Annotated in this window: 60 protein-coding genes, 1 pseudogene and 1 other annotated feature (2 of these 62 running past the window's edge); of the genes and pseudogenes, 22 read left to right on the top strand and 39 right to left on the bottom strand. The window is 39.6% G+C overall.

All coding sequences use genetic code 11. The features are described 5' to 3' along the window. The 4 genes in view from O3746_RS04850 to O3746_RS04835 are tightly spaced (at most 9 nt apart) and all read left to right on the top strand, a layout consistent with a single transcriptional unit that may run on beyond the window. Positions 1-2,292 carry the 3' portion of a conjugative transfer ATPase gene (locus O3746_RS04850; RefSeq protein WP_011271849.1) on the top strand. It extends 579 nt beyond the left edge of the window, so 2,292 of the gene's 2,871 nt are visible here — the last part of the coding sequence; its start codon lies off the left edge, out of view; it ends in the stop codon at positions 2,290-2,292. Then, on the top strand, positions 2,264-2,707 hold the full coding sequence (locus O3746_RS04845; protein WP_005687593.1) for a hypothetical protein: 444 nt from the start codon (positions 2,264-2,266) through the stop codon (positions 2,705-2,707). The genes O3746_RS04850 and O3746_RS04845 overlap by 29 nt, the downstream gene beginning before the upstream one ends. Positions 2,708-2,716: 9 nt before the next feature. Then, complete coding sequence (locus O3746_RS04840) at positions 2,717-3,040, top strand: hypothetical protein (RefSeq protein WP_011271851.1); 324 nt, start codon at positions 2,717-2,719, stop codon at positions 3,038-3,040. Between the two features lie 8 nt (positions 3,041-3,048). After that, positions 3,049-4,542 carry a conjugal transfer protein TraG N-terminal domain-containing protein gene (locus O3746_RS04835; RefSeq protein ID WP_011271852.1) on the top strand — a complete coding sequence of 498 codons (1,494 nt, stop codon included), beginning with the start codon at positions 3,049-3,051 and terminating at the stop codon, positions 4,540-4,542. Between the two features lie 55 nt (positions 4,543-4,597). On the opposite strand, the gene O3746_RS04830 is transcribed toward O3746_RS04835, so the two are convergent. Together O3746_RS04830 and O3746_RS04825 are read right to left on the bottom strand one after the other, a co-directional pair. After that, positions 4,598-4,927 carry a hypothetical protein gene (locus O3746_RS04830; RefSeq protein WP_005667844.1) on the bottom strand — a complete coding sequence of 110 codons (330 nt, stop codon included), beginning with the start codon at positions 4,925-4,927 and terminating at the stop codon, positions 4,598-4,600. A gap of 157 nt (positions 4,928-5,084) precedes the next feature. After that, positions 5,085-8,090, bottom strand: a complete 3,006-nt coding sequence (locus O3746_RS04825; protein WP_001143760.1) for a Tn3-like element Tn3 family transposase — start codon at positions 8,088-8,090, stop codon at positions 5,085-5,087. 163 nt (positions 8,091-8,253) lie between these two features. Between O3746_RS04825 and O3746_RS04820 the strand changes: the two genes are divergently transcribed. The 3 genes from O3746_RS04820 (at position 8,254) to O3746_RS04810 (ending at position 10,122) form a co-directional block, all read left to right on the top strand. Continuing rightward, a complete protein-coding gene (locus tag O3746_RS04820) occupies positions 8,254-8,811 on the top strand; it encodes a recombinase family protein (protein ID WP_001235713.1) in 558 nt (185 codons plus the stop codon). A gap of 47 nt (positions 8,812-8,858) precedes the next feature. Further along, positions 8,859-9,719, top strand: coding sequence for a broad-spectrum class A beta-lactamase TEM-1 (locus O3746_RS04815; RefSeq protein WP_000027057.1), 861 nt, complete (start codon positions 8,859-8,861; stop codon positions 9,717-9,719). 223 nt (positions 9,720-9,942) lie between these two features. Beyond that, positions 9,943-10,122, top strand: coding sequence for a hypothetical protein (locus O3746_RS04810; RefSeq protein ID WP_005667851.1), 180 nt, complete (start codon positions 9,943-9,945; stop codon positions 10,120-10,122). A 44-nt stretch (positions 10,123-10,166) separates the two neighbouring features. On the opposite strand, the gene O3746_RS04805 is transcribed toward O3746_RS04810, so the two are convergent. The 4 genes from O3746_RS04805 to O3746_RS04790 are packed head-to-tail and all read right to left on the bottom strand — an operon-like array spanning position 10,167 to position 13,980. Then, on the bottom strand, positions 10,167-10,574 hold the full coding sequence (locus tag O3746_RS04805) for a hypothetical protein (protein ID WP_005667853.1): 408 nt from the start codon (positions 10,572-10,574) through the stop codon (positions 10,167-10,169). A gap of 15 nt (positions 10,575-10,589) precedes the next feature. Next, positions 10,590-12,590 (bottom strand): integrating conjugative element protein, encoded by a 2,001-nt coding sequence (locus O3746_RS04800; RefSeq protein WP_005687597.1) that lies wholly within the window; start codon positions 12,588-12,590, stop codon positions 10,590-10,592. A gap of 14 nt (positions 12,591-12,604) precedes the next feature. Next, the gene (locus O3746_RS04795; RefSeq protein ID WP_011271853.1) at positions 12,605-13,546 is read right to left on the bottom strand and encodes a TIGR03756 family integrating conjugative element protein; all 942 of its coding nucleotides are present in this window, start codon (positions 13,544-13,546) and stop codon (positions 12,605-12,607) included. Further along, positions 13,543-13,980: a TIGR03757 family integrating conjugative element protein gene (locus O3746_RS04790; protein ID WP_020910030.1), complete on the bottom strand. Its 438-nt coding sequence runs from the start codon at positions 13,978-13,980 to the stop codon at positions 13,543-13,545. Before O3746_RS04790 ends, O3746_RS04795 begins: the two co-directional genes overlap by 4 nt. A 380-nt stretch (positions 13,981-14,360) precedes the next feature. On the opposite strand from O3746_RS04790, the gene O3746_RS04785 reads away from it, so the two are divergent. From O3746_RS04785 to O3746_RS04760, 6 genes are all read left to right on the top strand, one after another. Beyond that, on the top strand, positions 14,361-14,717 hold the full coding sequence (locus O3746_RS04785) for a hypothetical protein (RefSeq protein ID WP_044509376.1): 357 nt from the start codon (positions 14,361-14,363) through the stop codon (positions 14,715-14,717). Between the two features lie 84 nt (positions 14,718-14,801). Beyond that, complete coding sequence (locus tag O3746_RS04780; protein ID WP_005653503.1) at positions 14,802-15,035, top strand: hypothetical protein; 234 nt, start codon at positions 14,802-14,804, stop codon at positions 15,033-15,035. Between the two features lie 2 nt (positions 15,036-15,037). After that, positions 15,038-15,286 (top strand): hypothetical protein, encoded by a 249-nt coding sequence (locus O3746_RS04775; protein WP_005687602.1) that lies wholly within the window; start codon positions 15,038-15,040, stop codon positions 15,284-15,286. Positions 15,287-15,289: 3 nt separating this feature from the next. After that, entirely contained in the window at positions 15,290-15,448 is a 159-nt protein-coding gene (locus O3746_RS04770) for a hypothetical protein (protein ID WP_005667862.1), read from the top strand. Between the two features lie 130 nt (positions 15,449-15,578). Beyond that, positions 15,579-16,532 carry an ArdC family protein gene (locus O3746_RS04765; protein ID WP_020910028.1) on the top strand — a complete coding sequence of 318 codons (954 nt, stop codon included), beginning with the start codon at positions 15,579-15,581 and terminating at the stop codon, positions 16,530-16,532. Between the two features lie 103 nt (positions 16,533-16,635). After that, on the top strand, positions 16,636-17,397 hold the full coding sequence (locus O3746_RS04760) for an N-6 DNA methylase (RefSeq protein ID WP_020910027.1): 762 nt from the start codon (positions 16,636-16,638) through the stop codon (positions 17,395-17,397). A 76-nt stretch (positions 17,398-17,473) separates the two neighbouring features. On the opposite strand, the gene O3746_RS04755 is transcribed toward O3746_RS04760, so the two are convergent. The 3 genes from O3746_RS04755 to O3746_RS04745 form a co-directional block, all read right to left on the bottom strand. Further along, positions 17,474-17,917 carry a hypothetical protein gene (locus O3746_RS04755; protein WP_020910026.1) on the bottom strand — a complete coding sequence of 148 codons (444 nt, stop codon included), beginning with the start codon at positions 17,915-17,917 and terminating at the stop codon, positions 17,474-17,476. Positions 17,918-17,999: 82 nt separating this feature from the next. Next, the gene (locus O3746_RS04750) at positions 18,000-18,590 is read right to left on the bottom strand and encodes a recombinase family protein (protein WP_020910025.1); all 591 of its coding nucleotides are present in this window, start codon (positions 18,588-18,590) and stop codon (positions 18,000-18,002) included. 14 nt (positions 18,591-18,604) lie between these two features. Next, positions 18,605-18,796 (bottom strand): hypothetical protein, encoded by a 192-nt coding sequence (locus O3746_RS04745; protein WP_005653495.1) that lies wholly within the window; start codon positions 18,794-18,796, stop codon positions 18,605-18,607. Between the two features lie 247 nt (positions 18,797-19,043). Here O3746_RS04745 and O3746_RS04740 point away from each other — a divergent pair, with 247 nt between their 5' ends. Next, complete coding sequence (locus tag O3746_RS04740) at positions 19,044-19,331, top strand: hypothetical protein (protein WP_070583400.1); 288 nt, start codon at positions 19,044-19,046, stop codon at positions 19,329-19,331. A 306-nt stretch (positions 19,332-19,637) separates the two neighbouring features. After that, positions 19,638-20,318 (top strand): ArsR family transcriptional regulator, encoded by a 681-nt coding sequence (locus O3746_RS04735; protein ID WP_232088508.1) that lies wholly within the window; start codon positions 19,638-19,640, stop codon positions 20,316-20,318. A gap of 328 nt (positions 20,319-20,646) precedes the next feature. Here the strand turns inward: O3746_RS04735 and O3746_RS04730 are convergent, their stop codons facing one another. Beyond that, on the bottom strand, positions 20,647-21,351 hold the full coding sequence (locus O3746_RS04730) for a phosphoribosyltransferase (RefSeq protein WP_118796317.1): 705 nt from the start codon (positions 21,349-21,351) through the stop codon (positions 20,647-20,649). Positions 21,352-21,587: 236 nt separating this feature from the next. Between O3746_RS04730 and mobH the strand changes: the two genes are divergently transcribed. Together mobH and O3746_RS04720 are read left to right on the top strand one after the other, a co-directional pair. Next, positions 21,588-23,492: a MobH family relaxase gene (gene mobH / locus O3746_RS04725; protein ID WP_197560273.1), complete on the top strand. Its 1,905-nt coding sequence runs from the start codon at positions 21,588-21,590 to the stop codon at positions 23,490-23,492. Positions 23,493-23,552: 60 nt separating this feature from the next. Then, positions 23,553-24,395, top strand: a complete 843-nt coding sequence (locus O3746_RS04720; RefSeq protein WP_112081793.1) for a site-specific integrase — start codon at positions 23,553-23,555, stop codon at positions 24,393-24,395. Between the two features lie 458 nt (positions 24,396-24,853). On the opposite strand, the pseudogene O3746_RS04715 reads toward O3746_RS04720, so the two are convergent. The 7 genes and pseudogenes from O3746_RS04715 to thrA all read right to left on the bottom strand — a co-directional run bounded on the left by O3746_RS04715 (position 24,854) and on the right by thrA (position 34,343). After that, positions 24,854-26,241, bottom strand: a pseudogene (locus O3746_RS04715) (cytochrome c peroxidase). 230 nt (positions 26,242-26,471) lie between these two features. Continuing rightward, entirely contained in the window at positions 26,472-27,359 is an 888-nt protein-coding gene (gene hflC, locus O3746_RS04710; RefSeq protein WP_049367835.1) for a protease modulator HflC, read from the bottom strand. Continuing rightward, positions 27,359-28,600: an FtsH protease activity modulator HflK gene (gene hflK / locus O3746_RS04705; protein ID WP_371447906.1), complete on the bottom strand. Its 1,242-nt coding sequence runs from the start codon at positions 28,598-28,600 to the stop codon at positions 27,359-27,361. The genes hflC and hflK overlap by 1 nt, the downstream gene beginning before the upstream one ends. 128 nt (positions 28,601-28,728) lie before the next feature. Further along, positions 28,729-29,439 (bottom strand): 4'-phosphopantetheinyl transferase superfamily protein, encoded by a 711-nt coding sequence (locus O3746_RS04700; RefSeq protein WP_371447905.1) that lies wholly within the window; start codon positions 29,437-29,439, stop codon positions 28,729-28,731. 145 nt (positions 29,440-29,584) lie between these two features. Further along, on the bottom strand, positions 29,585-30,859 hold the full coding sequence (gene thrC, locus O3746_RS04695; protein WP_371447904.1) for a threonine synthase: 1,275 nt from the start codon (positions 30,857-30,859) through the stop codon (positions 29,585-29,587). A 79-nt stretch (positions 30,860-30,938) separates the two neighbouring features. Further along, on the bottom strand, positions 30,939-31,883 hold the full coding sequence (thrB, locus tag O3746_RS04690) for a homoserine kinase (RefSeq protein ID WP_371447903.1): 945 nt from the start codon (positions 31,881-31,883) through the stop codon (positions 30,939-30,941). A gap of 12 nt (positions 31,884-31,895) precedes the next feature. Beyond that, positions 31,896-34,343, bottom strand: a complete 2,448-nt coding sequence (thrA, locus tag O3746_RS04685; RefSeq protein ID WP_371447902.1) for a bifunctional aspartate kinase/homoserine dehydrogenase I — start codon at positions 34,341-34,343, stop codon at positions 31,896-31,898. A gap of 31 nt (positions 34,344-34,374) precedes the next feature. Then, positions 34,375-34,490 (bottom strand) — a sequence feature (Thr leader region). A gap of 164 nt (positions 34,491-34,654) precedes the next feature. On the opposite strand from thrA, the gene O3746_RS04680 reads away from it, so the two are divergent. Further along, positions 34,655-35,359, top strand: a complete 705-nt coding sequence (locus O3746_RS04680) for a YggS family pyridoxal phosphate-dependent enzyme (RefSeq protein WP_070591445.1) — start codon at positions 34,655-34,657, stop codon at positions 35,357-35,359. A 56-nt stretch (positions 35,360-35,415) separates the two neighbouring features. Here O3746_RS04680 and murA read toward each other — a convergent pair whose 3' ends face one another. From murA to galT, 14 genes are all read right to left on the bottom strand, one after another. Beyond that, entirely contained in the window at positions 35,416-36,696 is a 1,281-nt protein-coding gene (gene murA / locus O3746_RS04675) for a UDP-N-acetylglucosamine 1-carboxyvinyltransferase (protein ID WP_302481721.1), read from the bottom strand. Between the two features lie 8 nt (positions 36,697-36,704). After that, entirely contained in the window at positions 36,705-36,962 is a 258-nt protein-coding gene (locus O3746_RS04670; protein WP_049366349.1) for a BolA family protein, read from the bottom strand. A 13-nt stretch (positions 36,963-36,975) separates the two neighbouring features. Further along, on the bottom strand, positions 36,976-37,311 hold the full coding sequence (locus tag O3746_RS04665; protein WP_005696639.1) for a lipid asymmetry maintenance protein MlaB: 336 nt from the start codon (positions 37,309-37,311) through the stop codon (positions 36,976-36,978). Between the two features lie 4 nt (positions 37,312-37,315). After that, entirely contained in the window at positions 37,316-37,963 is a 648-nt protein-coding gene (gene mlaC / locus O3746_RS04660) for a phospholipid-binding protein MlaC (protein ID WP_049371518.1), read from the bottom strand. Between the two features lie 21 nt (positions 37,964-37,984). Further along, positions 37,985-38,491: an outer membrane lipid asymmetry maintenance protein MlaD gene (gene mlaD, locus O3746_RS04655; RefSeq protein ID WP_197560262.1), complete on the bottom strand. Its 507-nt coding sequence runs from the start codon at positions 38,489-38,491 to the stop codon at positions 37,985-37,987. A gap of 12 nt (positions 38,492-38,503) precedes the next feature. Next, a complete protein-coding gene (gene mlaE / locus O3746_RS04650) occupies positions 38,504-39,289 on the bottom strand; it encodes a lipid asymmetry maintenance ABC transporter permease subunit MlaE (protein WP_005699256.1) in 786 nt (261 codons plus the stop codon). After that, positions 39,286-40,080 carry a phospholipid ABC transporter ATP-binding protein MlaF gene (gene mlaF, locus O3746_RS04645; RefSeq protein WP_178162649.1) on the bottom strand — a complete coding sequence of 265 codons (795 nt, stop codon included), beginning with the start codon at positions 40,078-40,080 and terminating at the stop codon, positions 39,286-39,288. The genes mlaE and mlaF overlap by 4 nt, the downstream gene beginning before the upstream one ends. 72 nt (positions 40,081-40,152) lie before the next feature. Beyond that, positions 40,153-41,685: an apolipoprotein N-acyltransferase gene (gene lnt, locus O3746_RS04640; RefSeq protein WP_197560261.1), complete on the bottom strand. Its 1,533-nt coding sequence runs from the start codon at positions 41,683-41,685 to the stop codon at positions 40,153-40,155. 74 nt (positions 41,686-41,759) lie between these two features. Next, a complete protein-coding gene (corC, locus tag O3746_RS04635; protein ID WP_049371519.1) occupies positions 41,760-42,656 on the bottom strand; it encodes a CNNM family magnesium/cobalt transport protein CorC in 897 nt (298 codons plus the stop codon). Positions 42,657-42,845: 189 nt separating this feature from the next. After that, complete coding sequence (locus tag O3746_RS04630) at positions 42,846-43,040, bottom strand: DUF5376 family protein (RefSeq protein ID WP_365991418.1); 195 nt, start codon at positions 43,038-43,040, stop codon at positions 42,846-42,848. 87 nt (positions 43,041-43,127) lie between these two features. Continuing rightward, entirely contained in the window at positions 43,128-43,541 is a 414-nt protein-coding gene (locus O3746_RS04625; RefSeq protein ID WP_197560259.1) for a hypothetical protein, read from the bottom strand. Between the two features lie 141 nt (positions 43,542-43,682). Continuing rightward, a complete protein-coding gene (galM, locus tag O3746_RS04620; RefSeq protein ID WP_371447901.1) occupies positions 43,683-44,708 on the bottom strand; it encodes a galactose-1-epimerase in 1,026 nt (341 codons plus the stop codon). Beyond that, the gene (galK, locus tag O3746_RS04615; RefSeq protein WP_371447900.1) at positions 44,702-45,856 is read right to left on the bottom strand and encodes a galactokinase; all 1,155 of its coding nucleotides are present in this window, start codon (positions 45,854-45,856) and stop codon (positions 44,702-44,704) included. The genes galM and galK overlap by 7 nt, the downstream gene beginning before the upstream one ends. Before the next feature lie 54 nt (positions 45,857-45,910). Beyond that, entirely contained in the window at positions 45,911-46,957 is a 1,047-nt protein-coding gene (gene galT / locus O3746_RS04610) for a galactose-1-phosphate uridylyltransferase (protein ID WP_049374436.1), read from the bottom strand. Positions 46,958-47,172: 215 nt separating this feature from the next. On the opposite strand from galT, the gene O3746_RS04605 reads away from it, so the two are divergent. From O3746_RS04605 to mglC, 4 genes are all read left to right on the top strand, one after another. Further along, positions 47,173-48,180: a substrate-binding domain-containing protein gene (locus O3746_RS04605; protein WP_054418395.1), complete on the top strand. Its 1,008-nt coding sequence runs from the start codon at positions 47,173-47,175 to the stop codon at positions 48,178-48,180. A 180-nt stretch (positions 48,181-48,360) separates the two neighbouring features. Then, positions 48,361-49,356 (top strand): galactose/glucose ABC transporter substrate-binding protein MglB, encoded by a 996-nt coding sequence (gene mglB, locus O3746_RS04600; protein ID WP_014064930.1) that lies wholly within the window; start codon positions 48,361-48,363, stop codon positions 49,354-49,356. Positions 49,357-49,434: 78 nt separating this feature from the next. Beyond that, positions 49,435-50,949, top strand: coding sequence for a galactose/methyl galactoside ABC transporter ATP-binding protein MglA (gene mglA, locus O3746_RS04595; protein WP_371447899.1), 1,515 nt, complete (start codon positions 49,435-49,437; stop codon positions 50,947-50,949). A gap of 18 nt (positions 50,950-50,967) precedes the next feature. Next, positions 50,968-51,978 carry a galactose/methyl galactoside ABC transporter permease MglC gene (mglC, locus tag O3746_RS04590; protein ID WP_049373959.1) on the top strand — a complete coding sequence of 337 codons (1,011 nt, stop codon included), beginning with the start codon at positions 50,968-50,970 and terminating at the stop codon, positions 51,976-51,978. Positions 51,979-52,091: 113 nt separating this feature from the next. Here mglC and iscX read toward each other — a convergent pair whose 3' ends face one another. The 8 genes from iscX to O3746_RS04550 all read right to left on the bottom strand — a co-directional run. Beyond that, the gene (gene iscX / locus O3746_RS04585; RefSeq protein ID WP_049366368.1) at positions 52,092-52,286 is read right to left on the bottom strand and encodes a Fe-S cluster assembly protein IscX; all 195 of its coding nucleotides are present in this window, start codon (positions 52,284-52,286) and stop codon (positions 52,092-52,094) included. After that, a complete protein-coding gene (gene fdx / locus O3746_RS04580) occupies positions 52,286-52,627 on the bottom strand; it encodes an ISC system 2Fe-2S type ferredoxin (RefSeq protein WP_197541766.1) in 342 nt (113 codons plus the stop codon). Before fdx ends, iscX begins: the two co-directional genes overlap by 1 nt. A 45-nt stretch (positions 52,628-52,672) precedes the next feature. Continuing rightward, complete coding sequence (gene hscA / locus O3746_RS04575; protein ID WP_371447898.1) at positions 52,673-54,529, bottom strand: Fe-S protein assembly chaperone HscA; 1,857 nt, start codon at positions 54,527-54,529, stop codon at positions 52,673-52,675. 40 nt (positions 54,530-54,569) lie between these two features. Beyond that, positions 54,570-55,256: a DUF2625 domain-containing protein gene (locus O3746_RS04570; protein WP_371447897.1), complete on the bottom strand. Its 687-nt coding sequence runs from the start codon at positions 55,254-55,256 to the stop codon at positions 54,570-54,572. A gap of 74 nt (positions 55,257-55,330) precedes the next feature. Then, the gene (gene hscB / locus O3746_RS04565; protein WP_371447896.1) at positions 55,331-55,852 is read right to left on the bottom strand and encodes a Fe-S protein assembly co-chaperone HscB; all 522 of its coding nucleotides are present in this window, start codon (positions 55,850-55,852) and stop codon (positions 55,331-55,333) included. A 9-nt stretch (positions 55,853-55,861) separates the two neighbouring features. Beyond that, the gene (gene iscA / locus O3746_RS04560; protein ID WP_371447895.1) at positions 55,862-56,185 is read right to left on the bottom strand and encodes an iron-sulfur cluster assembly protein IscA; all 324 of its coding nucleotides are present in this window, start codon (positions 56,183-56,185) and stop codon (positions 55,862-55,864) included. Between the two features lie 51 nt (positions 56,186-56,236). After that, positions 56,237-56,620 carry a Fe-S cluster assembly scaffold IscU gene (iscU, locus tag O3746_RS04555; protein ID WP_005696665.1) on the bottom strand — a complete coding sequence of 128 codons (384 nt, stop codon included), beginning with the start codon at positions 56,618-56,620 and terminating at the stop codon, positions 56,237-56,239. A gap of 54 nt (positions 56,621-56,674) precedes the next feature. After that, positions 56,675-57,671: the 3' portion of an IscS subfamily cysteine desulfurase gene (locus O3746_RS04550; RefSeq protein WP_049366738.1), read on the bottom strand. The gene runs 218 nt beyond the window's last position; only the last 997 of its 1,215 coding nucleotides appear in the window; the start codon falls outside the window, past its right edge; its stop codon occupies positions 56,675-56,677.

Here is a 57,671-nt window from a genome sequence, read left to right as displayed (position 1 = left end):
CCAGGTGGGCTTTTTGTTGATGACCGGGTAACAAATACGGCATGGGCTGGAAAAGTGCGTAAAACACGCATGGTTATTTATCGTTATGCTGGAAATAATGAGACAGATACAATCGAGAAATTAAATACAGCTTGTGATCGTGTTCAAAGTGCTTTTATCACAGCTGGATTAACCATGGAACGCCAAAATGAAACACAAATTCATCGTTGGTTATTAGAATGGTTTAATCCAAATCCATCACGCTATTTTAACGGACTCGATGATAAAGCTTGCTATGATCTTTTATCACTCTCTAAGGATGAATCTGCTCTACCATTACAAGACCAAGATTTTAGTGAAAATCTCTTTTTTACGCCACCGGAAAGTAAAAATGGCTATTGGTATTTTAATGAGCAACCTCACGAAGTCATTGTAGTTGATAATATTCGTAAGCAGCCGGATGTTGGCCACATGACAGGCGAAGTCACTCGAGGTCGTAATATTAATGCACTATTTGATTTATTGCCGGAATCAACCATTATGGCTATCACTGTAGTCATTCATCCTCAAGATAAATTACAGGCGCATTTAGACAAATTAAGTAGTCGAGCTGTCGGTAATAACTATGAGTCTATCTATTTAAAACAAGATGCCCTCACAGTAACGGAATATTTAAAAGACGGACACAAGCTTTATCAAGCTGGCATGGTTTTCTATGTAAGAGGGAAAGACGATCAAGAGCTACGCATTCGCTCAAGAGAATTAAGAACGGTTTTACTCAGTAATAATTTAGTGCCGGTAAAAGAAGGCAACGAAGTTGCGCCTCTTAATAGCTATTTACGCTGGCTACCGATGAATTTTAATCCTCAATTAGATGCAAAATCTCGTTTTTATACCAAATATTATTGGGTGCAACACATTGCGAATATGTTACCTGTATTTGGCCGTGAGACCGGAACGGGACACCCAGGAATCACCTATTTTAACCGCGGTGGAAGCCCATTAGATTTTGACCCACTAAACCCTAAAGACCGGACTAAAAATGCGCATAAGCTCATTTTAGGCCCTACAGGTTCAGGTAAATCGGCAACATTAACCGCACAAATGGCACAACTGATGGCGGTGCACCGTCCTCGCTTGTTTATTGTAGAAGCAGGTAACTCTTTTGGATTGTTTTCAGATTATGCGGAGCGTTACGGTTTAACGGTTAACCGGGTATCTCTTGAGCCAAGTAGTAACATCGCTTTACCGCTCTTCTCTGAAGCGCATCGTTTATTGGAAATGGATATCGATCTTGAAGTTCAAGATGATGACGATAATGAAGATGAAGGCGAGGAACAACGAGACTTACTTGCGGAAATGGAATTAACCGCTCGCTTAATGATCACCGGGGGAGAAGCGAAGGAAGATGAGAAAATGAGCCGTGCTGACCGCTCGGCTATTCGCCAGGCTATTTTATTAGCTGCAGAGAAAACTTCACAAGAGACCCCACCTCGTCAAGTTTTAACCGGGGATGTAAAAGCCGCACTTGAGGAGTTAAGTCGTCGCCAAGATATTCGCCCGGAACGTGCATCTCGTCTTGCAGATATGGCCGAAGCAATGGATATTTTCTGCACTGGGGTAAATGGTCGATTCTTTAACCGTGAAGGGGAAATTTGGCCTGAAGCTGATATTACACTTGTCGATTTGGCGATGTTTGCACGTGATGGCTATGAAGCTGAATTAGCGATTTCGTATATTTCCCTAATTAACCATATCAACTCATTAGGTGAAAAATATCAACACAGTTTCCGCCCTATCGTGAACATTACGGATGAGTCGCATATCATTACCGTAAATCCACTTCTAGCTAAGTTCCTGGTTAAAGGTTCTAAAATGTGGCGTAAATTGGGTATTTGGTTATGGTTAGCTACACAGAATATGGCTGACTTCCCTGATGAATCTGATAAATTACTCAGCATGGTTGAATGGTGGGAATTACTTAACCTTTCTAATGATGAAGTCGAACAGGTAAACCGTTTCCGTCGTTTATCCGAAGCTCAGAAAATGATGTTGTTATCTGCGAAAAAAGCAGATAAGAAATATACTGAAGGTGTGGTGCTCGCAACCAATATGGAAGCCTTATTCCGTGTTGTTCCACCTAGTCTTTACTTAGCACTAGGGATGACTGAAAAACACGAGAAAGCACAACGTAAACAATTAATGATGGAACATAACTGTACTGAGTTAGATGCGGCATTGATGGTTGCTAAAGACTTAGACAAAAAACGGGGGATTGCAGTCAATGACGAACTTAACTCAATCGCAGCCTAATCCTAATATGACTTTTCATCGTATTTTTGACATTGGGCCTCGCATCCAATCACTTGCTTTTACCTCTGATGAGGTGAAAGCCTACGTGCTGCATTTCATTGCAAAAATTAAGACAAAAATTGGTTCAAACTGCCAATTAAGCGCATTTCCTCAGCGTGTATTTACTCAATCAAGTTGGAAAGTACACGCTAAAGGAGATAAAGGTGAAGTGCATTTATTATTTAATATCTCCGGGCGTTTCCAATTACCTGTGTTTTCTTCCGAAAACTGGCCAGCTAGACTTAATGTGGAATTAACCGATCACGTTGATGCATATTGGTTAATTCAATATTTGCTTTGGAAATTAGCTGCAATTTGGGAATCCCCTGCTGACTTATCCCCAGTTTTTGGGGATAAGACTGTGGGTAATGAATAAGGAGTCCTGATGTCTCAAGGTAAAAAGCCACAATCAAGAGGATGGCTTAAAAATGTACTCCGTTTTATTGCTATCCTTTTATTTTTATTTTTAGCCCTTACTGCAATTGGCATCTTTGCAACTCAATATCTTCAGAATGTTGATATTCGTGCTTGGTTTATTAAAACGCAGTGGATATGGTTTGCAGTACGATTATTACTATATGGTGCGATTATGTTGATGGTCTATTCCATTTCTCGTCGCCAACCATCTTCTATGCCGGCAAAAGCAAAATGGTTAATTGCGATGATTTTAATTTTTGCTGAAGCGATTACACAGATTACTTTAGCTTAGGGGGAAATATGACATTCTCAGTTGACAGTTATCTTGAATATTTCCTGACTCTACTTGGTTGGTTGCTTAATAACGGAGTTTTTGCGTTATTTGTTGGAACAGGGTTATGGCTTCTTCCGCTTATCGGAATGATCTTTAAAATTTGGCGTGACGTAGCTAAACAAGGGGATGATGAAGGTGAGAAAGGGGATTTATTAATCCGCTGGCTCACAATCGAACTCCTTCCAGCAATGCTTATCGTTGTTTTGACATTAGCCCCTCTTATCCCGGTATCATTGAATAACCTTGAATACAATGAACGTTCATCTATTCAATGTGGCTATAAAGTTCCTGCTTCCCCGGATAAATCAGGCTATGCGCCATTTACGACAACATTTGGAGACAGACAAGCCCGAATTCCTATTTGGTGGATGTTGATGCACAAAGTGGATAAAGGTCTAACTTATGGTATGACTGCAGTATTGCCTTGCCAGCGTGATTTACGTCAGGTTAGATTTGAAGTGCAACATCAAAAAATCACTAACCCAGCATTATTAACTGAAGTGCAGCAATTTGTGCAACAATGCTATATCCCGGCTCGTCAAAAATTACAAACAAGCCAACTTGCCTTGAGTCCGGCACAAATCCGCGAAACATCCTGGTTAGGTGGTAAATTGCTTATTAATAACAGCGAGCTCTACCCTCGTTTTAGGGCTCAGCAACCTATTAGCACGTTCCCTTATGATGCAAATCGAGATGCGGCATTACCTAATTCGGGAAAAGGTGGTTTCCCAAGTTGTGATCAATGGTGGGATGAAAGTGGAGCTGGATTAAAATCTCGCTTACTTACAGATATGCGTCAAAACTTATCTGCCCAGGTGAGTGATTTCTTTAACTCTATCGACAACCAAGATGAAGCTTTATTGAGAACACTTTTACGCTCTGAAAACATAGATGTTTCAAAAGGGAAAATGTATCAAGGTTACGGTGGTAGCGTGGATGCTGGATTTTGGAATGCGGTTACTCGACTCACCTCAACTGTAGGAACGGCTGTTGGAAGTTTGGCTATATTCCCAGGCCTAGATGCAATGCGACAAGCCCTACCAATGGTTCAAGCCTTTATGATTATGGCTGTAATTATTTTAATTCCAATTATTACGATTTTAAGTGGCTTTGCTATTAAAACTGTAATGACATTAAGCTTCGTATATTTTGCACTCATTACAACCACATTTTGGTGGGAGTTAGCAAGATGGCTTGATTCATACCTAATAGAAATTATGTATAGTTCTCCATCTCATAATATGCTAAACATCCACTTTTTAGAAAATGCAGAAGATGACATTATTTCTAACTTTGTGATGGGGAGTTTATTTATAATTTTACCTGGTTTATGGTTTGGAGCAATGACCTGGGCTGGAATTCGAGTGGGTGGCGAGCTTAGCGCTGCCATTGCGAAAGGAACTGAATCATCCCAAAAATCAGGGGGGCAATTTGGAGATAAAATTAGTAAAAAAATATAACGTATAAAAAAAGTCCATCTGTTAGACAGATGGACTTTTTTATTTACGAAAATAATTAATCGTCATCATCTCCGTAAACTTTTACTCCGTTAATATAATAGCCAAACCCCTGAAAACCATAATCCCACTTTCCTTCTTCTGATGAATCATCATTTGCAAGTAATTCTGACAACAAAGATGTATCACTTACTGGCTCTTCATCTAAATATTCAATGTTTTTAGAAGGCTTGGTTTTGGAAATTATAACTCCGGCCAAAATTGGACTCGCAGCAAGAGCAGCAGCTGTCACAACAGCTTTACGAGGCTTTCCTGGGAGAAATGACAAAGTGCGGTCAATTTTCTTAAAAAATTGTCCGACAGTATGGCCAAACTTTTGAGCGTCCATATTCTCTCTCCTATTAAAATACTCTGACTTACTCTCATTGTACTCTTATTATTCTTTTATTAAAACCTCGTTTTAAGCAGGAAAAATGTGATTTTTGCGATCCACGTCGCAAATTTTACTAATTGGGGTCTGACGCTCAGTGGAACGAAAACTCACGTTAAGCAACGTTTTCTGCCTCTGACGCCTCTTTTAATGGTCTCAGATGTCCTTTGGTCACCAGTTCTGCCAGCGTGAAGGAATAATGGCCGAGCATATTGATATGTCCGTGGCAAAGCGGGGAGAGGCGTGCGATATCTTCATCATTCAGTGTTTCACCCTGCGCCCGGAGATGATCCAGGGCTGCCTGCATATAAATAGTGTTCCATAACACGACGGCGTTAGTGACCAGCCCCAGTGTGCCCAGTTGATCTTCCTGACCGTCGGTATATCGTTTTCTTATCTCACCTTTTTGACCGTGACAGATGGCTCTGGCAACGGCATGGCGACTTTCTCCCCGATTAAGCTGGGTCAGAATGCGCCGGCGGTAATCTTCATCATCAATATAATTAAGCAGATACAGCGTTTTGTTGATGCGCCCCACTTCAATGATTGCCTGAGTCAGTCCGGAAGGACGTTCACTTTTCAGCAATGAACGGACCAGCACTGAAACCTGTACTTTGCCCAGCTTCAGGGAGCCAGCGGTCCGGATCATTTCGTCCCACTGAAGGACTATTTTTCGGGGATCTGATTGCCCTCTGGCAATATCATTCAGCACGCCATAGTCGGCATCATGGTCCATTCGCCAGAAAACCGAAGCACCGGCATCAGCCAGGCGTGGAGAAAACTGGTATCCCAGCAGCCAGAAAAGGCCAAAGACAAGTTCGCTGGCACCTGCTGTATCGGTCATAATTTCGGTTGGATTCAGCCCGGTCTCCTGTTCCAGAAGACCTTCCAGCACAAAGATAGAGTCCCTCAGCGTCCCCGGTATAACGATGCCATGAAAGCCGGAATACTGATCGGACACAAAGTTGTACCAGGTGATCCCTCTGTTATTACCAAAGTATTTGCGGTTCGGTCCGGCATTGATTGTTCTGACTGGCGTAACAAAGCGCATTCCATCTGCAGATGCCACTTCTCCTCCACCCCATATCTGTGCCAGTGGCAGCGTTGCCTGAAAATCAACCAGTCTGGCATTAGCGCTGGTGATAGTTTCAGCCCGCAGATAGTTCGCTTTTGTCCAGTTCAGCCGGTGTCGGGTCAGTGCAGGAACATTTGATCTGATCAGTGGTTCCAGACCGATATTGCAGGCTTCAGCCATCAGCACGGCGCTGATGCTGACGGGCAGATCATCAACTCTGGCACTGGCTTCACTAGCATGGAAAAACTCATCAGCAAATCCGGTATGGGCGTTAATTTCGAGCAGCAACTCCGTTAAATCCACCGGAGGGAGTAGATCACTGATCATTTTGCTCAGTCGTTTCAGACTGTCCGGCTCATCAAGACTGGCGAGGGGAGAAATTGTCAACCGGGGCTTCGGGCCAGAAACATCGAGTTCGACAGCCTCATTTTCGCAAAGACGTGCAGCAACCTGTCTGTAACGACTATCAAGCTGATGACCCAGAGATTTTATTGCTTCCTGCGGGTCTGTCGGGTGCCCCAAAGAACGATAAACCTTAATCCGGTTTGCCTGCCAGTCAGCACCCTGTAGTAATCTTGCACGAGGATCTCCCCACCGGTTACTGCCGGTAACGTAGACATCCCTCCGCCTCAGACTATCCTGCAGTTTACTGAGAAAGCAGAGCGTGTATCCCCTGCGGGTGATATGTTTTTCCTTGTTAATCACCAGCCGTTTCCATGACCGACTGATAATTTCCGTTGGTGCGTCGTCAAAAAACTGCCGCCGTGAGCTGAACTCCCGGCTGAGGTAGTCACAGGCATTCAGAGTGGTAACCCCGGCAGGTGCGGATGAAAATTTAACGGTATTCAGCAGATGGGGCAGGAAACGACGAACGCGCCCGTACTGCTCCACCATTTCTTCATGAAAATTATCGTCTGAGGGCCGGGCAATTTCACGGACAAGCGTGATGATTTCAGCCAGCTTTTGCCTTGGGATGTAGCTGAACACCTCAGCACGAATCGATTCGTCCGGTGTTTCTTCTTTCAGCAGGTACGAACATGCGCTGGCGAGCGCCAATGCAGATTTATCCAGATCCTTCAGCGAGCGGAGCCGTTTTTTCTGCCCAATCTTTCTGGCGTCACGGATGATAACGGCCAGCATGGCGTCCAGAACGTCCAATGCATCATCCAGCGCCAGCGTTTCCCATGCAAGGACAAAGGCAACCAGAACCGCCATCCTTTTCTGCGGTGACATCCTGGCAATATTGAACACCGAAGTCATACCAGCATAACGTGCGAGATTTTTCAGGCGCACAGCCGGGAGTGTACTCAGGTTTTCAGCATGCAGGCCAAAATCGTTCAGAGTTTTCCAGCGTTCAATTGCTTCATTAAACGCCGGACCACTGATGGTCACAGGGCCCTTTTTCAGTGATTCCAGTAAAGACAGGCGGCTGCAATCAGTTGGCCCCAGCAGCATCTCCAGCTGTGAACGCTGTTCGGCTGACGGTATCAGTGCCAGTTTGTTCCACAGGCGCAACGTCGCCTTTTCCCTTACCTCTGAAATCAACCGGGTCAGCGTAGTGGCTCCGGGGAGAATAATACGATGTTGCATAAGCCACCCTGTCGCCAGATCGAAAAGCAGGCCAGGACGTTCGTTGCTTATCCAGCTCCGGGTATATAAAAGACGGGTAAGGCGAAATGTCCAGGGCCAGGCAAATTCACGATACTGATAGTGCTGACGTATCAGCGCTGCATGCTCACGGCGGGTATTTTCCCTCTGACCGTATTCTGCAAGAACGGTGATATCACGAATCCCGAGCTGTCTGGCGGTAAAATGCCGGACGCCGGAAGGAATATGATTCATATCGGTGAGGAAGGTGCCCAGAAAACGGACACATCCAATTTGCAGGGCAATGCCCAGACGGTTGTGATCACCTCTGCTTTTTCCGATAAATTCCTTGTCTGCTTCATCAAGGTGAAAATATCGTGCCAGCTGAAGCTCATCCGGTTCACCGGTGAATCTGCCATAGCTTTCAGTCTGCTCAGTGGTCAGAAAGTCAACGGGCATATCGGCCTCCCTGCCTGACGGGCATTTAGTAACATTTTTCCAACCGTACGAAATGTTATAAATTATCGGACATCGTAAAACTGTTACATTAATATGTCTATTAAATCGTAAATTTGTAATAATAGACATGAGTTGTCCGATATTCGATTTAAGGTACATTTTTATGCGACTTTTTGGTTACGCTCGGGTCTCAACCAGTCAGCAGTCTCTTGATCTTCAGGTCAGAGCACTCAAAGACGCAGGTGTGAAAGCAAACCGTATATTTACCGATAAGGCATCCGGCAGTTCAACAGACCGGGAAGGGCTGGATTTGCTGAGGATGAAGGTGGAGGAAGGTGATGTCATTCTGGTTAAGAAGCTCGACCGTCTTGGCCGCGACACTGCCGATATGATCCAACTGATAAAGGAATTTGACGCTCAGGGCGTGGCAGTCCGGTTCATTGATGACGGGATCAGTACCGACGGTGATATGGGGCAAATGGTGGTCACCATCCTGTCGGCTGTGGCACAGGCTGAACGCCGGAGGATCCTAGAACGCACGAATGAGGGCCGACAGGAAGCAAAGCTGAAAGGAATCAAATTTGGCCGCAGGCGTACCGTGGACAGGAACGTCGTGCTGACGCTTCATCAGAAGGGCACTGGTGCAACGGAAATTGCTCATCAGCTCAGTATTGCCCGCTCCACGGTTTATAAAATTCTTGAAGACGAAAGGGCCTCATGATACAATAACCCTGGTAAATGTTTCAATAATATTGAAAAAGGAAGAGTATGAGTATTCAACATTTTCGTGTCGCCCTTATTCCCTTTTTTGCGGCATTTTGCCTTCCTGTTTTTGCTCACCCAGAAACGCTGGTGAAAGTAAAAGATGCTGAAGATCAGTTGGGTGCACGAGTGGGTTACATCGAACTGGATCTCAACAGCGGTAAGATCCTTGAGAGTTTTCGCCCCGAAGAACGTTTTCCAATGATGAGCACTTTTAAAGTTCTGCTATGTGGTGCGGTATTATCCCGTGTTGACGCCGGGCAAGAGCAACTCGGTCGCCGCATACACTATTCTCAGAATGACTTGGTTGAGTACTCACCAGTCACAGAAAAGCATCTTACGGATGGCATGACAGTAAGAGAATTATGCAGTGCTGCCATAACCATGAGTGATAACACTGCTGCCAACTTACTTCTGACAACGATCGGAGGACCGAAGGAGCTAACCGCTTTTTTGCACAACATGGGGGATCATGTAACTCGCCTTGATCGTTGGGAACCGGAGCTGAATGAAGCCATACCAAACGACGAGCGTGACACCACGATGCCTGCAGCAATGGCAACAACGTTGCGCAAACTATTAACTGGCGAACTACTTACTCTAGCTTCCCGGCAACAATTAATAGACTGGATGGAGGCGGATAAAGTTGCAGGACCACTTCTGCGCTCGGCCCTTCCGGCTGGCTGGTTTATTGCTGATAAATCTGGAGCCGGTGAGCGTGGGTCTCGCGGTATCATTGCAGCACTGGGGCCAGATGGTAAGCCCTCCCGTATCGTAGTTATCTACACGACGGGGAGTCAGGCAACTATGGATGAACGAAATAGACAGATCGCTGAGATAGGTGCCTCACTGATTAAGCATTGGTAACTGTCAGACCAAGTTTACTCATATATACTTTAGATTGATTTAAAACTTCATTTTTAATTTAAAAGGATCTAGGTGAAGATCCTTTTTGATAATCTCATGACCAAAATCCCTTAACGTGAGTTTTCGTTCCACTGAGCGTCAGACCCCTAATTTTACTGATTTATCTATCCCCTCAATGTACCTTAACACTGCAATATAAAAATAAACCGTACCAGGAGGAGATATGAAAGCTCGTTTTAAAGAATGGCTTATTAGTTTAAATGAAATAGCAATGAATGAATTAGGAATTGATGAAATGCTTACTCATCTTGATGATGAACTGAACATCATTAACGGAAATGAATGTGAACAGGAGATTTTAAATAATTTAATACAAATCTTTAAAAATAGTGAATACCACTAAAAAAATAAGCGGGAAAATCCCGCTTATTTTATCTCTATTTACGCTTATGAAGCTTTCATACTGCGACGTTCAAAGTTTTGAGTTGCACTACCCGCTTTACAGCTCACCGTATCCATTTTACTGCCATTGGTGATATAAAGCATTGGCTCTTCAATACTGTTACTATTGTGTGGTTGCACAAATTGAATCGTGTAACTTGTGCCATTATTTCTCATTTCTAATGAGCTAGTAATAAATCCTGAACCAGTAGCTACATAAGAATCCTGATTAGCAAAAACTTGTTTTACCGGATTTTTAAAAGAAACCTGGCCATAAGTGAATTCATAATCTGAACCATTTTTTGTTACAGACACCGGGCTTCCGTTCTCTGCTGTACAAGAAAAAATATTATTAGCTGCAAAAGCTGGCGTTGCAAACATAGCTACCGCTCCAATAGTGAGTAATTTTTTCATAAAAATATCCTTTATTTATTTTCCTAAAATGTAATCTGCTTCTTGGTTACGACGTTTAGCATTTACACCATTATTATTGTTTTGACGATTTCTTACTGCATTTGCTAGTGCGTTCATATCGCCTGATTGCGCAGATGCCTGGGCTGCAGCAATCACATCTTTTGTTAATGAGCCATAGTTATAGGCATAAGATGTTAATGCGGCTTGGGCATTTGGCGGTAACTTATCCCATGTTGAAGATGATACGTTATTTCTCGCTCTATTTGCAAATTCTTGTGTTCGACGTGCTAAATCACGCTCTGCGTCAGCGCGACTAACTACAGTATCTTTCGTTACTTTGACAATTGTACCATCCGCTTTTGTGATAGTATCTGAACCATATCCAGTGCGATAAGCATTGACATCCCAATATGCTTTATCACTAAACCCTTCAAATTTTTTCAACAACCCTGTAGCTTGATCAAGTGCAGTCCCTTTAATTGCTGGAACTGATGAATAAGAAGTGTTACCTCTACTATTTCCGGATGTACCGCCAGTCCCGGTGTAAGACAGGGAGTTTGACATCTGAGGCACTTCTAAAGTGACATTGTTACGAGGAATATTGATATTGTCAGCATCTGCCAATTCAGCAGCATTGCTATTCGTACCATTAGCTAAATCGCTAATCCGTTTATCTACACTGTCACGTGTAACATTTCCGGTTCCAGTGTTATATTCACGTAGCTCTTTATTTTGTAGGATTGCAACTGCGGAATTCCCGGTAAGTGATTTTTGTAGATCAATCTCCATTCTAATTTGACCTATTTCTCGGTCAATTAAAGTGAGGATCTTTTCTAACTCTTCTTGAGCATCTTTATTGTTGGCCACATTTGGCTCACGCATACCCGTTAAAACAGCTCGACGTGCAAGAAGCATTTTCTCCATTGTTTTAGCTACAGCAATTTCACTGGCTAAACGCTGCCCTAATACTTGAGCATCGGGATCTTCTCGTAAAGACTCAATTAAGCCACGAGTTACAGGAACTGTTGTAGAACTTAATTCTGCAAGTACTTCAACGGAAGGAGTGCTCATGTTAAGCGCTTTTTGTAATTGAGTTACCGTCTTAATATTTTCTTTTTCAATTTCAGGTGTTAAACCAACACCAGCTCGAGAGCTACTAGCAGTACCACAATCTGTTTTACAAGTAGTTAATTGCTTCTCACCGATCACATTCGTTAACCAATCTGTCATATCTTTAGGATTATCCCAAGTTTGACAAAGTAATCCGCTACAACTACTACCGGAGATTCGACCTGATTCTAATACATTACGCTTGTTTTGCATGTTGTAGCCAGCTTTTGCAACATCCTCAACAATTTTGATTGGTTCTTGTCCTTGGCCACCGCGTTTTTTACCCCCGACCCACTCTTTACCTTCCTTACCTTGAGATTCCTCAAGTCTCTTTTTAGCTCGAGTAGCATCTGGTTCAGTTGAAGTAATGTCTTTAAAGGATTCCATATCCGAACTTTGAGACCAACGACCATTTAAAGTTGCGTCTGCAAGCTTCTTAGACATTTCTTCACAGCTGGTTTTTAAGCTATTAAAATCAATTTTACCTTGATATAAACCATTCGTAAGAATATCGTATAACTGAGGATTTGCTCGTTGAATAACCATTGCAGGTAAACTCGCCACAGCTCCTGTGGCTGATTCGATAACGTTACTATAAAGATCTTTAAATCCTTCAGTTAAACCATTTAACTGATTTTTAATACTCGTCTTAATGTCAAAATTACCGCACATCAAGTTAGCTTTCCAACCAATCCCAAATTCAGCTGCAGGAATCGTACCTCGACTCGGGGGAGCCATATAACCTACACCGCCCCCAATTTGATAAAACACCATATCAGACAAAATAGAATCGGCTTTATTAAATCCAAACGGATTACTATTAGAAGCTGATACTGGCATGGTTGAGGATAAGATTGCGCACGATATAGCAATATAAGATGCTTTCAGTGCATGATTTAATTTCATACTCAATTCCTTTATTAATTAGACCAATCAATACTATACAAAAATGTTTGTCCGCGTTTTTTACAGCACTTGTAAGGGCGCCATAATGCCCAGGCATAACTACCATTTTCAGATAGCATACTTGGCGGGTTATCAGGGAAAATAGCACAAGACTGTGAAGTAACCGGGTGAAGCTGTTGCCATTTATGTGTCTTTTCATCCCCTTCTTTCACTGGAGGGGGAAACCACTCACCATTCGATTGATTATCTTTTTTCGCAATCGGTATATATACATGTGGTTGGAAAGTATTTGTCACAACATCCGCTACTCGATGCGCTGTTACAGCTGAAGCTTTATAGTCATGAACTTGTGTTACTGTACCCGCTCGTGGATAAATATTTCCCCAAGTGTCTCCATTTGCTCTAATTTCTCTCATACCTGGAATAAGCGCTTCAGGATAAACCATTTCCGGAACACCAAATCGCCATGCTAAAAAGTCCAAACCACTCAAGTAATAAGGCACAAAAGGCGTTGTCTGACTTTTGCAGTAATACCCTGTACTATTAAGCATTTGACTAATCGCCCCCTGCGGATGACCGATTACATCAACATTTTTAAATGTTGCTTGCGTGTAGTCTTTGTGTGGTGATTGATAATCTCCACCTTTTACCCCATTGCTAAGGAAATTCATTTCCACCCAAGGATTTTGAGCCTGATGGTTATAACTTGAAACCACTACCTCGGGAATATAGTGTTTTATTTTCGTAGATGTCCGGATCTTACAGCCGAATTTTGTACAAAATAGCCAAAAACAAGTGCCCACGACCTTATAATCTAAACAACTTGTCGAAGCACTTGATGCCATAATTGATGCAGTATTTAAAGAAGATTGACCGGACTCCGAAGCTTGCCCTGAAATACTGGTCAACGCAATTGCAATACAAAGCCCGGATAATGTCATTTTTTTCAATTTCATCTTGTCCCCTCTTTTGTAATCTCTCGTTGCCATAAACTTAATGCCTGAGCAATATTGGTTTCGCCATATATGACGCTATCCTCTTTTCCCGGATATTGAAATAAAATTGCAGGCACCTTCTTGATTCCATTTTGCCAACCACTTATAAGGCCCTGATAAGAACGCTTTAATTGCTCTTCAGACTGTTTCCATTCAGCAGACTGAAAAATCTGAGATGCTTGCTGAGCTGCTACACTAGGATTCGCACTCAATCGCTGACTAATCAAATTTTCCCATTGCTCAACTTGATCAAGTAAATACACCTGGCTTGCAAGCTCCGCGTGAAGAATTGGATAATCTTGTGTTGAATAAACAGTAATTATGGGATTAGGCCCCTGGGCGAACACTGATAGTGGTAACAAACCGAAAAGAAACAGTGATTTTTTTATAGACATAACCATCCTTTACGATGAAATTGGATAGTTGAAACATTAACGAAATGACAGGGGGGAATATATAAAAAATTCTTTTTGATTTTGAGATAAATTCTCCATTTCCAAAAAACAATTTTTGATAGAGATTCGACAGCCTTATTAAGTATGATTGGACTTGATAAGTCGCTGTGCAAACAGCTCTTATAAGTTGCACGATTCTTGAGAAGCAACGCCTTGCCTTAGTGCAAGTAGAATCATAGCCAAAATGTTATCCAGCATTCTGAAAGGATACTCTACGCAATCGTAGGAATGCCACCTTAAAGACCTTCCGAGGGAAAATGATTTCCTTCGGGCATGTCATTTTTCCAAGGAATTTTTTATTTCACATTAGGAGAATGACTATGTCCTCATCCACTCAATTGGAACACTATGATGTTCCATCAAGTAACCCTCTTGAAACTCCAACATTATCATTCCGTGTGGGAAAACACTTGGGCCGTTTTTTCGTTGCAGCTAAAAACAAAGCAACCGACAAATACAAACAAGTAACATCTGGTATCAATCAAAGCATTGAAGACGAAGAAGCTCGTCGGCTTTGCGAATTACAAATGATGCTAGATAGCCAAGCGGAAGAATATGAGGCAATTATTGATGATGTGCAAAGAACGTGGTTAAAACGAACAACGTTATTTAGCATTTTATTTTTGATTGTCGGTATTGTTGGTACAGTGGGTACTCTTTACTACCTTATGCATTAACATTGCATAAGCTATTCATTTTCAACCCTAAGGGGAATTTTTACCCTTAGAGGTAAAGGTTTCCCTTGCTGTAGGAGAAAACTTATGAAAGTGACATTACATAACAGTTGTTTAGCTTATTTAGCCAAACATAATGACTCAGAATCTCTAATAGAGGAAGTTCGCACTCAAGCATTAAATGCCTGGGAAAATCGAGGAAAAGATGTATCTTCTACTCGTATTATGGTGAATATCCCTAGTCAATACGGACAGAAATATCACTTCTTTACAGTTTCGCCATACGCAAACCGTAAAGATTTGTTAAGTGTAAGGGGGTAAACATGATTAAGCGTTTACTCAAGCTTGTTAGTTCCAATTGGGACAAAAAAACAATGCTGCTGGTTTCTGAAGATTTTCGTAAAATCGGCACTTACATCTTAGGTATTGCGTTTGTCGCAATGTTTGTTCAGAATGACAATATTCCGCTACTTCTTGCCATTATCATTATGATATTTGGCGGAATAGCTTGGTTCTGTGGTGTGTTGTTAGCTAAATATTGCAACAACTTAATGGAGACAGACGGAGCGTAACGTATGAATATTACGTTAAACTGGAATGGGTTCCTCTTTGCAATTGTCTTTGTACTGTTTTTTATGGGAACAGTTGCTTTTATTGGCGTGCGATCATTAAAACGCCAACAAGAGCAAAAAGCACAAAGCAAGAAAACACATTCCCTTGGTGTTAATTCATAACTGAATTAATACCTGCAACCTTTACAACAAACCTTGATCATGCCATTGGCGTGTTCAAGGTTTTCTTTTACCCGACTGGGAGCAATTTCCCATTCGGGGGGTTGTTCCCTTTTTTTGTTGGAGAACAACCATGAAAAAAAGAACTCAACCTGCCAAAGATTTATACCAACAAATTACAGACCAAATTCTCGAAGCATTAGAACAAGGTGTGATGCCATGGCAAAAACCTTGGGATAGTAGATGGCCACAAATGGCTATTCCATGCAACGGTGAAAGTGGTCGTCAATACTCTGGGATCAATGTACTTCTGCTTTGGATGAGCGCCATTAGAAAAAACTTTACTCAACGCAAGTGGGTAACTTTTCAAGGGGCAAATCATCTAGGTGGTCAAGTTCGCACAGGTGAAAAAAGTACGGTTATTATTTTCTATAAACAAAATATGTTTGAAGAAAAAGACGATAGCGGAAATGTTGTACTTGATGAAAACGGTGATCCGAAAATGAAGTCATCTGTATTTATTCGTGGCCATCACGTGTTTAATATTGAACAGTGTGAAGGTTTAGAAAAATACTATGAGGAATTTCCTGAACCGGAAAAATCTTCTGAAATGCAAGCTCGTCCGGATTTAGATGTATTACCCAATAAAATGGGTATGCAGCTGTATAACAAAGCACAAGATCGTGCTTGTTATATGCCGAGAAAAGATTGCATTGTGATGCCGGATTTCAAAAAATTCAATACAGCTGACGACTACTATGCAACTCTACTGCATGAATGCGGTCATGCCACCGGGCATAAAGACCGATTAAATCGTGACGGTGTAGCTAAATTTGATAAATTTGGTTCTGAACAATATGCATTTGAAGAATTAATAGCTGAACTCACAAGCGCCTTTACCTGTGCGCACGTGAATGTTTGCAATAATATTTCACAAAATGCAGCGTATATTGAACATTGGATTAACGCATTAAAAGCCGATAAAAAAGCTATTTTCCGAGCATCTTCTCAAGCACGTGAAGCAACACAATTCTTGTTAAATGCTCTCGAATTAACATCGAATGAAGAAGCAAAATTAGCGGCTTAGCCTCAATTAAACCATTCTAACGTTTTTTGTTAGAGCTCTCATAAACCACCCTTTGGGGAGTAATCCTCAAAGGGGATTACTCCCGTTATTTTAGGAGTAATCTATGGATTTCGAGAAAAAATTTACCGCACTTTTTAAGTCGATTGCACCACAATATCGACGTTCTGAAGTGTTTTACGACTTTATTACAATCTTTGCCCTAGAGTTCTATCTTATCCTATATGGTGCACAAGCAGACGAATCGTTGAGACAACGCTATCAGAGTGCAGCTGGGCATTATAATGAGGATGAAATACAAGCTCTCAGTCGCCTTTTCAACATTATTGTTGAAGCTTTGGAGCATAAAACCTATGATTTCCTAGGCTCCGTGTTCATGGCGTTAGATTTAGGTGATGAATATAAAGCTCAATATTTCACACCTAGTCACATTGCACACTTAATGGCAGCAGTAACTCTATCAGATTGTCATAGTTTAATTAAAAAACGTGGCTTTTTGACATTGCAAGAGCCAACTTGTGGGTCAGGCGTAATGATTATTGAGGCTTATAATTATTTGCGCGAAGAGGACTTCAACCCTCAGCAACAAATGTGGGCTCAAGCAAGAGATTTGGATTTTACTGCAGCATTAATGTGTTATATACAAATGACACTCTTGCATATACCGGGAGAAGTCATTATAGGTAACACCCTTAAAGATGAGGTGAATTACCATTTATACACACCTGCTCACATAATGGGAAATTGGAACAAAAAATTGGAGAGTGCAGATTCCTATACTGAAGCAGAATATCAAGTTATTGAACCTGAACCAGTAGAAGAACCCCCGCTTGACATTGATTGGGAAAATGAACCTATGTTTTATTAGAAAAAATGCACTTACTTTAAAAGTAAGTGCATTTTTTTATTTATACAGATTTAAGCTCTACTTTGCTTTGCTCTACTTAGGGAACCAATATCCTAAGCTCTTCTAAACCACAACATGAAATAACAGGCTCTTTATCAGAACTATCTAATGGATGAACCCCCGCTTTAAAGTAAACCTCAATAGCCTCAGAAAACATAATATCCCCAGCAAAAATAGCACTAACATCAGCCCTTCCATACTTTTGAATAAAGTCACTAAATTCATCTTTTAGAAATGCATCTTGTGTCTTTGATTTTAATAGATACTTTTCTAACCGACTATAATAAGTAGAATCTTTATATTTCTCATCAGTGAAATATATTTTTTCAACATTTTTATTTGGGCATAACCTATTTTTGACCTTTTTGAAATGGGATATATTATCTGCATTGACATAAACCTCTACCCACTCAAAGCCTTGAAGTTCACCTGCATCATTTTCAATTTTTTTTTCAATTTTTAGTTTAATGAAATTTGTCATAAATTGACTCCTAGTTATTTAAATCCTAACTGCTTAGACAATATATTTTACATTAAATTCTTCATAAAAAAGAATTTATTAGTTAATTCTTATTCTCTCTGTTATAAATACCTTTTAGTCTCGCCACTGTTGATTTAGATAAATCATATCGTTTCATTACTGTTGAAATAGAATCACCAGCTTTAAAATCCGCATAAATCTTTTTACGTATTTTATCTGTCACTTTAGGTGGACGGCCGCCTAATGCATTTTTATGACCTGAAGCAAGTTTTGTTCGCTTCCCTTCCTGAGTACGCTCAACAATAAAACTCCTTTCCAATTCAGCAAAAATACCTAACAATTGAATTAAGGCCATCCCCATAGGATTGTTTTGGGTTCGGGTATCTATTCCTTGTTGTATTGCAACAAAACCAATATTTTTATTCTTAAATAGTTCAAGTGTATTCAAACACTGAGCAAGACTCCTTCCTAAGCGATCAAGCTTAGTTACTGCAACGACATCACCCTCTCGGATATAATCCAGTAGTTCATCCAATTGTGCTTTATTTTTCTCAGCTTTACCGGAATGCTTCCCTGAAAAAATTTTCTTACAGCCGTATTCTTTTAATACTTGAATCTGTTCACTTAGATCCTGCTGTTGAGTTGATACTCGAGCAAATCCTATTAATGCCATCTTCTCTCTTAAAATTATTTAAAAATGTTATTAAATGACTGTTGGTTATTTCTTTTAGCTAAATTTATACCAGCTTTTAATCCCTCTCTAAATGGAGTACTTCCAAGCGGTGTCAATGGTTGAATAGGTGCTAAAGGTAGCAATGCAGATGCCCCCATAATCATTCTATAACCTTCTTCAAAGCCTTTTTGATAATCATAGTCCATAATTAACTCCTTTATTAAAAATTCAATACTTTTTAGACTACCTAATATTGCCAGTCTAAAATCTTACCCTTCTCTAGTTTTTAGACCGTCTAAAAACCAAAATCAAAGTTTCTAGACAAATAATATAGATTTAGCTCTGTATCATCATTGATAATTTATTTTTATCTTCAGGAGAGTTTCTAAATAAAGCTACTTAGTATTGGATAGGATGTTTAGAATTAGTCATTTTTAAAATACTGACCCAACTATGAAACGCCATCTACTCTATATCACGTGTATTATTGCAACTCAAAGCCTTGAATCTATAGCTAATATAAGAGACCCTCACGAAGGAGGGATTTGTCACGTTGAAGCAGAATACTTTTATCCAGGAGTATGGGAAAAATATGGCGAAAAGGAGTTGATTTGTAACTACTGGAAATTTTTAGGTGATGAAGACCGAAGAACATTAGAATCAGAATTAAACGAAGATACAACAGAATCAGAGAATGAATATAGCGATTATGATAGCCTGGATGAAATGTACAGTGAATAAATCTATCCATTATGAACTAATTAGTTTAAAATAAAGACTAATTTTTAATAAGCAACAATTTGATTTTATTACATTTTTATGTAAATTTTATAAAAACTATATCTAGATATTGGGGTCATTTAAAGATAAATATACCGTATGAAAATTTATATGGGAATTTATCAATATGCAAATACAGAGATTTTTATCATTAATCATGACCGTTTTATCAAACTTCAATTTAGATCATTTATCTACCTTTGTAACTGAATTAACCGATCTTTCAATTGGTATTGGATTTATGTTCTTATGTATGAGTCTATTTTTATGGGTGTACAAAAAAAAATGAAATATTGGTCCAAAATGCCGAGTAGATGGGTTATTGACGGTGGTCTAAAAAAATTTAGATACTCATCTAATAACCAAAATCAAATGAATGCAGCAAATATTGCTGCATTAATGATATTTTTAATTATCGTAAGTAAGGCACAAAAAGATGAATTTAATGATGAGTTGATAACAAATTTTACTTATAAAGAATTTTCAGAGAGTCTAGGTATTAGTAGGCAATCTATAAGCATGGGATTAAAAGTATTGGAATCCAATAATATTATTTCAATTAAGAGAATTGGAAGAACAAACCAATATATAGTAAATCAAAATGAAGATAAAACGTGGTGTAAAGTCCCAATTCATGAGCTAGAAGGCATATTTTGTAGAAGCTTCTCGTTGCGTTCACAAATTGAATTGTATGCACTAAAATTATTCATTTATTTTTCTGCAATAAGAGATAAAAAGTTTAAGTATTCAATGGCATCTTATCTCAAGATAACTGAAAAAACAGGAATTCCAAAAGGGTTTATAAAAAAGACATTATCATTCATGCTGGTAAATGAACTACTCAGCAGAGTTGATAGAGGATACGATAAGGTTAATGGAGAGAAGGTTAATTTACCTAACCAATATTACCTAAAAAATTATAATGAACTGATATATCCTAATAGATAAAATGATGGGGAGCCAAGCTCCCCATTGTTTCATTATTTTTCTAGCCGCTGCCTAGAACTCCTTCTACTTGCTCATTATAAGCTGGCCGAAGTTGCACTCTGCGGGTCCCTGCTATGTTTTATGACCGAGGGGACATTTACCCTGTCAATCTAATCTCTTAGATGTGCTTAATGTTAAGTATTTACTAATTAAATGTCAATCTAATTTTAACTCTTATGATTAATTCTTATGATTAACTCTTATGATTAACTCTTATGATTAACTCTTATGATTAATTCTTATGATTAATTCTTATGATTAATGACAATAGCTAATCGTTACTTAAAACTCATTTAATCGGTGCAAATAATGTAACTGCTGAGATCATTTCAACTTGTTTGCAATATTGTCTAATCACTGCTGCCGCGCTTTCAAATGTTGTTCCTGAAGAAGATATATCGTCAACGAGTAATACATGTTTAGCATCAGCTGGTAATTTTACATGATCACCACAAAAAATATGTAAGTAGCATCTATTCTTCGGAGCTATGTCTTTTATTGATAATCTCCCTTCGCTTCTCTTTAATGCAGTAATTAAGGACTGTTTTTTATCTGGGGGAATTGTGTTATCACTTATAACATCCTCAATCAATGTTTGAGGCGTTTTTTTTCTGAGAAAATTATCAATAATATTTATGTTAAATTTTTGCTGCAATAAACAAGCTAAATTACGCCCAATACTATGTTTAGATGGCATTAGTATGATCACATCAAATGGTTGTTCGATATGTTCTTCAAATGGATATTCATCAATCAGTTTTTTAGCGTATTCATATACAGCATCGATAGTTTCAATATCTGTTGTTAACCCTTCAGCTCCTTTCATGGCATACAACATGGGGCAATTATCACCGATAGGTCTGCATTTCCCTCTTCGTTCTTTATAACGCCTAATTATAGAGTATATAGTTATTTCTCCATTATGTTTTAATATGGTTTCTTTGCTAGGGTAAGAAGCTATAACAACCTGGTTATCTTTAATTTCAAACTTCATATTTTTCTTCTTTTTTTGTAATTGTTATTATTGTAGCAAAAAAAACAAAAGGTTAAAGGAATCCCTAACGGGATTAAGGGTAATGTAATAAAGGTAACCTTTCCAAGGGAAAGGTCTTACCTAAAAAGGCCAAAAGGCTTTCAAAATGGCTTTAATATTTATCTCCGATTTAGAATTATTTATTTATTGAGATCGATGCATAAATCAATATTCTTTTACAAAAAAGGTTCTGAGTTATGCTTTCATCTATTTTTCATAAAATCAGAGGGAAAAAACAAGATTCCCTTAATATCACATCCTCTCTAAAAAATCTTAATTTATCAACATTCAAAGTGGATGATGAGGGATGGATAACCCCCTTTACTGCGTCAGAATTACTCAATTCTGAATTACGCCAAAAATACTTAAATTTACTTTGGCAACAAGTATCAATGACGCAAGATATGTTTAATGAGCTCTATAAAAAACCTATCGAGCGCTACGCTGAAATGGTTCAACTATTACCTGCCTCAGAATCACATCATCACTCACATTTAGGTGGTATGCTTGATCATGGCCTAGAAGTTCTTTCATTTTCAGCTAAATTACGACAAAGTTATGTATTGCCACAAAATGCTGCTCCGGAAGAACAATCTAAGCAACGTGATGCTTGGACTGCAGCTGTTATTTATGCTGCATTGGTTCATGACATTGGCAAAGTTATTGTTGATATAGATATACAATTAAAAGATGGTTCTCGTTGGTTTCCTTGGTTAGGAGTACCAACTCAACCTTATAAATTCAAATATATTAAAGGACGAGATTATGATCTTCACCCGGTTATGGGTAGTTTTCTTGCAAACTATTTAATTCCTAAAGAAGCATTTGCATGGTTAGCAGAATACCCGGAAGCTTTTTCAGCTTTAATGTATGCCATGGCTGATCATAAAGATAAAGCTGGTTTATTATCTGAAATAGTACAAAAAGCAGACCAAAATAGTGTAACTCTTGCACTAGGTGGAGACGTATCAAAACTGACTCAGAAACCTATAACGTCATTTGCAAAACAACTACTCATGGCTTTACGTCATTTACTGCAACATAAATTTAAAATTAATACACCTAAAGGCCCATCTGATGGTTGGCTTACAGAGGATGCACTATGGTTAATGAGCAAACCCACTGCAGACCAAATTCGAGCTTATTTATTGGAGCAAGGCATATCAGCTCCAGCTGACAATCCTAAATTATTTAGTGAAATGCAATCGCTGGGGATTATTGAAAGTACAAATGATGGTACAGCAATTTGGCATTGTCGAATTAAAGCTGATTCAGGCTGGTGCCCACCTAAAGCATTTTCTTTACTCAGAATTAAACCGGAAGTAGCTTGGGAAAATCTTAATGACAGACCAGGTATATTTTTAGGTCGAGTCGATATTGAAAATGAAGAACAATTAAATTCAGCTGAAGATACTAAAGAAGAAAATTCAGTGATTATGGAATCTGAAATGCAGCTTCCTACAATAACAGGCGCACTGAATAAACCGGATTTGTCTGAAAATACATCCTCTCAAAACACTCAAATCAATACCCAAAACTCAGAAACCGAGACGGATATGACTGATTTGGTAATGAATTTATTTTCACCTGTAGAAGAATCTCAAGACTCTACTGATAAAAAACCATCTCAAGAAAACGAAATAAATAAAATCGCCTCTACCCCATCTATAACAGTGGGTGATGATACAAAGGAAACTGAGGCTGTCTCAGGAGAGATTTTTGTTGAATGGCTAAAATCCGGAATTATCGGGAATACCCTAACTATTAATAATTCAAATGCTAAATTACATATAGTCAAAGGCAAACTTTTCCTTGTAACACCTGGAATCTTTCAGCTCTTTTTCAATAGTAAGGGCATTACCAACTTTACTAAAAAAGATATCGAAAATTTGCAATATAGTTTCCAAGACCTTAAATTACACAAGAAATACCATCAATCAAACAATGATAGTATTAATTTTTGGCGCTGTAAGGTTATTGGCCCAAGAAGAACCTCTCAATTGATTGGGTATTTGATTGATAAAACCGACTATTTTTTCGGTAATAGAATTCCAATTGATAATTTGCATTTATCACTTATTGAGGAAAATGAAAGTGAATAGAACCACATTTGATATGTTACTTAGTAATTTTTTTTATACCGTCATTTACGTATAGATACTATTAAAAGCTATGAAAAAGCAATTAGACAATTACAGAAAAATTGCAACCTTCAATATCCTGATGAAATATCAGAATCATTAATACTCCAATGGAGAAAGAGAGTTGTTGGACAATCTATCATTGAAGTGACTTGGAACAGCTATATTCGTCAGCTAAAGACTATTTTCAAATTTGGAATTGAAAAACAACTCCTCCCATTTACAAAGAACCCTTTCGATGGTTTGTTCATTAGAGAAGGAAAGAAGAAAAGGAAAGTATATACTTCTTCAGATTTAAAAAAACTTAGCTTTGGAATCACTGAATCAAAGCATCTTCCTCCTATTCTTCGCCCATTATGGTTTACTAAAACCATAATTATGACTTTCCGCTATACGGCAATTCGACGCTCTCAGTTAAATAAATTAAGAATTAAAGATGTAGATTTGCTGAATCAAGTTATTCATATTCCATCTGAGATAAATAAAAATCACGAGTATCATATACTTCCTATATCAACTACACTTTATCCTTATTTAAAGAAATTATTAACTGAACTAAGTAAACTGAATCAGCCTGTAGAATCTCAACTATTTAACATTAATTTATTTTCAAATGCTGTTAAACGAAAGGGAGAGAAAATGACCAATGACCAGGTGAGCTATATCTTCAAAGTTATTTCAAAATATACGGGGATTATCAGCTCCCCTCACAGATTTAGGCATACAGCAGCAACAAATCTAATGAAAAAACCTGAAAACCTATATATAGCCAAACAATTACTAGGACATAAAGATGTCAAAGTTACATTGAGTTATATTGAAGATAATATTGATTCAATAAGAGAATATACAGAATTGCTTTAGATAGGTATGCAAGGGGCATCCAAGGGTGTTCCTTGCAAAAATAATTTAAACCGCTCGTTCTAAGCTTATTCATCCTTATAAAAATATTTTTAAAATTAGTACGTTCAGGCTTTACAAACTAGTATTTTTGTGTAAGATCTAACCTATCCACAGAGCGTTAGTGGGTAGATCATGGTGTATTGGCTAGGTACACGGAATTGGTCTAAACAAATAGTTTTCAAACTTAAATGATGTACACAAGGGATTTAAAATCCCTCGCCTTTCGAGGCGTGCCAGTTCAAGTCTGGCTTCGGGCACCATTTTAAATATAAAAAGAAGATTGTCGCGTAAGCGGCTTTTTTTATACCTAAAATTTAGCTTTTCTACTTTTTGACTAAGTCATTTATGACTTGTTATCTAACTAAAACTCACTAAAAAACGACCGCACTTGCGGTCGTTTCTATTTACAGCTTAAAGGATTATTTTAATTTTTCACCTTTAAATTCACCTGTTAAACTTTCTAAGAAAGAGGTTATGTCCTCCACATCTTTTTGAGCAGGCTGTTTCACGTTACTTTGGTATTTCAACATTGCACTCACAGCATCTTTTAGCTCTTTTGCTGACGCATCATGGAAATAGGGTGCAGTAAGCGCGACATTGCGCAAGGTTGGCACTTTGAAGCGATGCATATCGAAAGGATCTTTAGTTTGTGCAAAGCGACCTTCATCCGCATCAGTTAATGGCGTACCACGATCTTTAAAGTAATCGCCGTAGAGTCCCATGTATTCATAAGATTGTCCACCCATTGCTACACCAGTATGACAAGTATCACATTTATGTTGTTTGAATAACTCATAACCGCGAACTTGTTGCTCGGTTAACGCTGTTTTATCCCCTTTCAAATAACGGTCGAAATCACTATTTGGTGTAATTAATGTTTTTTCATATTCACCAATTGCGTGAGTTAAAGTTTCTTTCGTCACTTGTGGATATTCTTTTAAGAATTCTTTTTTAAATTCTTCATCCATTTCAAAACGAGCCACGATGTCATCCCACGAGTGCGAGCCCATTTCTACTGGATTTGTTGGAGGACCTTTCGCTTGATCTGCTAAATCTGCAGCTCGTCCATCCCAGAATTGCACAAAGTTAAATGCGGCATTGAACACGGTTGGCGCGTTAATTGGGCCTTTTTTACCATCAATACCTGTTGAAGTATCAAGTCTATCCACACCGCCTTTGTCTAATTGGTGACAAGTATGACATTGAATAGAACCATCGCCTGATAAACGTCCATCAAAGTAAAGATCATGACCTAACGCGACTTTTGCTTCATCAGTCGCAATACTGTCTGGAATCGGTTGAACTAAACGATCGGCATCAACATTGGGTGTTTCTTTTGGTAAAGACATTTTACGTACTTCACGAATCCAGTTAAGCAACGCCACTTTCTCTTGCTCATCTGGTTTACTTCCCCAGTGAAGATGTCTGAATTTAGCAATTGGCATTTCGTTATTTTCAAGTACACGTTGTAATTTTGCTAAATCAGCTTGGGATAATTTGCTCGGATCTTTTAAGCCTTCAACTAAACGATCTAAGCGGAAAGCACGAAGCCCATTCTGAATATCCGATTGCATTTGGTCACCCACAATCGGGAATTTTGAATAAAATGGAAGAGGCGTGCTTGGACTATGGCAATATTGGCAGCTGTTATCAAACAACGCTTTTGCCACTTTTTCTTGTTCGCCCGTATAGCGATTTTCCATTAAAAGTTGAGTCGCGTTCTCTTTATCAAATTGATGCAGATACCCCACAACCCCAAATAACCCAATACTGCAATGGCTGCTCCGCCAATAATCAGTTTTTTCATCTAATCCTCCAAATGATCAATAAAATATAAAAAGAAAGAAAAAGCTTAAAAAGCAAGGTGATTATGCCAAAAAATTGGCTTATATTTTATGTGGATTTAATTTGATTTGGCTATGGATATGATTGATTGCATTACAGGTGTTTTTAACTTATAAATAGAGATCTCCCTAAAATTCAGCAATAAAAAATGCGGTTATTTCTAACCGCACTTTACGTTTTATTATCTCTCGTTTATTTCTTTGGCGCTTGCATAAAGCGGAAGAAATCACTGTCTGGTTTCAAGATCATCATATTACCTGAACCTTCAAAGCTACTTTCATACGCTTTTAAACTACGAATAAAGCTATAAAACTGTGGTTCTTGAGCAAAAGCTTGAGAATATAATTTCGCTGCTGCCGCATCACCATTACCACGTAATTCTTGTGCAGTTTTATTTGCATTCGCTAAGATCAAGGTGACTTTACGATCCACGTCTGCTTGAATGAACGCCGCTTTTTCTTTACCTTGAGAACGGTGTTCACGCGCAACGGCATCACGTTCTGCACGCATACGTTGGTAAATCGAAGAAGAAACTTCATCCGGTAAATTGATTTGTTTTACACGAACATCGACGACTTCAATCCCTAATTCAGAGGTACTATCCTGCCCTGAATTTAACGCTTTTTTCGCCCCCGCCATTAATTCACCACGGGTACCTGAAACGATATCCTTAATTGTACGAGTACCTATTTCTGAACGCAGACGGTCATTCACTTTACGGCTTAATAAGCTTGCAGCTTGGTTATAATCGCCACCACCCGTTGCAGTATAGAAACGACCGAAATCGCTGATTTTCCATTTTACATAGGAATCCACCAACAAGTCTTTTTTCTCGACTGTCACAAAACGAGTAGCTGAACCATCAAGGGTACGAATACGCGCATCAAGCACTTTAATGCTATCAATTAAAGGCAATTTGAAATGCAAACCTGGTTCATACACCACTACTTTATTTTCTGCATCACGTTGTACTTTGTTAAAACGCAACATGATGCCACGAGTGCCTTCAGTTACAACCACGACGCTGGAATATAGCACCGCAGCAATCACCACAATAATCGGAAGTAAAAATTTACGCATTAGTTAAATCTCCCTTGGCGAATGCCTTCATTTGATTGAACTGGTTGAGCCGTTTGCGTTTCTACACGACGTTCTTGTGTTGAAACAGGTGCAGAACTGATCGCACTTTCAGGCGTTGTAGTAGTCGGTTGAGCCGCTTTTTTACCCATTAATTGTTCTAATGGTAATACGGTTAAATTGTTACCATTATTCGCATCTAACATGACTTTCGGCGTATTTGCCATGACTTTTTCCATGGTTTGAATATAAAGACGCTCTTTTAACAAATCAGGCGCAGCTTTAAATTCAGGTAGAAGATGTTGTAAACGTTCCACTTCCCCTTGCGCATCAAGCACAACACGATCTTTGTAAGCAGTCGCTTCTTCTATAATACGCTGTGCGTCACCGCGAGCGATTGGCTCTTTCTCACGAGCATAAGCTTCTGCTTCACGAATGTAACGTTGTTCGTCTTCCTGCGCTTTAATCGCATCATCGAAAGCATCTTTCACTTCTTCTGGTGGACGTGCAGATTGGAAGTTCACGTCAATAACTTCAAGGCCCATGTCATAAGGTTTGATAATATCGTTCAACGCTTTCCAAGTATTTTCACGCACCACTGCTCGACCCGTTGTCAGAATATCATTCATGGTCATATGACCGATCACATAACGAAGCGCACTATCTGTCGCTTGTCCGAGACTATTATCTGCATTGCTCACGCTAAACAAGTATTTTTCTGGATTTTGCACGCGATATTGTACGGTCATTTCCACTTTAACCATGTTTTCATCTTTGGTTAACATTGCACCTTGCGTTTTAAGCTCGCGAACTTGTTCTACATTCACTGGAACCACTTTATCAATGAAAGTTGGTTTCCAGTTCAAACCTGGTTGAACGGTAGAATGAAACTCACCAAAACGTAACGTCACACCACGTTCCGCTTCTTTAATGGTGTAAAAACCGCTTGCACCCCAAATAATTCCCCCGATCACCGCGGCGATCGGTAAAATTTTACCTAAATTGAATGAAGGGATATTCGGCGAAGTATTATTTGAACCGCCTTTTTTATTACCCCCACCTAATTTTTTCAACAGATTATTGAATACTTCTTCAATATCTGGTGGTGATTGCTCCTGATTTTTATTGTCTCGCGAGCCCCAGCCATTTTCATTTTGCTTATCTGATGAATTACCTGACTGTTTTGGACCGCTGCTCTGCCCCGGTTTACCCCAAGGATCTTGATCTGGACCGTTTTGCGACATTACGTTCTCCATTTGTCTAAAAATTTTAATGAGTTTATCGAAATAAATGGGGTTAGTCTATGAAAATACAAGTGGCGAATCAAGTTTTATAAAATAAAAAATCCTTGAATATTTTCAAGGATTTTCTTTTATTCATTTACTTGGTAAATCAAGGATTTTTTTATATTTTTTTCGAGTAATTTTTTTCCATCCCACTGATAAAAGTGCGGTTGAATTTTTGACTGATTTATAAATGCCGCAAAGTAAAAAGGCAATTCATCTGTAAAAATCAACTTACCTTTCGGACAATAATCTGAAAAGATCTGCAGTTGTTCTGGCAAATGCGTCACACTTGATAACTTCACTATTCCTACGCCTTGTGATTTCAATACAGCTTCACGCAAACACCAACAACGATAAAAAGCCTGCTCTTCGTCAGGTTGTTTAGCAAACCAATCTTGTTCTGCTTGTGGCGCAAAATGGGCCATGAGCGCAGAAAAATTCCGTTTTTTCGGAAATTCAACATCAATACCGACCGCAGTTTTTTCTGATTCATTAATATGCAGCAATACAGCAACCCAATCACCAGAATGACTAATATTAAAATCGATATTCTCAACGGGAAATTGCGGTCTGCCACTTTGTGTACGATAAATTTGTCCTAAAAGTGCGGTTGATGTTCCCGCTGTTTTTAACAACTGCCAAAGCAAAAAATGTGCCAATCGACGACATTGACGTCGTTGCGTTATCCGAGAATTTCCCTGCGGTTCCGTATGCAAATTCTCAGGGATTAGTTCCCTAGGAATTTCATCAAAAGGAAAAGGTTGTTGAATATTGGCGTAGGCAATAAAAGTTGTCATACAAATAATAAATAAACATATCACTTTAATTGCATTATAAAAGGAAATCCGCCACGCACCAATGCCCCAAAAAAATAAAGGGCGTTTATCCCGCCCTTTTGAATGACAAAACAAAAGTGCGGTCAAAATCAACCGCACTTTTTTATTATTTCAACAAATATGCACGTAATTGTGCAAAATCGTCATCCATTTCATCAGAAAGTAATGGCAATTTGTTGTGTTTATCTAACGCTTCTGGCAATGGAAGATCGAACGAAAGAATGCGCTCCACAGACTCTTTAAATTTCGCAGGATGTGCCGTACATAAGAAAATACCGGTTTCATCCGCTTTAAGTTGGTCTTTCAATACTTGATAGGCGATCGCACCGTGTGGTTCACATAAATAACCTTTTGCGTACATCGCTTTTAAGGTTTCTTCTGTTTCGCCATCGCTTAACATACCTGAACCTAAATCACTTAAATTCCAGCCATTGCGTTTAAATAACTCTTCTACACGCGGCCAGTTGTTTGGGCGACTGACATCCATCGCATTAGAAAGCGTGGCTACAGTCGCTTTAGGTGCCCAGTTACCTGATTCTAAATAACGTGGCACAGTATCATTCGCATTGGTTGAAGCAATAAAGCGTTTAATTGGCAAACCTAATGTTTTTGCAATTAAACCAGCGGTTAAGTTACCAAAGTTACCACTTGGTACAGAAACCACGACATTATCACGCTTTTCTTTTGGTAATTGAGCTACGGCTTCAAAGTAATAACAAACTTGCGCCAATAAACGGCTAATATTGATAGAGTTTGCTGAATTTAAACCAATCGCTTGACGTAGCTCTGCATCATCAAACGCTTGTTTAACTAATGCTTGGCACGCATCGAAATCACCATTAATCGCAACAGTGCGAATATTCCCACCTAAAGTACAGAATAACTTTTCTTGTAATGGGCTGATTTTGCCTTTCGGATATAAAATCACGACATTGATATTTTCCAACCCGTAAAATGCATGGGCAACTGCCGCACCGGTATCTCCAGATGTTGCTGTTAAAATGGTGATTTTGCCATCACCACGCACTGCTGCCAGTGCCTGTGCCATAAAACGGCCACCAAAGTCTTTAAATGCTAACGTTGGACCATGAAATAATTCAAGCGCATAAATATTGTCTTCTATTTTTTCTAATGGTGCCGTAAAGGTGAACGCATTTTTCACCATCGCATCCAAAGTGGCTTTCGGCAATTCTTCATCAATTAAGGCGCCAAGAATTTTTTGGCTACGTTCAACCAATGGCAAGGCTAACAACTCATCAATATTGGTTAAAACGGGGATCGTTTCTGGAAAGAACAAACCTTGATCTTTGCCAAGTCCTTGACGTACTGCTTGCGCAAAATTCACTTGTTCTTCAGGGTGTTTGATGTTGTACAAATTCATTGTATATCCGTTAATTATAGAGTTTTAATAAAATGTTATTCCCCTCTTATAAAAAGAGGAGATAAAAGCGATTTGTTATTTAACCGAGCGCTCTCGCGCCATCATTATCGACCTTACAAACATGCACAAAACCTTCATTGTTTTGTAAATAATGATTTTCTAAATAAGTCGCCAGTTTTGTTGCGGTTTGTAAATCAGGTGCAATGGAGAAAATCGTTGGGCCAGAGCCTGAAATACCCGTCGCTAACGCGCCTAAATCACGAGTAGCTTGTTTCACTTCTGCGAAGTTTGGTAATAAAGCCTCACGATAAGGTTCTGCAATCACATCTTTCATCATCATCGCTGCAAGGTTTTCTTGATGCGTGTGACATGCGTGCACAAAGCCACCTAAATGACGACCATGAGAAATTACATCCTGACGCGTATAGCTTTTCGGTAAAATTGCACGCGCTTCAGCGGTTGAAACCTCAATGCCTGGATAAGCTAAGACCCAATACCAATTATCAAAAAATGGCAGTTTTTGGCAAATGTTACCGAGGGATTGTACCATAAATTGCACACCGCCTAAGTAACAAGGTGCCACATTATCATAATGGATCGAACCTGAAATACGACCTTCTAGCTCGCCCATCATCTCTAACAATTCCATTTTTGAGAATGGTTCATCGTGGAATTTATTTAATGCCACTAATGCTGCTACGATAGAGCATGCACTTGACCCCAATCCCGAACCAATCGGCATATTTTTCTCAAGGGTCAAACGCAATGGTTTAACTCTCACATTGCGTAATTTTAATTGCTCACTAAACAGTACATAGGCCTGATACACGATATTTTTTTGCGGTTCTTTTGGCAATTTACGCACAAAATAGCCCGCACTTTCGAGCTCAAAACCACTTGGAATAGACTCGATCTGTACGACATCACCTAACAATGAACCATCAATCGGTGAAATGGCTGCGCCTAATGTGTCAAACCCTACACTAATATTGGCACTAGATGCCGGAGCATAAATTCTTAACATATTATGTCCTTTTTAGTGGTGTAATGTTCTTAAAATATCCGCAAAGATGCCAGCTGCAGTCACTGCGTTACCCGCACCATAACCACGTAATAACAACGGAATTGGTTGATAATAACGAGTGTAGAATGCAAGGGCGTTTTCACCGTCTTTCACCTTATACAATGGGTTATTTTGATCCACGGCAATGATTGACACTTTGCAATGGCCATCTTTAATTTGGCCTACGTAACGCAATACTTTGCCTTCTGCTTTCGCGGCTTCAACGCGTGCTTTAAATTCCGCGTCTAACTGTGGCAACATTGCCATAAATTCATCGGCTGATTTACCTTCAGAGAAGCCTTTCGGTAACACACCTTCCACTTCCACATCGGAAAGCTCAAGTTCTAGACCCGCTTCACGCGCTAAAATAAGCAATTTACGTGCCACATCTTGCCCCGATAAATCATCACGAGGATCAGGTTCTGTAAAGCCTTTTTCTCGTGCAAGTGCGGTCACTTCTGAAAGAGACAGTCCTTCTTCTAATTTACCGAAAATGAAAGAAAGTGAGCCCGATAAAATGCCTTCAAAATACTCAAGTTCATCACCCGCTGCCAATAAATTCTGTAAATTTTCAATAACCGGTAAGCCTGCCCCTACGTTAGTTTCGTATAGGAATTTATGTTGGCTCGCTTGGGCATTACGACGTAATTCGTGGTAATAGGCTAATTCACGAGTATTCGCTTTTTTGTTTGGTGTTACCACATGGAAGCCTTCTTTTAATGCTCGTGCATAAAGTCCTGCAACCGATTCAGCCGTTGTACAATCAACAAAGACTGGGTTTACCACATGATGTAATTTAATGAAAGATAACAACACATCAAAATCAGAAGGTTGGGTTGCATTTTCAAGATCAGCTTTCCAATTATCTAGATTCAATCCGTTTTCATCTAAAAGCATTTTTGTTGAATTCGCTAAGGCACAAACACGGATCTCAATATCCTTCTTTGCAAGGTAATCTTTTTGTTGTTTGATTTGTTCAATCAATTCGCCGCCAACACCACCGACGCCAACTAGAAACATATCGACGACTTTCTTGTTATTAAAAAGGGCTTGGTGAGTCGCTTTCACGGCTTCAATCGCTTTATTTTGTGCCACTACCGCTGAAATCGAACGCTCAGAAGAACCTTGTGCAATCGCGACTAAGCTGATATTCGCTTGAGCCAATGCAGAGAAGAAACGAGCCGCGATACCTTTAGCTTGTTTCATGCCATCACCCACAACAGAGATAATAGAAAGATCTTTTGCAACTTCAATTGGTTCTAATTCATGGGCTTTTAATTCTGCAGCAAATTCTTGTTCTAAAATCGCTTTCGCTGCATCTGCTGATTTCACTGGTACGCAGAAACTAATACTGTATTCAGAAGAAGACTGCGTAATTAAAATGACCGAAATCCCTGCTTTCGACATGGCAGAGAAGACACGAGCGGCCATTCCCACCATACCTTGCATACCTGGGCCTGAAACATTAAACATTGCCACGTTATCAAGGTTAGTAATCCCTTTCACTTGTAACCCTTCAGATTTCACATGACCATCGATTATCGAACCTGGTGCAGATGAATTACCGGTGTTTTTAATCACGCAAGGGATTTGTTTTGGTAATAATGGACCAATTGTACGTGGATGGATCACTTTCGCCCCAAAATAAGAAAGCTCCATTGCTTCACGGTAAGAAAGGCTAGGTAATAAACGAGCATCTGGCACTAAACGTGGGTCACACGTATAAACGCCATCCACATCAGTCCAAATTTCACAAACAGACGCATCTAAACAAGCGGCTAAACAAGCGGCTGAATAATCAGAACCATTACGGCCTAATAACACTAATTCACCTTTATCATTACATGCGGTAAAACCGGCCATTAAAACGACTTTATCTTTACCGATACTTTTCGCATCAACGCGTTTTGTAGATTCGTCAATATCAACTGAAGATTCTAAGTAACCGCCCTGCGCTAATAATTGTTTAACTGGATCAACAATATGAACATTGTATCCACGTGCTTCAAACCACGCTTTCATCATCGCAATTGATAATTTTTCACCACGGCAGTCAATGGTTGCTTTAACTTTATCTTCTACTTTGCCAGATTGGCGGATTTCTTCTAATAAACCTTTAATTTGGGCAAATTCTGCATCAATGAGGGCTTTGGTCCCCGCAAGATCAAATTTATTATTTTCAGCGTGCAAACCATTAATGATGTTATAAAAAATTTCAATGGCTTCGTTAAAGTGGGTATCGGTTGGTTGGTTTAATGCGGCTTTTTCAGAGAGGGCTACAAGATGATTAGTAATTTTAGCAGGAGCGGATAACACACCGGCTGCTTGTTCTTCTAAATGAGCTTTTTCGATTAATTGAGCTGCTTGTGAGAAACGCTCAGGATTGGCTAATGAAGTGCCACCAAATTTTAATACGCGCATGATAATATCCTCAGATGTTGTGATTTTTAAATACTAAAAAACCCGCACTAGACTGAATGCGGGTTTTCTTGATCCTGTTTGTTATGCACTAACCCGCCCCATTAATTGTCGTAATGGTCATAATAATGGTGGTAATCGTGAAAGTGCGGTTATTTTTCATTGTGTTTTAACCTTGAAAAAAAAGATGTGTTTAGAAATACCGAAAAAGCGCTGGCTTGTCAAACACAAAATCAAAAAAATGAAGATTTTTTCTAAAAATCATCGCTTTGGTGTAGAATGAAGAGAGTTTCACATTGGTCAGGAAGGGAATTATGACAATTCAACAAGCTCTCGAAACCATTCATCAAAAAATCCAAGCCTCCACTCAACTGGCACATCGCCCTGAAAGTGCGGTCACTTTATTAGCAGTTTCTAAAACGAAACCCAATGAAGCGATTTTAGAAGCCTATCATGCAGGACAAAAAGCATTTGGGGAGAACTACGTTCAAGAAGGTGTAGATAAAATTCAGTATTTTGAAGCACAGAATATTCAGCTTGAATGGCATTTTATTGGCCCATTGCAATCCAATAAAACGCGTCTTGTGGCCGAACATTTCGATTGGATGCAAACGTTAGAACGTGCAAAAATTGCTGATCGTTTAAATGAACAACGCCCTACCAATAAAGCGCCTTTGAACGTTCTAATCCAAATTAATATCAGTGATGAAGCGAGTAAATCAGGTATTCAACCGGGTGAAATGATTGCGCTTGCAAAACACATTGAAAATCTACCGCACTTACGTTTACGTGGATTAATGGCTATCCCTGCTCCAACAGACAATATTGCTGAACAAGAAGCAGCTTTTAGCCAAATGGAACAATTATTTGAGCAATTGAAAGTCGCTTTCCCTCATCAACAAATTGATACGCTTTCTATGGGAATGACCGATGATATGCAAAGTGCCATTAAATGCGGTTCAACCATGGTGCGTATTGGTACAGCCATTTTTGGCGCAAGAGATTATTCGAAAAAATAATGAATAGAAAATAAAAAAGCGGTCAAAATTGACCGCTCTTTTTTATCTGGATTTCATTAAACTTCTTCGCTCTTTTCAGAGAAACGTTCAATCTTCGCACCTAAGCAACGAAGTTTATCTTCAACGTGTTCATAACCGCGATCGATGTGATAAATACGATCAACAATAGTTTCACCACTTGCGATACAACCCGCTAATACCAGGCTGATTGATGCGCGTAAATCTGTTGCCATCACTTCGGCACCAGAAAGGTGCTCAACACCGTGACAAACCGCCGTGTTACCTTCAATCTCCGCTTTACCGCCCATACGAATTAATTCTGGAATGTGCATAAAACGGTTTTCAAAGATGGTTTCAGTGATGATACTTGTACCTTCTGCCACCATGTTTAACAAGGTGAACTGAGCTTGCATATCGGTTGGGAAACCTGGGTGTGGTGCAGTACGAATATTAACAGCTTTTGGACGATTGCCATGCATATCCAATGTAATGCTATCTTCTGTGACTTCAACTTCTGCACCCGCTTCACGAAGTTTATCAATCACGGCATCCATGGTATCCGCTTTGGTATTTTTACATACCACGCGACCACCAGAAATAGCACCTGCAATTAAGAATGTACCGGTTTCAATACGATCTGGCACAATGCTGTGCTCGCAGCCAGTTAAACGCTCAACACCTTCAACGACAATGTGATCCGTACCAGCACCTGTAATTTTTGCGCCCATTTTGTTGAGGAAATCAGCTGTATCGACAATTTCTGGCTCACGTGCAGCGTTTTCAATCGTTGTTGTACCTTCAGCAAGCGTTGCAGCCATCATGATAGATAAAGTCGCACCAACGCTCACTTTTTCCATCACAATACGCGTACCTACAAGACGCTCTGCGACAACTGCTTTTACATAACCTTCGTCAAGCTCAATCGTTGCACCAAGTTTTTCTAAGCCACTAATATGAAGATCAACTGGACGAGCACCAATTGAGCAACCACCTGGTAAAGAAACTTGACCTTGATGAAAACGAGCCACCAACGGTGCTAATGCCCAAATAGAGGCACGCATGGTTTTTACTAATTCATACGGCGCAACGAAGTGATCAATTTTAGAGCAATCTAATAATACTGCACCTTCAGCATCGCGCTCTGCCTCCACACCAAGTTTACGTAAGATCTTTAAGGTGGTATCAATATCTTTGAGTTCCGGTACATTTGTTAATTTAACCGGCTCAGTTGCCAAAATTGCGGCAAAAAGAATAGGAAGTGCAGCATTTTTTGCACCAGAGATGGTTACAGTACCACTTAAGCGAGATTGCCCGCCATAAACACGAAATTTTTCCATAGAAAATCCTAGCTTGCTTGATGTAATAGACGATCCATTTTCCACTTTTCAGTGGTATAGGTTTTAATAGTTAAAGCGTGAATTTCGCCAGTTTGAAAGTAAGGCATTAATGGCGCGTAGATGGTTTGTTGCTGTTTTAATTTAGAAAGTGCTGAGATCTCATCGCTCACGACAATCACACCAAAGTGTGCATTTTCACCTTGAGCATAAACCTCATCTACATTCAGGCTTTCTTTTAAAATACGTTCAATTTCTTGCAGTTCCATTAGGATTTCCGTTTTAATGATGATCAATAAAAGTGCCAATCCAATGAGATAAATTCACTAAATCAGCAAGGGTTAATAACTGTTCCGGCGGATTTATCAACCGCACTTTTTTATTTGGTAACTGCTCACTATCATGTAGAAAATCACACAATAATGCAAAACCAGCCGAATCAATTCGTTTAATATTCGTTAAATCAAATTCAATGGTACTTTGATTCGCTAGCTTTTCTGATAAAAAAGAAGCACGTTGCTGCCATAATGGTAACAACGTGTTGCGGGATAGCTCCCCCGATAATTGGAGAGCTATCTTATCATTATTTTGGATTAAATCCCACTTTAACGCAGTCATTCGCTTATTTGCTCAATGTCACAGGTGCTGCGGCAGATTTTTGAATTTGAGCTGTTAAAGCATCAATACCTTGTTGACGTAAAATACCGCTCCATTCGTTTTGTTTGGTGACAACCATACTCACGCCTTCAGCAACCATGTCATAAGCTTGCCATTCGCCAGTTTTACTGTTTTTACGCCATTTGAAATCTAATTTAATTGGCGCTTGTCCACCATTTTGCATAATGTTTACACGAATGCTCACAAGGTTTTTGTCGCCCACTTCTTTAGCCGGTTCAATTTGAATATTTTGATCGGTGTAAGCGGTTAACACTTGTGCGTAAGCTTGTTCGATAAAATCGCTGAATGCTTTAAAGAATTTTTCACGTTGTTCTGGTGTGGTTGATTTAAAGTATGAACCTAACACTAAAGAACCTGCATAGTTTACTTGCACGTAAGGTAATAAATCATTACGCACGATAGTACGTAAATAGTTTGGATCCTTTTTAATTTTTGCCTGATTGTTTTTGATATCGGCAAATAACTTATCTGATGCTTGTTGCATCAACACATAAGGGCTCGTTTCTGCACGTACAGTTTGAGTCACAAAAAGTGCAGTCACTGCAAATGCCATTACGCTAAACCATTTTTTAAACTGAGTAAATTTCATCATAAATCTCCTAAATAAAGATTATTATTTGGCTTCAGGTTGTGCTTTGTCAGCATTGCCGTCGGCTTTTTTATCACCGTAAAGGAACTGGCCGATTAAATCTTCCAATACCATTGCGGATTTTGTGTCTTGAATTTGGCTACCGTTTTTTAACATCGCGGTTTCACCATCATCAAAACCCATTGTTAAGGCGATATATTGCTCGCCCAATAATCCCGATGTTTTGATCGATAACGAACTGTTTTCCGGAATTTCTTTATATTCTTCATTAATCGCAATACTGACTTTTGGTAAGTAAGATTTTTCGTCTAACGTAATGTCAGATACGCGACCAATGACTACCCCACCAAGTTTAAGTGGTGCACGGACTTTTAGTCCACCAATATTGTCAAAAGTTGCAGTCACCGTGTAAGATTTTGTTTCACCAAAACCTTGTACGTTTGCTACACGTAAGCCTAAAAACACTAACGCGGCGATACCGAGTAGTAAAAATAGCCCTACCCAAAATTCATATTTAATTGTTTGTCGCATAAAAATACCCTTTTAGCCTGCCCCAAACATAATGGCAGTTAAGATGAAATCGAGCCCAAGTACCACAAGTGATGCGTGGACAACCGTTCTGGTTGTGGCTTGACTGATACCTTCAGATGTTGGAATACAATCATAACCATTGAATAACGCAATCCACACCACGGCAATGGCGAAAAATACGCTTTTAATAAATCCGTTTAGAATGTCATAGCTCCAGCTGACGGCATTTTGCATCACTGACCAGAAGCTACCTGCATCGACACCTTTCCAATCCACACCAACAAGCGAGCCACCCCAAATACCAATCGCGGTAAAGAGAATCGCAAGAATTGGCATCGCAATCACGCCCGCCCAAAAACGCGGGGCAATCACACGACGTAGTGGATCGACTGCCATCATTTCAAGGCTGGAAAGTTGTTCTGTGGCTTTCATTAAGCCAATTTCAGCCGTTAACGCTGAACCTGCACGCCCCGCAAATAAAAGTGCGGTCACTACTGGGCCTAATTCCCGTAATAAAGACAGCGCCACAAGTTGTCCAAGGCTGGTTTCTGCAGAAAAATCCACCAAGACCACATAGCCTTGTAAGCCTAACACCATCCCAATAAATAAACCTGAAAGCAGGATAATTAATAAAGACTGTACACCTAATGCGTATAACTGCTTCACTAATAAAGGAAAATGCTTACGAATTTGTGGTTTACCGACTAACGCACCAAACAACATAAAGCCTGATCGGCCTAATGCACGGAAAAATTTAATTACGCTTCGTCCAAGTGAAGAAATCATATCAACGATCATTTAAATAATTCCTCCACATAATCTTTTGCTGGATAATGGAATCTCACCGGACCATCCGCTTCGCCTTTTAAGAACTGAACCACTTGAGGATCTTGGCTCGCGAGCAGTTGCTCTGATGTTCCTTCGGCTATCACATGTTTATCCGCAATAATATAGGCATAATCCGCAATGCTTAATACTTCCTGAACATCATGGGAAACCACGATAGAAGTTAAATTCAATGCTTCATTCAAGCGTTTAATTAAGCTTACGATCACGCCCATGCTGATTGGATCTTGCCCTGTAAACGGCTCATCAAACATAATTAAATCCGGATCAAGTGCAATCGCTCGAGCCAATGCGGCACGACGCGCCATCCCACCAGAAAGCTCCGAAGGCATTAAATCTGCCGCACCGCGTAAGCCCACCGCTTCTAATTTCATCAACACAATTTGACGAATTAGACTTTCCGGCAAACGGGTATGCTCGCGAATCGGAAATGCCACGTTATCAAACGTGGAAATATCCGTAAATAAAGCGCCTGATTGGAATAACATTCCCATGCGTTTACGTACTTCGTAAAGCTCGCGATTTGAAAGACGACAAATATCTTGTCCATCAAACAAAATCTCGCCTTGTTCAGGATATAACTGACCACCGATTAATTTCAGTAACGTGGTTTTCCCGATCCCTGATGGCCCCATAATAGCCGTAATCTTGCCCTGTTGGACTTTCAAATTCAGGTTATCGTAAATCACACGCTCACCTCGTTTAAAGGTCAGGTTTTTGACTTCGATTAGATTTTTATTCATTAAAATCTCATTGGTTTTACAAGAGAAAATTTATTTTCCTCTCACGTTAAAAAAGTGCGGTCGTTTTGACTGCTATTTTTGTGAAAGGTTCAAGCGGCGTTTTAATAACGTCGTGAAGCCTCGTAATAACACAAAAATCAATGACAACACATAAATAGGTAAATTACCCAGTGCAGCATAAGGCGTTTTGCCTTCTGTTGGCACCATTTTATGGGTCAGTGTGGTTTCCTCAAATTGAGGCGCTTGCGCTTCAATGTTGCCTTTTGCATCAATAAACACTGAAATCCCTGTATTCGTTGCACGAATTAATGGTTTACCTAATTCGAGTGCACGCATTCTAGCCATTTGTAAATGCTGCCAAGGGCCAATGCTATCACCAAACCATGCATCATTGGAAATAGTCAGCAAATAATCCGTTTCTTTTTTCAGATTTTCACGAAGTTGCTCACCAAAAATAATTTCATAACAAATAGCTGGTGCAAAAGCATGTTGCTTCGCCATAAATGACGGCTGTACTGCATCGCCACTTTGGAACGCAGACATTGGCAAATTAAAGACAGAATTAAGTGGACGCAACAAACTTTCTAACGGCACGTACTCACCAAATGGCACGAGATGATGTTTGCTATAACGATTTTTTGTCGTCAACTCATAAGGGAAATCAGGATTCCCTGCCGTCACAATCGAATTTAATAATTTACCACTTTGCTCATCGCGATATACGGTACCAATCATCACTTCCGTGTTTTTCTCTTTCGCGACTTTATCTAAAGCTTCAAAAAATGGCGTAATCGCATTTTCAAGGGTAGGCAATGCCGACTCGGGTAAAATAATCAAATCAGACGTGCCTAAATGCGCCAAAATTTGTTTTTGATAGATATCCACCGTTGCGTAAAGATATTCAGGATCCCATTTTAAATTTTGCTCAATATTACCTTGTGCAAGCGTGACAGTTAGTCCTTTACCGTCTTTGGGTTGAACAAAATTCACCTTACCTGCATAAGCACTTAATCCACCCACAACCAATAATAGCAATGCATTCACACTGACTAAATTCCATTGTTTTTTCGATAGTGAAAAAACAAGATTAAAAATGACCGCACTTGCCCAAACGGTAAAGAATGTCAGCCCCGTGACACCAAAGATCGGCGCGATGCCGAAAAATGGACTGTCGATTTGGGTATAACCAAATTGTAACCAAGGAAAACCAGTAAACACCCATCCACGCAAGAATTCAGTCAATGTCCAAATCGCAGCAAAAATGACCGCACTTTGCACCTGAAAACGCTGCACGAAATAAGTGAAAAGCATTGGATAAAGTGCAAGATAGGCAGAAAGCAAGCCCACCAAGAGATAACTCACGCCAAGGGATGCTCCACCAAATTGATGAATGCTGACATTCAACCAACTTACACCAAAACAGAAAAAGCCCATCGACCACAAAAAAGTGGCCAAAAGTGCGGTTGATTTTTTGGCATTTTTTGCCACAAAAAGCAATCCGCCCAAGGATACATAGGCTAATCCCCAATAATCAAACGGTGAAAAGGCAAATACGCCAATTACGCCAGAAATCAGGGCTATAAGATAAACGACTAATTTATTCATTTTATCAATACTATAAAAAAATATTCCCCCTCTTCAGCAAAGAGGGGGCTTAGAATACAGTCAGGCTAAACAACTTATTCAGCTTGTTCTTCCACGCCTTCCATATCCGATAAATGCTCATCTGGCACGGTTACACGTACCTGAATTAAACGGCGGCTATCGGCAGAGGTCACTTTAAATTGAATATTTTCTAAGGTGATTTCTTCACCTCGTTTAGGCAGATAACCAAAAGCTTGCATAATCAAACCGCCAATGGTATCCACTTCTTCATCATCAAAATGCGTATTAAATTGCGCATTAAAATCATCAATATCCGTTAACGCACGCACCGCATAAGTATGACGAGAAAGCTGACGAATATCGGCGACATCTTCCTCATCAAATTCGTCTTCAATATCACCAACAATTTGCTCTAATACGTCCTCAATGGTGACAAGACCAGATACCGCTCCAAACTCATCCACCACAATCGCCATATGAAAACGTTCTGAACGAAACTCTTTTAACATTCTATCCACGCGCTTACTTTCCGGCACAACAATGGCTGGACGAAGTAAGGCTGAAAGATCAAAGGCTTCCGCATCTTCACGTAAAAATCGGAGTAAATCCTTTGCGTGCAAAATACCTGCAACATTATCACGATCATCCGCATCAGCTATAACAGGAAAACGTGAATGTGCAGATTCAATAATCGTGTTCAAACACGCATCAAGATCTTGATTTGATTCAATAAATACGATTTGAGAGCGTGGAATCATGATATCGCGCACACGAAGCTCGGCGATTTCCATTACCCCTTCAATCATCTCACGAGTGTTTTGATCGATTAAATCGTTTTGTTCTGAATCGCGAATCACTTCCACGAGTTCTTCACGATTTTTCAGCTCACCTTGGAAAAAGCGGCCAATAAGTGATTGGAAAAAAGATTTTTTAGTTGTTTCAGTTTGATTACTCGAATGTTCTTCGTTCATAAAATTAAATATGTTACTGTCGGATTGACTGTGTAAAAAGTAGCATATTTTGACAAAAATCGCAAAAAACTTAAGCTAAATGGCTGAAAATAAAGTGCGGTTAAAAACACCATAGTTTTTAACCGCACTTCAATTTTAACTGTTGTTATGATTCCTTCTGCAGGTAGAAAGAGCTTCTATAGCTTATGCTTATTTATACGCATCCTCTGAATCGATAATTTCTACGTAGTCCGGATCTGGTATTGGTTTTTGTATGAACGCCAACCATCTTTCTAAAAGATAAGTTAGTTTCTTACGAGGTATTAAATACTCTGTATGATCGCTTTTATCATCAATTTCATCGTATTTATCTAGAAGAATCAAATAACGAATCCTTAGTTGCACAGATAGGAGCTAGTTTGCCAAAAGAATCACAATATCCAAATTCAACTATCATTATTGCCCTCTTATAGGATAAATACTTAGAACATTTTACTTGTTGTCTAACGAATTAATCCATTTATTAAAAAACACAATTTGTTCATCTACGGAAGAAGTCAGTTCACTATCTTCAGGAGAAAAAATAAAAACTAAATCTTCAAATGTAGCTTGTTTACCAAGTTTGTATTCATACACTTTTACAGCTTTTCCCATCTGTAGTAGCATGCGCGATGGATAAGCATTTCGTTTATATCCTTTACAATGTAACAATATATCAGGATATTGTTTTTTTAATCTAGATAAACAATCCCAAAAATTATCCTCTACAATACAAATTTTCATACCAAAACATTCAAAGGATATTTGGCATCGATCATTATCAACATATCCAAAATAAACAGGGAAAAATCCTGCATTACTTCCTTTAGATATTTTAAGCATCGTTTTTTCAAAGGTGCTTTTCATTTGTGATTTTTTACCTCTAGTAAAATATTACGAATTAAATGTCATTAATGTATTTCTCATACATTTTGTGTAATTACATATAAACAAAGTGCGGTTAAAAACACAATAGTTTTTAACCGCACTTTCCTTTTCAAGGATTACCTATTTAAACCTAAACTCTGTCCACTGGTAATAGCGTTCACCAGCTTTTTGAATACCACCATAATTCTGCCATTCTGGGTGGTTTGGGGTATCGGGTAGGCATTGGGTTTCAAGTGCAATGCCGCTGAAATCTTGATAAGTGCTACCTTCACGAGTTGGAGTGCCTGCAAGATAGTTTCCCGTATAAACCTGTAACGCCGCTTGGGATGTGAGCACTTCAAGGCTTAAATCTTCATTAGGGGAAGTCAATAATACACAAGGCTTTTGCCATGCTTTATTGACGATAAAAGAATGATCGTAACCTTTTGTCACCACTTGATCGCCTTGCTGAAAATCTTGTGCGATTGGTTTTGCAACACGAAAATCAAAGCTAGTATTCACCACATGTTTAAGTGGTGAATTTGGGATGCCTTCGCCATCAACCGGCAGATAGAAATCCGCATTAAGGCGTAGTGTATGATTTCGCACATCACTGCCCTGTTCGGCATTTTCTAAATTGAAATAAGCGTGGTTTGTTAAATTAAGCGCGGTTTCTTTATCACTTTCGGCTTCGTATTCAATTTTTACGCTATTTTCATCGGTCAGTGTGTAAATCACTGTGACTTGTACATTACCTTCAAAACCTTGATCACCATCAGGAGACACAAGGGAAAAACGCACAAAATTCTGACCGCAGTCTTCCACTTTCCAACGGCGTTTATCAAAGCCTTCTTTACCACCATGTAATTGATGATTGCCTTGATTCGCAACCAACTGGATTGTTCGCTCACCCAATTCAAATTGGGCGTTAGCAATACGGTTCGCATAGCGTCCTACGCTTGCGCCCAAATAAGCAGTTTGATGAGGATAATCTTCCACTTTGCAGCCAAGTAACACTTCTCGCAACTCACCATTCACAGGGACTTTACAAGAAAGCCAAGTGGCTCCCCAATCCATAAATTGCACGGTCATGCCATTTGAATTGGTGAGTTGAACAAGTTGATAAGGCTGTCCATCTGGTGCATTGAACGCCGTTTTTTCTAGCATAGACTCACTCCTTGTGAGGCTGTGCAAACATAGAAATCTTCTTTTAAGCCCGTTTGTTTTTCATAATTATCAGCAATAATTTTACGCACTTCTTCAACTTTATCATGAGGTGCAAGGGCAACAATGCAACCACCGAAACCACCGCCGGTCATTCTCGCACCACCGGTTTTACCAATCACTAATTGAGCGAGTTCCACAAGATAATCAATTTGTGGCACAGTAATCTCAAAATCATCACGCATGGACTTGTGAGATTGCCCCATTAATTCGCCTAATTTTGTTAAATCGTTATGTTTTAAGGCTTCAACGGCATCAAGTACGCGTTGGTTTTCAGTCACCACATGGCGTGCGCGTTTAGCCACTAAAACATTAAGTGCGGTCAATTCTGCTTCTCTTTTTTGGAATTCTTCTACTGACACATCACGTAAGGCTTTTACGCCAAAAAACTCTGCGGCTTTTTCACATTGCCAGCGGCGTGTGTTGTATTCACCCGTGACCAAATCATGGGGTACATTTGAGTTCACAATAATAACAGCAACATCTTTCGGCACAGGCGTTGGTTGTGTTTCTAAGCTACGGCAATCAATCATTAAGAGATGATCTTTTTGTCCTAAAGCAGAAATTAATTGATCCATGTTCCCGCAATTTGCGCCAACGAATTTGTTTTCAGCTTTTTGACCAATTAAAGCAATTTCTGTATCTGTTAAAGGTAAATCACTGAGTTGTTGGCAAAACTTACCTGTTGCCACTTCAAGTGCTGCAGAAGAACTTAAACCGGAAGAATGAGGCACATTGCCAGAAATGACCAAATCAGCACCCTGTTTAAATTGTGGACAACGTTCTTGAATAAATTTCACCACACCACGCACATAATTCGCCCATTTTTGCTCACTTTGAGGGAAATCTTCATCAAGAGAAAAGGTATCCTCAAGATCAAGATCTGCTGCATAAACATTCCAAATATGATCAGTACGTTTTGATCCCGCAATGGCTGTACCATAATTGATTGCACAAGGCATCACAAAGCCATCATTGTAATCCGTATGTTCACCGATAATATTCACACGACCTGGTGCATACACGGTCAGTTCAGGTTGCTTATTATATTTTTGAGTAAAAATGTGTTGGGATTTTTGGACTGGAGTCATATTATTTTCCTTTATCTTTCATACTCCCCCTTAACTCAAGAGGGAAAGGATTTCTTAACGTTCTTTATAATGCACTTCGCTTAACGCACGTAATCTTTCTGCTGCTTGTTCAGCGGTGAGGTCACGTTGGCTTTCACCTAACATTTCATAGCCCACCATAAATTTGCGAACCGTAGCAGAACGCAACAACGGTGGATAAAAATGTGCATGAAGCTGCCAATGTTCGTTATCTTCACCATTAAATGGTGCTGCATGGAAGCCCATTGAATAAGGGAAAGACGTTTCAAACAAGTTATCGTATTTCGTTGCCAATTTTTTCAATATCACGGCAAGATCTTTAGCTTGAGCTTCAGTTAATTCTGTTAAGCGTTTTACATGCAATTTAGGCAACAACAGGGTTTCAAACGGCCACACCGCCCAATAAGGCACCACCGCAACCCAATGCTCGGTTTCCACCACAATACGTTCTTTTTTCTCTAATTCTTTTTGAACGTAATCCACTAAAAGTACCGAACCGTGTTTTTCATAATAATTTCGTTGAGCAACATCTTCGCGTGCAACTTCATTCGGTAAAAAGCTATTTGCCCAAATTTGTCCGTGCGGATGTGGATTGGAACATCCCATTGCCGCGCCTTTATTTTCGAAAATCTGTACCCACTGATATTTTTGACCCAGTTCACGCAATTGCTCTTGCCACACTTTAATCACTTCTTCAATTTCAAGTGCGGTCAATAATGGCAAGGTTTTGCTGTGATCTGGTGAAAAACAAATAACACGGCTTTCACCACGAGCTTGGCTCATTTGGAAAAGAGGATCGGCTGATTGCTCTGGCGCGGGTGTATCTTCTAATAAAGCCGAGAAATCATTTTTGAATACATAAGGTTTATGGTAATCCGGATTCGGTTCGCCAGTGATACGTTTATTACGCGGGCAAAGATAACAATTTGGATCGTGGCTTGGCTTTTGTTCCTCACTCACTTTTTCTTGTTGTCCCTGCCATGGACGTTTAGCACGATGTGGCGAGACTAAAACCCATTGGTCAATTAACGGATTATAACGACGATGTGGATGATCTGTCGGTTCAAATACGGTTTCGCTCATATTTTTGCTCCAAAATGTAAACGATTACAAAAAATTTTCTCATAAGATAACAAATTAAAAAAAATAAACCGTGATCATTATCACAAAATCAGGAAATAAGCCGCTCATCCAATCACTTTTTTGTGACGAATGTAGCATTTTTGAAAGTAACCGCTTTCAATTTTATTCAAATTTACTATGATAATTGCTATGAAAAAATGAATGAGAGCCCAGTTATGCCTACAATTCGAGATGTTGCTGAATTAGCTTGTGTGTCGGTTGCCACTGTTTCCCGGGTGATTAATCGCTCCCCATCTGTGAGTGAAAAAACCCGTTACTCGGTACAACGCGCGATGGAAGCCTTAAATTATCAACCCAATGCAAACGCACAAGCTCTGGCAGTACAAAATACTGATACCATTGGCGTGGTGGTTACCGATGTAACGGATCCGTTCTTTGCTATCTTGGTCAAATCGGTCGATAAAGTCGCTGAAGAGCATCAAAAAACGATTTTGATCGGCATTGGATACCATCATGCAGAAAAAGAGCGTGAAGCCATTGATACCTTGCTACGCAAGCGTTGTAGCTGTTTGGTCGTTCATTCCAAAGCCCTTTCTGACGAAGAGTTACAGCATTATTTAGAAAATGTACCCGGTATGGTGGTGATTAACCGCGTGATTGCGGGTTATGAAAATCGTTGCGTCAGCCTTGATAACCGCCAAGGTACCTATCTAGCCACTGAAATACTGATTCGTTATGGTCATAAGCACATCGCCTATATTGGTTCCAACCACGGTATTTTAGATGAAACTGAGCGCAAGGAAGGCTACTTAGAGGCCTTAGAAGCGCATAACTTCCCCATTGTAGAACAAGCCATTGTGCATAATTCGCCTGATTTTGAGGGCGGTGAGAAAGCCATGATTGATTTATTGAGCTACAACTCCAATTTAACCGCAGTGGTGGCCTATAACGATACAATGGCAGCGGGGGCAATTTCCGTTTTAAATGAAAACAATATCAAAGTCCCGAAACAATTTTCCATTGTGGGATTTGATGATATGCCAATTGCTCGATATTTAATCCCAAAACTCACTACAATTAGATATCCAATTGATTTAATGGCAAATTATGCGGCAAAACTAGCGTTAAGTTTAGTCGATTCGTCTATTGTCACACCTACTGTTGTGCAATTTAATCCAACATTGGTGAGACGTTTTTCCGTAGAAAATGCAATAAAACCGTGATAGAGATCACAAATTTAAACATTGCTATGTAATCGTTTTCATTTATGTGAGTTTGATCACAGATTAACAGTTTTGATTTCGTTATGATGGATTCAGTTGCAATAGATGTACGCAACATTCCTCTATTTGATATATAAAAAATCAACAATAAAATCTCTTTCTCTACATAGGAGCGTTTTTATGAAAAAAACAGCAGTATTAAGTGCAGTCGCTTTAGCAATCGGTTTAGGTTCAGCAACTTCAGGTTTCGCAGCCGATAACCGCATTGGTGTTACCATTTATAAATATGATGACAACTTCATGTCATTAATGCGTAAAGAAATCGATAAAGAAGCGAAAGCGCTTGGCGGCATTGAGTTATTAATGAATGACTCTCAAAATGCACAATCTATTCAAAATGACCAAGTGGATGGTTTGCTTTCTAAAGGTGTAAAAGCTTTAGCGATTAACTTAGTAGACCCAGCAGCAGCTTCAACTGTTATCAAGAAAGCTAAACAAGATGACATTCCTGTTGTTTTCTTCAATAAAGACCCAGGTGCAAAAGCAATTGGTAGCTACGATCACGCTTACTATGTTGGTACAGACCCGAAAGAATCTGGTTTAATCCAAGGTGACTTAATTGCGAAACAATGGAAAGCAATGCCAGCCTTCGACTTAAACAAAGACGGTAAAATCCAATATGTATTATTAAAAGGTGAACCAGGTCACCCAGACGCTGAAGCACGTACTAAATATGTGATTGAGCAATTAAATGCTAAAGGTATCCAAACCGAACAATTATTTATTGATACCGGTATGTGGGATGCAGCAATGGCTAAAGATAAAGTGGATGCATGGTTATCTAGCTCTAAAGCTAACGAAATTGAAATGATTATTTCAAACAATGACGGTATGGCATTAGGTGCATTAGAAGCAACCAAAGCACACGGTAAAAAATTACCAATCTTTGGTGTGGATGCATTACCGGAAGTACTTCAATTAATCAAGAAAGGCGAAATTGCTGGTACCGTGTTAAACGATGGCGTTAACCAAGGTAAAGCAGTTGTTCAACTTTCTGCAAACCTTGCTAACGGTAAAGCAGCAACAGAAGGTACACAATGGAAATTAGAAAACCGTGTGGTACGTATCCCTTATGTTGGTGTAGATAAAGATAACCTAAGTGAATTCTTAAAATAAGAAAATCTATTGCTTTTCTTTAATTTTAGGGGGAAAGGAAACCCAAATTCCCTTTCCCCTTTTTTGATGAGGTTGGATATGACAACTCAAACCCAAGACAGTGATGTACTACTGACAATGACGGATGTCAGTAAGTCTTTCCCCGGTGTAAAAGCCCTTGATCACGCCAATCTAACAGTTCGTTCTCACTCTGTTCACGCCTTGATGGGCGAAAACGGGGCGGGTAAATCTACATTATTAAAATGCCTCTTCGGAATTTATGCAAAAGACGAAGGTGAAATTTTATTCTTAGGCAAACCTGTTGATTTTAAAACATCAAAAGAAGCCCTTGAAAATGGGATTTCAATGGTTCACCAAGAACTTAACTTGGTGCGTCAAACCAGTGTAATGGATAACCTATGGTTGGGTCGCTACCCACTTAAAGGTCCTTTTGTGGATCACGCCAAAATGTATCGTGATACCAAAGCGATTTTCGATGAATTGGATATTGATGTTGATCCAAGAGAAAAAGTGGCCAAACTTTCCGTTTCACAAATGCAGATGATCGAAATTGCGAAAGCGTTCTCTTATAACGCTAAAATCGTAATTATGGATGAGCCAACATCCTCACTTTCAGAAAAAGAAGTGGAACATCTTTTCAAAATTATTCAAAAATTAAAAGATCGCGGTTGTGGCATTATCTATATTTCACACAAAATGGATGAAATCTTCAAAATTTGTGATGAAATCACCATTCTTCGTGATGGTAAATGGATCAATACCGTTCAAGTTAAAGGCACCACCATGGAAGAAATTGTTTCAATGATGGTTGGCCGTGAATTAACACAACGTTTCCCCGAAAAAACTAACGTACCAAAAGAAATCACGCTTGAAGTGGAACATTTAACAGCAGTTAACCAACCTTCTATTCAAGATGTTTCCTTTAATTTACGCAAAGGTGAAATTTTAGGTATCGCAGGTCTTGTTGGTGCAAAACGAACCGATATTGTGGAAGCCATTTTTGGTGTGCGTGAATTAAAAGAAGGGACGATCAAACTCAACGGAAAAATCGTGAAAAATCATACCGCACTTGAGGCGATTAACCACGGTTTTGCTTTGGTGACTGAGGAACGTCGTTCAACCGGGATTTATTCAAACCTAAGTATTGAATTTAACTCTTTGATTTCAAATATGAAATCTTACCTCACCCCATTGGGGTTGCTCAGCAATAAAAAAATGGCGAGCGATACACAATGGGTGATTGATGCGATGAACGTGAAAACACCTTCTCACAAAACAACGATTGGATCGCTTTCTGGTGGTAACCAACAAAAAGTCATTATCGGCCGTTGGCTTTTAACCCAACCAGATATATTAATGCTCGACGAACCAACTCGTGGTATTGATATTGGGGCAAAATTTGAAATTTATCAGCTCATTCAAGAACTCGCTAAAAAAGATAAAGGCATCATTATGATTTCATCAGAAATGCCAGAACTATTAGGCGTAACAGACCGAATTTTGGTCATGAGTAATGGTCGTGTTGCCGGCATCGTTGAAACGGCAAAAACGTCCCAAGAAGAAATTTTGCAACTTGCCGCAAAATATTTATAAATCATAAAGGAACAAATTATGAGTGCCTTACCAAAAAATAAATCATTCGATTTCTTAAAACAAAATGCGATTTATTTTGTGTTGTTGATTTTACTTGGCATCATCATCGCACAAGATCCAACATTCTTGAATGTTCGCAACTTTAGTAACATTTTAACTCAATCATCCGTCCGTCTCATTATTGCCCTAGGTGTTGCAGGCTTGCTTATCACTCAAGGTACCGACTTATCTGCCGGTCGCCAAGTAGGTTTAGCAGCGGTTATTTCTGCTACCCTCTTGCAATCAATGGAAAACATGAACCGCGTGTTCCCGGATTTAGGTGAAATTCCTATTCCAGTAGTTATCCTGACTGTTTGTGCGGTAGGTGCTGTAATCGGCTTAGTGAATGGTTTAGTTATCGCTTATCTCAATGTAACCCCGTTCATTGCAACTATGGGTACCATGATCATCGTTTACGGTTTCAACTCACTTTATTATGATGGCGTGGGTGGCTCACCAATTGCAGGCTTCAGTGAATCTTTCTCTAACTTCGCACAAGGCTTCTTCAGACTTGGTTCGTTCAAATTATCCTACATCACTATTTATGCTGCAATTTGTGCATTCTTAGTATGGGTAATGTGGAATAAAACACGCTTCGGTAAAAATATCTTTGCTATCGGTGGTAACCCTGAAGCCGCAAAAGTATCTGGCGTAAACGTAGCGCGTAACCTTGTTGTGATTTACATGATTGCTGGTATGTTCTATGCATTCGGTGGTATGTTAGAAGCAGGTCGTATCGGTAGTGCGACCAACAACCTTGGTTTCATGTATGAATTAGATGCGATTGCTGCCTGCGTAGTAGGTGGTGTATCTTTCGCCGGTGGTGTGGGTACTGTTATCGGCGTAATCACTGGTGTTATCATCTTCACCGTTATTAACTACGGTTTAACTTACATCGGTGTAAACCCTTACTGGCAATATATCATTAAAGGTAGCATTATCATCCTCGCGGTTGCTATCGACTCCTTAAAATACGCGAAGAAAAAATAATTAAAAACAACGATAAAAATAACCGCACTTTAGTAATAAAGTGCGGTTTTATTTTGAGGTAAATTCTCAAAACAAAAAGCGAGCCTCTCAGCTCGCTTTTTTAATCGAATCGATTACTCGTATTCATCTAACCATTTCAACAAAATCGCTTCCAGAATACTCTCGTTAGATTTCATTGGATCATCATCAAAACCGTCTAGCTCACAAATCCATTTATGCAAATCCGTGAAACGTACTGTTTTAGGATCTAAATCTGGATTACGATCATAAAGCTCTTCTGCGATAAGTTGGGCATCAGTCCATTTCATTAGTGAGCCGCCTCATTCGCATGGTTAATATTATATTTAGGAATTTCCACCACTAAATCTTCATCGCCCACGACACATTGGCAAGAAAGGCGGCTATCCATTTCTAAGCCCCATGCTTTATCCAACATGTCTTCTTCTTGATCGGTAGCTTCATTTAATGAATCAAACCCTTCACGAATGACTACATGGCATGTTGTACAAGCACAAGAACCATCGCAAGCATGATGAATTTCAACGCCCGCATTATGTGCCACTTCTAATAAGTTGTCGCCTGCTGCTGCATCAACCACCATACCCTCTGGGCAGAATTCTTCATTCGGTAAAAAAATCACTTTTGGCATATTACTTTCCTCAATATAAAAAACTCGTTAATTTATAACCGCACTTTATTGCTCAATATCTGATACAGATTTACCTGTAAGCGCTTGATTAATGGATTTATTCATTCGTCTTGCCGCAAATTCTTGAGTCGCGACATCAAGGGCTTTGATTCCCTGAACGATAGCATGACGATCTGCGCCTTCTTTTACATCCATTAATTGTTTCAATGCATTTTCAATTTGGTGGAATTCAGCTTCGGTTAATAAGTCAGCCCCATCTTGTTGTAATGCCACAATCACGCTCTCAATCACACGATCAGCTTCAACACGTTGCTCAGCTAATTCACGGGCTTGCATATCATCTTGTGCATTATCAAAAGAAGCTTTAATCATTGCCGTTACTTCTTCATCTGTTAAGCCATAAGAAGGCTTAATTTGAATCGATGCTTGGACTTTAGTGGATTTTTCCATGGCGGTTACACTTAATAAGCCATCTGCATCCACTTGATAAGTCACTCGAATATGAGCCGCGCCTGCCACCATTGGCGGAATACCACGCAACGTAAAACGACCTAAAGAACGGCAATCATCCACTAACTCACGCTCACCTTGTACCACATGTACCGTCATCGCTGTTTGACCATCTTTAAAGGTGGTAAATTCTTGCGCGCGAGCCACTGGAATCGTGGTATTACGTGGAATGATTTTCTCCACTAAACCGCCCATGGTTTCAATACCTAAAGAAAGCGGCACCACATCGAGTAACAACATATCGCTGTCATTTTTGTTGCCCACTAAAATATCCGCTTGAATTGCCGCACCTAAGGCTACTACTTTATCTGGGTCAATCGAGGTTAATGGCGTTTTACCGAAGAATTCGCCTACTTGCTCACGTACGTAAGGCACGCGAGTTGAACCACCAACCATAACTACTTCTTGTACGTCTTCAGCTTCAATATGCGCATCTTTCAATGCACGACGACAGGTTAATAAAGAGCGTTTTACCAATGAGTGGATTAATTCATTGAATTGCTCACGACTTAACTCACCTTCAAATCCGCGCCAAGAAATGACCGTACTTTGCTCACTCGTTAAAGCAATTTTAGTCTGAGTCGCTAAGCTTAAAAGCTCACGCTGCTCATTTACATTTTGTGGTTGAATACCTGCTTGCTCAACAATCCAATCGGCAATTAAATGGTCAAAATCATCACCACCTAAGGCAGTATCCCCACCCGTTGCTAAAACTTCAAATACACCTTTAGATAAGCGTAAAATTGAGATATCAAAGGTACCGCCACCTAAGTCATACACAGCAATGACGCCTTCTTTTCCGCTATCTAAGCCATAAGCAACCGCTGCTGCAGTGGGTTCATTTAATAAACGTAATACATTCAACCCTGCAAGACGTGCTGCATCCTTCGTACTTTGGCGTTGAGCATCATCAAAATAAGCAGGGACAGTAATCACCACACCAGAAAGCTCACCTGCAAGGCGTTGTTCTGCAATATGATTTAAACGAGATAAAATATCCGCAGAGACTTCAATTGGGCTTTTTTTACCTTGATGCGTCACCAATAATGGCAAGCCATTTTCACTTGCCACAAACTCATAGGGTAAGTTTGTGTAACGTGATTGCACATCTGCAAGACTACGACCAATCAAACGTTTAACCGAAATAATCGTATTTTTAGGATCAATTGCAGCTTTGGCAAATGCTTCAGTACCCACAAGTTTTTCATTTTCACCATAATAAACGACTGAAGGGACAAGGCTTCTGTCTTGTTCATCATTCAAAATGGTTGCTTGACCGCTACGTACAGCGGCAACTAAAGAGTTTGTTGTACCTAAATCAATCCCTACCGCAAGACGATGTTGATGTGGTGCAGCCGTTTGTCCCGGCTCTGCAATTTGGAGTAATGCCATATCTCTTTTTATCTCTAATAATTAATTCGTTAAGGGCTCGCTATGCCACTGAATAAGCTTGTGCAAATTTATCTTGTTCGGTGAAACTTGCATTGTAATGCGTTTCAATGTTGACTTCGCGTCGTTCACGCTGATTAATCTCAGTCGTCTTATCTTCTGAAAGCTCTGGTGTAAAAACAATCATGTGGTTACCATCGAGTTGTTTTACATCTTCTTGCCAATTTTGCCAAAACAGATTTTGGTAAAATGCTTCAATGTCACCATTTAATGCCCAAGCCAAGAAATCCGTATAGGTAAAATTTAAATCATGCCAAGTTAAGTCTTTTGGCGAAAAATAATAAATCTTGCCAAGATTAGAACCTAAAGAACCACCATTTAAAGCAAAATAACCACCAATGACATCGTCTGCAACGAGCAAATATTTTGGTTTATCACCTGATTGATTAAAGGATTTGCTAAAATTCCAATCCATTAATCCACGGGGTAATTTAAAACTGCCTGACCCCAATATACGTAACCAGCCATGATGGATTAAAATGCCACCGGTTTCATAAATGACCGCTCCCATAGGAGAAGACGTTGGCATTTGCATGGTGAAAAGTTCACGTTCTGCACTAGATTGATCTTTTTTAATCACTTCACAATGATTACGAGCACGCTCAATCCATTGGGAAATGGTTCCCCACGCAGATTTTGAGGCATCAGTCAGTTGTTCTAAAGTTTGCATAATCGAGTTTCATTAGTATGAGGGCAATTACCCATTTATCAATAGCGAAAAGGGCGTATTAAACGCCCTCAAGATTATAATTCAAATAGACGTTCTTCTACTTGGCTAATTTCATCCGCCAATTTTTTTAGAAAACGTAATTTATCACAGAACTGTGCAGCAGTTGACCATTGTTGCTCATTTAGTTGTTCTTCAAGTGCGGTCAACATTTCTTTTGTTTCTTTTTTAACGCGTTTCGCAAAGGATTCTAATGCATTTTCATCCTGGCTTTGCTCAATGTTTTCGAGTTCTTCTCGCCATTCTAATTGCTGCATTAGGAATGCCATATCTTGTGTGCTCTTTTGCTCTAAATCCTGTGTTTCTCCCGTATTTAACGCAATAATTGCTTCTGCACGTAAAATTGGGTCTTTCAAGGTTTTTAATGCATCATTAACTTCTGTTGACTTTTGCATTGCGATACGTTGTTCTTGCGCATCTGCCGTAACAAAATTATCAGGGTGCAAGCTCTTTTGAAGCACTAAATAGCGTTCAGACAAAAGGGCTTGATCAACATTAAAAGCAACGGGCAAATCAAAAATAGCAAAAGGATTTGTCATTTCTATTCCTTAAACGTGGAAACTCTCACCACAACCACAAGATTCTTTCACGTTCGGGTTGTTATATTTAAAGCCTTCATTCAAGCCTTCTTTAACGTAATCTAGCTCAATGCCATTTAAATAAACCAAGCTTTTTGGATCGACGATAACTTTCACGCCATACTGCTCAAAAACAAGATCGTCATCATTGAGCACATCAACGAATTCAAGCACATAGCCTAAACCCGAACAACCTGATGTTTTCACACCTAAGCGTAAACCGATGCCTTTTCCACGATTTTCAAGAAAAGTACGAACTCGTTGCGCCGCTTTTTCAGTGAGTGTTATAGACATATTCTGATCCTTAAATTGATAAAGTGCGGTCATTTTCGACCGCACTTTTGATTACTTACCTTGTTTATTTTTGTAGTCAGCAATAGCGGCTTTAATTGCGTCTTCTGCTAAGATTGAGCAATGAACTTTTACCGGTGGTAATTCAAGTTCTTCCGCAATTTGGCTGTTTTTGATTGCACCTGCTTCATCTAAAGATTTGCCTTTTACCCACTCGGTAATTAAAGAGCTAGAAGCAATCGCAGAACCACAACCATAAGTTTTGAATTTTGCATCTTCAATAATACCGCTGTCATTTACTTTAATTTGTAACTGCATAACATCACCGCAAGCTGGCGCACCCACCATGCCGGTGCCCACAGAATTATCTTTTTTGTCCATTGAACCAACATTGCGTGGATTTTCGTAATGATCGATAACTTTTTCGCTGTATGCCATATTATTTTCCTTTCCTAAATAAGTTGCTATCAGGCGGTCAAGCCGCCTTGAAAATTAGTGGGCTGCCCACTCAATAGTATTTAAATCAATGCCTTCTTTGAACATATCCCAAAGTGGGGATAATTCACGAAGTTTCGCTACTGCACCATGCATTAAATTAATGGTGTAATCAATTTCTTCTTCAGTGGTCCAACGACCAAGCGTGAAACGAATTGAGCTATGTGCCAATTCATCATTACGACCTAATGCACGTAATACATAAGATGGCTCTAAACTTGCAGACGTACAAGCAGAACCAGAAGATACTGCGATATCACGTAATGCCATCATTAATGACTCACCTTCAACATAGTTAAAGCTGATATTCAAATTATTCGCTACGCGGTGTTCCATTGAACCATTTACATAGGTTTCTTCAATGTCTTTAAGACCATTGTATAAACGATCGCGCAATGCTCGGATACGTGGCATTTCAGTATCCATTTCTTCTTTTGCAATGCGATATGCTTCACCCATACCAACGATTTGGTGTACTGGTAATGTACCTGAACGCATACCACGTTCGTGACCACCGCCATGGATGATCGCTTCTAAACGAACACGCGGTTTACGGCATACATATAATGCACCAATCCCTTTTGGTCCGTACAATTTGTGGCTAGACATTGACATTAAATCAACCTGTAATTCCGCGAGATTGATTTCGACTTTACCTACACTTTGTGTTGCATCTACGTGGAAAATGGTTTTGTTTGCACGGCAAAGCTCACCAATTGCTTTAATATCTTGAATTACGCCAATCTCATTATTTACATGCATGATTGACACAACAATTGTGTCTGGACGCAATGCTGCTTTAAATTTCTCAAGATCGATTAAACCATCTTCTTCTGGATCTAAATAAGTGACTTCAAAGCCTTCACGCTCTAACTGACGACAAGTATCCAATACGGCTTTGTGTTCAGTTTTGCAAGTAATAATGTGTTTACCTTTTGTTTGATAAAAGTGCGCTGCACCTTTAATTGCAAGGTTATCTGCTTCTGTTGCGCCA

Source organism: Haemophilus sp. 27098_8_127, assembly GCF_041433495.1.
Classification (GTDB): Bacteria; Pseudomonadota; Gammaproteobacteria; order Enterobacterales; family Pasteurellaceae; genus Haemophilus_D.
This window is presented reverse-complemented; position numbering and strand designations above follow the sequence as displayed.

Coding starts and splice junctions, on each gene's coding strand:
- O3746_RS04845 (WP_005687593.1), top strand. CDS start 2,264: ATGACGAACTTAACTCAATCGCAGCCTAATCCTAATATGACTTTTCAT.
- O3746_RS04840 (WP_011271851.1), top strand. CDS start 2,717: ATGTCTCAAGGTAAAAAGCCACAATCAAGAGGATGGCTTAAAAATGTA.
- O3746_RS04835 (WP_011271852.1), top strand. CDS start 3,049: ATGACATTCTCAGTTGACAGTTATCTTGAATATTTCCTGACTCTACTT.
- O3746_RS04830 (WP_005667844.1), bottom strand. CDS start 4,927: ATGGACGCTCAAAAGTTTGGCCATACTGTCGGACAATTTTTTAAGAAA.
- O3746_RS04825 (WP_001143760.1), bottom strand. CDS start 8,090: ATGCCCGTTGACTTTCTGACCACTGAGCAGACTGAAAGCTATGGCAGA.
- O3746_RS04820 (WP_001235713.1), top strand. CDS start 8,254: ATGCGACTTTTTGGTTACGCTCGGGTCTCAACCAGTCAGCAGTCTCTT.
- O3746_RS04815 (WP_000027057.1), top strand. CDS start 8,859: ATGAGTATTCAACATTTTCGTGTCGCCCTTATTCCCTTTTTTGCGGCA.
- O3746_RS04810 (WP_005667851.1), top strand. CDS start 9,943: ATGAAAGCTCGTTTTAAAGAATGGCTTATTAGTTTAAATGAAATAGCA.
- O3746_RS04805 (WP_005667853.1), bottom strand. CDS start 10,574: ATGAAAAAATTACTCACTATTGGAGCGGTAGCTATGTTTGCAACGCCA.
- O3746_RS04800 (WP_005687597.1), bottom strand. CDS start 12,590: ATGAAATTAAATCATGCACTGAAAGCATCTTATATTGCTATATCGTGC.
- O3746_RS04795 (WP_011271853.1), bottom strand. CDS start 13,546: ATGAAATTGAAAAAAATGACATTATCCGGGCTTTGTATTGCAATTGCG.
- O3746_RS04790 (WP_020910030.1), bottom strand. CDS start 13,980: ATGTCTATAAAAAAATCACTGTTTCTTTTCGGTTTGTTACCACTATCA.
- O3746_RS04785 (WP_044509376.1), top strand. CDS start 14,361: ATGTCCTCATCCACTCAATTGGAACACTATGATGTTCCATCAAGTAAC.
- O3746_RS04780 (WP_005653503.1), top strand. CDS start 14,802: ATGAAAGTGACATTACATAACAGTTGTTTAGCTTATTTAGCCAAACAT.
- O3746_RS04775 (WP_005687602.1), top strand. CDS start 15,038: ATGATTAAGCGTTTACTCAAGCTTGTTAGTTCCAATTGGGACAAAAAA.
- O3746_RS04770 (WP_005667862.1), top strand. CDS start 15,290: ATGAATATTACGTTAAACTGGAATGGGTTCCTCTTTGCAATTGTCTTT.
- O3746_RS04765 (WP_020910028.1), top strand. CDS start 15,579: ATGAAAAAAAGAACTCAACCTGCCAAAGATTTATACCAACAAATTACA.
- O3746_RS04760 (WP_020910027.1), top strand. CDS start 16,636: ATGGATTTCGAGAAAAAATTTACCGCACTTTTTAAGTCGATTGCACCA.
- O3746_RS04755 (WP_020910026.1), bottom strand. CDS start 17,917: ATGACAAATTTCATTAAACTAAAAATTGAAAAAAAAATTGAAAATGAT.
- O3746_RS04750 (WP_020910025.1), bottom strand. CDS start 18,590: ATGGCATTAATAGGATTTGCTCGAGTATCAACTCAACAGCAGGATCTA.
- O3746_RS04745 (WP_005653495.1), bottom strand. CDS start 18,796: ATGGACTATGATTATCAAAAAGGCTTTGAAGAAGGTTATAGAATGATT.
- O3746_RS04740 (WP_070583400.1), top strand. CDS start 19,044: ATGAAACGCCATCTACTCTATATCACGTGTATTATTGCAACTCAAAGC.
- O3746_RS04735 (WP_232088508.1), top strand. CDS start 19,638: ATGGGTGTACAAAAAAAAATGAAATATTGGTCCAAAATGCCGAGTAGA.
- O3746_RS04730 (WP_118796317.1), bottom strand. CDS start 21,351: ATGAAGTTTGAAATTAAAGATAACCAGGTTGTTATAGCTTCTTACCCT.
- mobH (WP_197560273.1), top strand. CDS start 21,588: ATGCTTTCATCTATTTTTCATAAAATCAGAGGGAAAAAACAAGATTCC.
- hflC (WP_049367835.1), bottom strand. CDS start 27,359: ATGCGTAAATTTTTACTTCCGATTATTGTGGTGATTGCTGCGGTGCTA.
- hflK (WP_371447906.1), bottom strand. CDS start 28,600: ATGTCGCAAAACGGTCCAGATCAAGATCCTTGGGGTAAACCGGGGCAG.
- O3746_RS04700 (WP_371447905.1), bottom strand. CDS start 29,439: ATGACAACTTTTATTGCCTACGCCAATATTCAACAACCTTTTCCTTTT.
- thrC (WP_371447904.1), bottom strand. CDS start 30,859: ATGAATTTGTACAACATCAAACACCCTGAAGAACAAGTGAATTTTGCG.
- thrB (WP_371447903.1), bottom strand. CDS start 31,883: ATGTTAAGAATTTATGCTCCGGCATCTAGTGCCAATATTAGTGTAGGG.
- thrA (WP_371447902.1), bottom strand. CDS start 34,343: ATGCGCGTATTAAAATTTGGTGGCACTTCATTAGCCAATCCTGAGCGT.
- O3746_RS04680 (WP_070591445.1), top strand. CDS start 34,655: ATGACAATTCAACAAGCTCTCGAAACCATTCATCAAAAAATCCAAGCC.
- murA (WP_302481721.1), bottom strand. CDS start 36,696: ATGGAAAAATTTCGTGTTTATGGCGGGCAATCTCGCTTAAGTGGTACT.
- O3746_RS04670 (WP_049366349.1), bottom strand. CDS start 36,962: ATGGAACTGCAAGAAATTGAACGTATTTTAAAAGAAAGCCTGAATGTA.
- O3746_RS04665 (WP_005696639.1), bottom strand. CDS start 37,311: ATGACTGCGTTAAAGTGGGATTTAATCCAAAATAATGATAAGATAGCT.
- mlaC (WP_049371518.1), bottom strand. CDS start 37,963: ATGATGAAATTTACTCAGTTTAAAAAATGGTTTAGCGTAATGGCATTT.
- mlaD (WP_197560262.1), bottom strand. CDS start 38,491: ATGCGACAAACAATTAAATATGAATTTTGGGTAGGGCTATTTTTACTA.
- mlaE (WP_005699256.1), bottom strand. CDS start 39,289: ATGATCGTTGATATGATTTCTTCACTTGGACGAAGCGTAATTAAATTT.
- mlaF (WP_178162649.1), bottom strand. CDS start 40,080: ATGAATAAAAATCTAATCGAAGTCAAAAACCTGACCTTTAAACGAGGT.
- lnt (WP_197560261.1), bottom strand. CDS start 41,685: ATGAATAAATTAGTCGTTTATCTTATAGCCCTGATTTCTGGCGTAATT.
- corC (WP_049371519.1), bottom strand. CDS start 42,656: ATGAACGAAGAACATTCGAGTAATCAAACTGAAACAACTAAAAAATCT.
- O3746_RS04625 (WP_197560259.1), bottom strand. CDS start 43,541: ATGAAAAGCACCTTTGAAAAAACGATGCTTAAAATATCTAAAGGAAGT.
- galM (WP_371447901.1), bottom strand. CDS start 44,708: ATGCTAGAAAAAACGGCGTTCAATGCACCAGATGGACAGCCTTATCAA.
- galK (WP_371447900.1), bottom strand. CDS start 45,856: ATGACTCCAGTCCAAAAATCCCAACACATTTTTACTCAAAAATATAAT.
- galT (WP_049374436.1), bottom strand. CDS start 46,957: ATGAGCGAAACCGTATTTGAACCGACAGATCATCCACATCGTCGTTAT.
- O3746_RS04605 (WP_054418395.1), top strand. CDS start 47,173: ATGCCTACAATTCGAGATGTTGCTGAATTAGCTTGTGTGTCGGTTGCC.
- mglB (WP_014064930.1), top strand. CDS start 48,361: ATGAAAAAAACAGCAGTATTAAGTGCAGTCGCTTTAGCAATCGGTTTA.
- mglA (WP_371447899.1), top strand. CDS start 49,435: ATGACAACTCAAACCCAAGACAGTGATGTACTACTGACAATGACGGAT.
- mglC (WP_049373959.1), top strand. CDS start 50,968: ATGAGTGCCTTACCAAAAAATAAATCATTCGATTTCTTAAAACAAAAT.
- iscX (WP_049366368.1), bottom strand. CDS start 52,286: ATGAAATGGACTGATGCCCAACTTATCGCAGAAGAGCTTTATGATCGT.
- fdx (WP_197541766.1), bottom strand. CDS start 52,627: ATGCCAAAAGTGATTTTTTTACCGAATGAAGAATTCTGCCCAGAGGGT.
- hscA (WP_371447898.1), bottom strand. CDS start 54,529: ATGGCATTACTCCAAATTGCAGAGCCGGGACAAACGGCTGCACCACAT.
- O3746_RS04570 (WP_371447897.1), bottom strand. CDS start 55,256: ATGCAAACTTTAGAACAACTGACTGATGCCTCAAAATCTGCGTGGGGA.
- hscB (WP_371447896.1), bottom strand. CDS start 55,852: ATGACAAATCCTTTTGCTATTTTTGATTTGCCCGTTGCTTTTAATGTT.
- iscA (WP_371447895.1), bottom strand. CDS start 56,185: ATGTCTATAACACTCACTGAAAAAGCGGCGCAACGAGTTCGTACTTTT.
- iscU (WP_005696665.1), bottom strand. CDS start 56,620: ATGGCATACAGCGAAAAAGTTATCGATCATTACGAAAATCCACGCAAT.